The organism is gamma proteobacterium symbiont of Scutellera amethystina (assembly GCF_059730845.1).
This window is the reverse complement of the sequence record NZ_AP035936.1, coordinates 111,790-169,460: the sequence shown is the minus strand read 5'-3', so window position 1 is coordinate 169,460 and position 57,671 is coordinate 111,790. Positions and strand designations below refer to the sequence as shown.

Annotated in this window: 52 protein-coding genes and 2 pseudogenes (2 of these 54 only partly in view); 31 read left to right on the top strand and 23 right to left on the bottom strand. The window is 56.9% G+C overall.

Annotated features, from left to right (window positions below; all coding sequences use genetic code 11):
• Positions 1–182, bottom strand: the 5' portion of a protein-coding gene (locus AC6I79_RS20890; protein ID WP_104093558.1) for a LysR family transcriptional regulator. 724 nt of this gene lie to the left of the window's left edge; only the first 182 of its 906 coding nucleotides appear in the window; its start codon is at positions 180–182; its stop codon lies off the left edge, out of view.
• Positions 183–326: 144 nt separating this feature from the next.
• Here AC6I79_RS20890 and AC6I79_RS20885 point away from each other — a divergent pair, with 144 nt between their 5' ends.
• The gene (locus AC6I79_RS20885; protein WP_058775092.1) at positions 327–1,076 is read left to right on the top strand and encodes an SDR family oxidoreductase; all 750 of its coding nucleotides are present in this window, start codon (positions 327–329) and stop codon (positions 1,074–1,076) included.
• 61 nt (positions 1,077–1,137) lie between these two features.
• Here AC6I79_RS20885 and AC6I79_RS20880 read toward each other — a convergent pair whose 3' ends face one another.
• Positions 1,138–2,574, bottom strand: a complete 1,437-nt coding sequence (locus AC6I79_RS20880; protein WP_498027848.1) for a sugar porter family MFS transporter — start codon at positions 2,572–2,574, stop codon at positions 1,138–1,140.
• 102 nt (positions 2,575–2,676) lie between these two features.
• Positions 2,677–3,849 carry an ROK family protein gene (locus AC6I79_RS20875; RefSeq protein WP_498027847.1) on the bottom strand — a complete coding sequence of 391 codons (1,173 nt, stop codon included), beginning with the start codon at positions 3,847–3,849 and terminating at the stop codon, positions 2,677–2,679.
• Between the two features lie 207 nt (positions 3,850–4,056).
• Here AC6I79_RS20875 and AC6I79_RS20870 point away from each other — a divergent pair, with 207 nt between their 5' ends.
• From AC6I79_RS20870 to AC6I79_RS20855, 4 genes are read left to right on the top strand one after another with little or no spacing between them, the layout of a single operon-like run.
• Positions 4,057–5,376, top strand: a complete 1,320-nt coding sequence (locus AC6I79_RS20870; protein ID WP_498027846.1) for an MFS transporter — start codon at positions 4,057–4,059, stop codon at positions 5,374–5,376.
• A 10-nt stretch (positions 5,377–5,386) separates the two neighbouring features.
• Entirely contained in the window at positions 5,387–7,030 is a 1,644-nt protein-coding gene (locus AC6I79_RS20865; protein ID WP_498027845.1) for a GMC family oxidoreductase, read from the top strand.
• Complete coding sequence (locus AC6I79_RS20860) at positions 7,023–8,102, top strand: M24 family metallopeptidase (RefSeq protein WP_498027844.1); 1,080 nt, start codon at positions 7,023–7,025, stop codon at positions 8,100–8,102. The genes AC6I79_RS20865 and AC6I79_RS20860 overlap by 8 nt, the downstream gene beginning before the upstream one ends.
• Before the next feature lie 10 nt (positions 8,103–8,112).
• Positions 8,113–8,892: an SDR family oxidoreductase gene (locus tag AC6I79_RS20855; protein ID WP_283342257.1), complete on the top strand. Its 780-nt coding sequence runs from the start codon at positions 8,113–8,115 to the stop codon at positions 8,890–8,892.
• A gap of 14 nt (positions 8,893–8,906) precedes the next feature.
• On the opposite strand, the gene AC6I79_RS20850 is transcribed toward AC6I79_RS20855, so the two are convergent.
• Positions 8,907–9,608 carry an OBAP family protein gene (locus AC6I79_RS20850; protein WP_262258529.1) on the bottom strand — a complete coding sequence of 234 codons (702 nt, stop codon included), beginning with the start codon at positions 9,606–9,608 and terminating at the stop codon, positions 8,907–8,909.
• A 272-nt stretch (positions 9,609–9,880) separates the two neighbouring features.
• Here AC6I79_RS20850 and gcvA point away from each other — a divergent pair, with 272 nt between their 5' ends.
• The 4 genes from gcvA to AC6I79_RS20830 all read left to right on the top strand — a co-directional run bounded on the left by gcvA (position 9,881) and on the right by AC6I79_RS20830 (position 13,018).
• Complete coding sequence (gene gcvA / locus AC6I79_RS20845; RefSeq protein WP_498027843.1) at positions 9,881–10,786, top strand: transcriptional regulator GcvA; 906 nt, start codon at positions 9,881–9,883, stop codon at positions 10,784–10,786.
• 75 nt (positions 10,787–10,861) lie between these two features.
• Entirely contained in the window at positions 10,862–11,689 is an 828-nt protein-coding gene (locus AC6I79_RS20840; RefSeq protein ID WP_498027842.1) for an EamA family transporter, read from the top strand.
• 19 nt (positions 11,690–11,708) lie between these two features.
• On the top strand, positions 11,709–12,599 hold the full coding sequence (locus AC6I79_RS20835; protein ID WP_159377510.1) for an oxidoreductase: 891 nt from the start codon (positions 11,709–11,711) through the stop codon (positions 12,597–12,599).
• 173 nt (positions 12,600–12,772) lie between these two features.
• Entirely contained in the window at positions 12,773–13,018 is a 246-nt protein-coding gene (locus AC6I79_RS20830) for a hypothetical protein (RefSeq protein ID WP_159377511.1), read from the top strand.
• Positions 13,019–13,020: 2 nt separating this feature from the next.
• Here the strand turns inward: AC6I79_RS20830 and bdcA are convergent, their stop codons facing one another.
• Positions 13,021–13,734, bottom strand: coding sequence for an SDR family oxidoreductase (gene bdcA, locus AC6I79_RS20825; protein ID WP_021509562.1), 714 nt, complete (start codon positions 13,732–13,734; stop codon positions 13,021–13,023).
• An 88-nt stretch (positions 13,735–13,822) separates the two neighbouring features.
• On the opposite strand from bdcA, the gene AC6I79_RS20820 reads away from it, so the two are divergent.
• The 3 genes from AC6I79_RS20820 (at position 13,823) to AC6I79_RS20810 (ending at position 15,671) form a co-directional block, all read left to right on the top strand.
• Positions 13,823–14,398, top strand: coding sequence for a TetR/AcrR family transcriptional regulator (locus AC6I79_RS20820; protein WP_058770509.1), 576 nt, complete (start codon positions 13,823–13,825; stop codon positions 14,396–14,398).
• 193 nt (positions 14,399–14,591) lie between these two features.
• A complete protein-coding gene (locus tag AC6I79_RS20815) occupies positions 14,592–15,056 on the top strand; it encodes a pyridoxamine 5'-phosphate oxidase family protein (protein ID WP_498027841.1) in 465 nt (154 codons plus the stop codon).
• A 6-nt stretch (positions 15,057–15,062) separates the two neighbouring features.
• Entirely contained in the window at positions 15,063–15,671 is a 609-nt protein-coding gene (locus tag AC6I79_RS20810; RefSeq protein WP_498027840.1) for a TetR/AcrR family transcriptional regulator, read from the top strand.
• Here the strand turns inward: AC6I79_RS20810 and AC6I79_RS20805 are convergent.
• The 4 genes from AC6I79_RS20805 to AC6I79_RS20790 all read right to left on the bottom strand — a co-directional run bounded on the left by AC6I79_RS20805 (position 15,668) and on the right by AC6I79_RS20790 (position 20,137).
• On the bottom strand, positions 15,668–16,372 hold the full coding sequence (locus AC6I79_RS20805; protein ID WP_262258524.1) for a GntR family transcriptional regulator: 705 nt from the start codon (positions 16,370–16,372) through the stop codon (positions 15,668–15,670). The genes AC6I79_RS20810 and AC6I79_RS20805 overlap by 4 nt on opposite strands.
• 126 nt (positions 16,373–16,498) lie before the next feature.
• Positions 16,499–17,692, bottom strand: coding sequence for an enolase C-terminal domain-like protein (locus AC6I79_RS20800; protein ID WP_498027839.1), 1,194 nt, complete (start codon positions 17,690–17,692; stop codon positions 16,499–16,501).
• A 1-nt stretch (position 17,693) separates the two neighbouring features.
• Positions 17,694–19,013: an MFS transporter gene (locus AC6I79_RS20795; protein ID WP_159377513.1), complete on the bottom strand. Its 1,320-nt coding sequence runs from the start codon at positions 19,011–19,013 to the stop codon at positions 17,694–17,696.
• A 230-nt stretch (positions 19,014–19,243) separates the two neighbouring features.
• Positions 19,244–20,137: a LysR family transcriptional regulator gene (locus AC6I79_RS20790; RefSeq protein WP_159377514.1), complete on the bottom strand. Its 894-nt coding sequence runs from the start codon at positions 20,135–20,137 to the stop codon at positions 19,244–19,246.
• A 120-nt stretch (positions 20,138–20,257) separates the two neighbouring features.
• Between AC6I79_RS20790 and AC6I79_RS20785 the strand changes: the two genes are divergently transcribed.
• Positions 20,258–20,797: a nuclear transport factor 2 family protein gene (locus AC6I79_RS20785; protein WP_159377515.1), complete on the top strand. Its 540-nt coding sequence runs from the start codon at positions 20,258–20,260 to the stop codon at positions 20,795–20,797.
• On the opposite strand, the gene AC6I79_RS20780 is transcribed toward AC6I79_RS20785, so the two are convergent.
• A complete protein-coding gene (locus AC6I79_RS20780) occupies positions 20,778–20,996 on the bottom strand; it encodes a hypothetical protein (protein WP_159377516.1) in 219 nt (72 codons plus the stop codon). The two genes, AC6I79_RS20785 and AC6I79_RS20780, sit on opposite strands and share 20 nt — an antisense overlap.
• A gap of 285 nt (positions 20,997–21,281) precedes the next feature.
• On the opposite strand from AC6I79_RS20780, the gene proP reads away from it, so the two are divergent.
• Complete coding sequence (gene proP, locus AC6I79_RS20775) at positions 21,282–22,715, top strand: glycine betaine/L-proline transporter ProP (protein WP_031280122.1); 1,434 nt, start codon at positions 21,282–21,284, stop codon at positions 22,713–22,715.
• 136 nt (positions 22,716–22,851) lie between these two features.
• A complete protein-coding gene (locus AC6I79_RS20770) occupies positions 22,852–24,135 on the top strand; it encodes an MFS transporter (RefSeq protein ID WP_159377517.1) in 1,284 nt (427 codons plus the stop codon).
• A gap of 226 nt (positions 24,136–24,361) precedes the next feature.
• On the opposite strand, the gene AC6I79_RS20765 is transcribed toward AC6I79_RS20770, so the two are convergent.
• Positions 24,362–24,571, bottom strand: coding sequence for a CsbD family protein (locus AC6I79_RS20765; protein WP_021509571.1), 210 nt, complete (start codon positions 24,569–24,571; stop codon positions 24,362–24,364).
• Positions 24,572–24,899: 328 nt separating this feature from the next.
• Here AC6I79_RS20765 and treZ point away from each other — a divergent pair, with 328 nt between their 5' ends.
• The 5 genes from treZ to AC6I79_RS20740 all read left to right on the top strand — a co-directional run bounded on the left by treZ (position 24,900) and on the right by AC6I79_RS20740 (position 34,932).
• Positions 24,900–26,684, top strand: coding sequence for a malto-oligosyltrehalose trehalohydrolase (gene treZ, locus AC6I79_RS20760; RefSeq protein ID WP_159377518.1), 1,785 nt, complete (start codon positions 24,900–24,902; stop codon positions 26,682–26,684).
• A complete protein-coding gene (treY, locus tag AC6I79_RS20755; RefSeq protein ID WP_159377519.1) occupies positions 26,681–29,176 on the top strand; it encodes a malto-oligosyltrehalose synthase in 2,496 nt (831 codons plus the stop codon). The genes treZ and treY overlap by 4 nt, the downstream gene beginning before the upstream one ends.
• Before the next feature lie 59 nt (positions 29,177–29,235).
• The gene (glgX, locus tag AC6I79_RS20750; RefSeq protein WP_159377520.1) at positions 29,236–31,311 is read left to right on the top strand and encodes a glycogen debranching protein GlgX; all 2,076 of its coding nucleotides are present in this window, start codon (positions 29,236–29,238) and stop codon (positions 31,309–31,311) included.
• 593 nt (positions 31,312–31,904) lie between these two features.
• On the top strand, positions 31,905–33,548 hold the full coding sequence (locus AC6I79_RS20745) for a methyl-accepting chemotaxis protein (protein ID WP_159377521.1): 1,644 nt from the start codon (positions 31,905–31,907) through the stop codon (positions 33,546–33,548).
• Between the two features lie 187 nt (positions 33,549–33,735).
• A complete protein-coding gene (locus tag AC6I79_RS20740) occupies positions 33,736–34,932 on the top strand; it encodes an MFS transporter (protein ID WP_159377522.1) in 1,197 nt (398 codons plus the stop codon).
• A 3-nt stretch (positions 34,933–34,935) separates the two neighbouring features.
• On the opposite strand, the gene AC6I79_RS20735 is transcribed toward AC6I79_RS20740, so the two are convergent.
• Together AC6I79_RS20735 and AC6I79_RS20730 are read right to left on the bottom strand one after the other, a co-directional pair.
• Positions 34,936–35,508, bottom strand: coding sequence for a pyridoxamine 5'-phosphate oxidase family protein (locus AC6I79_RS20735; RefSeq protein ID WP_159377523.1), 573 nt, complete (start codon positions 35,506–35,508; stop codon positions 34,936–34,938).
• 11 nt (positions 35,509–35,519) lie between these two features.
• Entirely contained in the window at positions 35,520–36,248 is a 729-nt protein-coding gene (locus AC6I79_RS20730) for a YoaK family protein (RefSeq protein WP_010615793.1), read from the bottom strand.
• 188 nt (positions 36,249–36,436) lie between these two features.
• Between AC6I79_RS20730 and AC6I79_RS20725 the strand changes: the two genes are divergently transcribed.
• The 5 genes from AC6I79_RS20725 to AC6I79_RS20705 all read left to right on the top strand — a co-directional run bounded on the left by AC6I79_RS20725 (position 36,437) and on the right by AC6I79_RS20705 (position 38,339).
• A complete protein-coding gene (locus AC6I79_RS20725) occupies positions 36,437–37,054 on the top strand; it encodes a TetR/AcrR family transcriptional regulator (RefSeq protein WP_058770495.1) in 618 nt (205 codons plus the stop codon).
• A gap of 143 nt (positions 37,055–37,197) precedes the next feature.
• Positions 37,198–37,401: a hypothetical protein gene (locus AC6I79_RS20720; protein ID WP_021508701.1), complete on the top strand. Its 204-nt coding sequence runs from the start codon at positions 37,198–37,200 to the stop codon at positions 37,399–37,401.
• Between the two features lie 18 nt (positions 37,402–37,419).
• Positions 37,420–37,674 (top strand): biofilm development regulator YmgB/AriR family protein, encoded by a 255-nt coding sequence (locus tag AC6I79_RS20715; RefSeq protein ID WP_125310694.1) that lies wholly within the window; start codon positions 37,420–37,422, stop codon positions 37,672–37,674.
• A gap of 187 nt (positions 37,675–37,861) precedes the next feature.
• Positions 37,862–38,089: a YgdI/YgdR family lipoprotein gene (locus AC6I79_RS20710; protein ID WP_021508703.1), complete on the top strand. Its 228-nt coding sequence runs from the start codon at positions 37,862–37,864 to the stop codon at positions 38,087–38,089.
• Between the two features lie 22 nt (positions 38,090–38,111).
• Complete coding sequence (locus tag AC6I79_RS20705; RefSeq protein ID WP_021508704.1) at positions 38,112–38,339, top strand: YgdI/YgdR family lipoprotein; 228 nt, start codon at positions 38,112–38,114, stop codon at positions 38,337–38,339.
• A 111-nt stretch (positions 38,340–38,450) separates the two neighbouring features.
• On the opposite strand, the gene AC6I79_RS20700 is transcribed toward AC6I79_RS20705, so the two are convergent.
• Entirely contained in the window at positions 38,451–39,530 is a 1,080-nt protein-coding gene (locus tag AC6I79_RS20700; RefSeq protein ID WP_498027838.1) for a zinc-binding dehydrogenase, read from the bottom strand.
• A gap of 111 nt (positions 39,531–39,641) precedes the next feature.
• On the opposite strand from AC6I79_RS20700, the gene AC6I79_RS20695 reads away from it, so the two are divergent.
• Together AC6I79_RS20695 and AC6I79_RS20690 are read left to right on the top strand one after the other, a co-directional pair.
• Positions 39,642–40,436, top strand: coding sequence for a helix-turn-helix transcriptional regulator (locus AC6I79_RS20695; protein ID WP_498027837.1), 795 nt, complete (start codon positions 39,642–39,644; stop codon positions 40,434–40,436).
• 49 nt (positions 40,437–40,485) lie between these two features.
• A pseudogene (locus AC6I79_RS20690) lies at positions 40,486–40,713 on the top strand (hypothetical protein); the annotation flags it as partial.
• Here the strand turns inward: AC6I79_RS20690 and AC6I79_RS20685 are convergent.
• Entirely contained in the window at positions 40,687–41,589 is a 903-nt protein-coding gene (locus tag AC6I79_RS20685) for a LysR family transcriptional regulator (protein ID WP_058775118.1), read from the bottom strand. The pseudogene AC6I79_RS20690 and the gene AC6I79_RS20685 overlap by 27 nt on opposite strands.
• Positions 41,590–41,683: 94 nt before the next feature.
• On the opposite strand from AC6I79_RS20685, the gene AC6I79_RS20680 reads away from it, so the two are divergent.
• Both AC6I79_RS20680 and AC6I79_RS20675 read left to right on the top strand, forming a co-directional pair.
• Positions 41,684–42,691 carry a zinc-dependent alcohol dehydrogenase family protein gene (locus AC6I79_RS20680; protein WP_058775133.1) on the top strand — a complete coding sequence of 336 codons (1,008 nt, stop codon included), beginning with the start codon at positions 41,684–41,686 and terminating at the stop codon, positions 42,689–42,691.
• A gap of 230 nt (positions 42,692–42,921) precedes the next feature.
• Entirely contained in the window at positions 42,922–43,389 is a 468-nt protein-coding gene (locus AC6I79_RS20675) for a GNAT family N-acetyltransferase (protein WP_058775119.1), read from the top strand.
• Positions 43,390–43,524: 135 nt separating this feature from the next.
• Here AC6I79_RS20675 and AC6I79_RS20670 read toward each other — a convergent pair whose 3' ends face one another.
• The gene (locus AC6I79_RS20670) at positions 43,525–45,486 is read right to left on the bottom strand and encodes an SIR2 family protein (protein WP_498027836.1); all 1,962 of its coding nucleotides are present in this window, start codon (positions 45,484–45,486) and stop codon (positions 43,525–43,527) included.
• A 660-nt stretch (positions 45,487–46,146) separates the two neighbouring features.
• Entirely contained in the window at positions 46,147–46,650 is a 504-nt protein-coding gene (locus tag AC6I79_RS20665) for a MarR family winged helix-turn-helix transcriptional regulator (RefSeq protein ID WP_159377527.1), read from the bottom strand.
• A 70-nt stretch (positions 46,651–46,720) separates the two neighbouring features.
• On the opposite strand from AC6I79_RS20665, the gene AC6I79_RS20660 reads away from it, so the two are divergent.
• Positions 46,721–47,011, top strand: coding sequence for a DUF1330 domain-containing protein (locus AC6I79_RS20660; protein ID WP_088517520.1), 291 nt, complete (start codon positions 46,721–46,723; stop codon positions 47,009–47,011).
• Positions 47,012–47,165: 154 nt separating this feature from the next.
• Here the strand turns inward: AC6I79_RS20660 and AC6I79_RS20655 are convergent.
• A pseudogene (locus AC6I79_RS20655) lies at positions 47,166–47,736 on the bottom strand (transposase); the annotation flags it as partial.
• A gap of 56 nt (positions 47,737–47,792) precedes the next feature.
• Here AC6I79_RS20655 and AC6I79_RS20650 point away from each other — a divergent pair.
• The gene (locus AC6I79_RS20650) at positions 47,793–48,056 is read left to right on the top strand and encodes a tyrosine-type recombinase/integrase (protein ID WP_159377773.1); all 264 of its coding nucleotides are present in this window, start codon (positions 47,793–47,795) and stop codon (positions 48,054–48,056) included.
• A 580-nt stretch (positions 48,057–48,636) separates the two neighbouring features.
• On the opposite strand, the gene cobA is transcribed toward AC6I79_RS20650, so the two are convergent.
• The 5 genes in view from cobA to ntrB are tightly spaced (at most 10 nt apart) and all read right to left on the bottom strand, a layout consistent with a single transcriptional unit that may run on beyond the window.
• Positions 48,637–49,467 (bottom strand): uroporphyrinogen-III C-methyltransferase, encoded by an 831-nt coding sequence (cobA, locus tag AC6I79_RS20645; RefSeq protein WP_104093534.1) that lies wholly within the window; start codon positions 49,465–49,467, stop codon positions 48,637–48,639.
• Positions 49,464–52,085 (bottom strand): nitrate reductase, encoded by a 2,622-nt coding sequence (locus AC6I79_RS20640; protein ID WP_159377528.1) that lies wholly within the window; start codon positions 52,083–52,085, stop codon positions 49,464–49,466. The genes cobA and AC6I79_RS20640 overlap by 4 nt, the downstream gene beginning before the upstream one ends.
• Complete coding sequence (gene nirB, locus AC6I79_RS20635; RefSeq protein WP_159377529.1) at positions 52,082–56,155, bottom strand: nitrite reductase large subunit NirB; 4,074 nt, start codon at positions 56,153–56,155, stop codon at positions 52,082–52,084. The genes AC6I79_RS20640 and nirB overlap by 4 nt, the downstream gene beginning before the upstream one ends.
• A 10-nt stretch (positions 56,156–56,165) precedes the next feature.
• On the bottom strand, positions 56,166–56,954 hold the full coding sequence (locus AC6I79_RS20630) for an ABC transporter ATP-binding protein (RefSeq protein ID WP_498027835.1): 789 nt from the start codon (positions 56,952–56,954) through the stop codon (positions 56,166–56,168).
• Positions 56,955–56,964: 10 nt separating this feature from the next.
• Positions 56,965–57,671: the 3' portion of a nitrate ABC transporter permease gene (gene ntrB / locus AC6I79_RS20625; protein WP_021508712.1), read on the bottom strand. 166 nt of this gene lie beyond the right edge of the window; 707 of the gene's 873 nt are visible here — the last part of the coding sequence; the start codon falls outside the window, past its right edge; it ends in the stop codon at positions 56,965–56,967.

Genomic DNA, 57,671 nt, shown 5'->3' with positions numbered 1-57,671 from the left:
TCTGCCGTCACCGTGACCCGGCGCGTGGTGCGCTGCAACAGGCGCACGCCGAGATGCGCTTCCAGCTCCTGCACCAGCTTACTCAGGGTGGCGTTAGGCATATCCAGTGAATTGGCGGCCCGGGTAAAGTTACCTGCCTCAACCACGCGGGCAAACGCCCGGATTGCCAGCAATTGATCCATTGTTACCCCTAACCTGATTATCCACCCAGAGAAATAGTCCTTTCGATTTTACACCATTTATCCGTAAAAGCGGCAGCGCTACAGTGCACTTCAGCGACGGCAAGGCCGTCACCACTTAACCTGATCAACTGTGGAGTACATACTATGAACCTGATTCTGCAAGACAAAATTGCTTTAGTGACCGGCGGCACCTCCGGTATTGGCCTCGCCACCGCTCAGGAACTGGCGGCACAGGGCGCACGCGTGTTTATCACCGGTCGTCGTCAGGCTGAGCTGGATGCGGCCGTCGCCAGCATCGGTGCCGCCGCCACCGGCATTCGCGCCGATGCGGCACAGTTAAGCGACCTCGACGCTGTCTATGCGCAGATTGCGCGCCAGGCCGGCCGGCTGGATATCCTGTTTGCCAACGCCGGTGGCGGCGACATGCTGCCGCTGGGGGCCATCACAGAAGAACATTTTGATCGTATCTTCAGCACCAACGTCCGCGGCGTGCTGTTCACCGTGCAGAAAGCGCTGCCGCTGCTGAGCGATAAGGCGTCGGTGATTCTCACCGGCTCCACCGCCGCGATTCAGGGCACACCGGGCTTCAGCGTTTACAGCGCCAGTAAAGCGGCGGTGCGTAACTTTGCCCGCTCGTGGGCGCTGGATGTGAAAGACCGCGGCATCCGCATTAACGTGGTGAGCCCTGGCCCGGTGCAGACGCCAGGCTTAGGCGGACTGGTGCCGGAAGATCAGCGCCAGGGGCTGTTCGATGCGCTGGCCGCGCAGGTACCGCTCGGTCGTCTGGGTGAGCCGGGAGAGATTGGCAAGGTGGTGGCGTTTCTCGCCTCCGATGCCGCCAGCTTTATTAATGCAGCCGAGCTGTTTGTCGATGGCGGTATGGCGCAGGTGTAAGCGGGTGTTGTACCGGTGCGCCGCCTGGCGCACCGGCTTTCTGCCTTAAGCATGGCTGCGGTTAACGCAGCGAATGCTCACCTGCCACCGCAGCCGGCTCGCCTGCGGTGAGCTGCTGCTCCAGCTGCTCCAGCGATATGCCTTTGGTCTCCGGCACGCGACGCAGCACAAAGACAAAGCCCGCCGCACAAATCACGCCATACAGCATAAAGCTGCCCGCTGCACCAAGTCCGGCATTGAGGATGGGAAAGGTGTAGGTCAGCACAAAACAGGCAATCCACAGCGCCAGCGTGGCGACCGACATCGCCAGACCGCGAATCCGGTTGGGGAAAATTTCCGCCAGCAGCACCCAGGTGACCGGCGCCAGCGTCAGCGCATAAACCGCAATCGCCGCCAGTACCAGAATCAGCACCGGCCAGCCGGTGATGCCCAGCGTGTAGGCACCGGCGATCAGCGCGTAGCACAACGTCAGCCCGCCGGCGCCGAACAGCATCAGTTTGCGACGGCCGAGCCGGTCCACCAGCGGCAGCGCCAGCACCGTTGCCAGCAAATTGATCAGGCCGGTGGCCACGATCGACTTCAGCGTACCGTTGATATCGAAACCAGCCGAAGCAAAAATCTCCTGCGCATAATTGAAAATCACGTTGATACCGCACCACTGCTGGAAAATCGCCAGCACGATGCCGGTGATGACAATCGGCAGCGTGCGCGGAGCCAGCAGCGAGCCGGCGCGGGCGCGCGTTTGCTGGCGATCCTGTTCCAGCGCGCGGGCAATCTCGCGCTGCGTCTGCTGCGCATAAGCAGGCGAACCAATTTTATTCAGCATCGCCAGCGCGCGCTGCGGCTGGCCCACCAGCATCAGCCAGCGCGGTGATTCCGGCACCCACATCATCAGCAGCAGAAATGCCAGCGACGGCACGGCGGCCGAGGCGAACATCCAGCGCCAGCCAACCTGACCGTTCCAGGTTTCACGCAGCGCCGCATGGGTTGATGCGCCGACGACCGGATCGGCAATCATCAGGTTGATCAGCTGCGCCGCCAGCACGCCAATAACGATTGTCAGCTGGTTAACCGCGACAAACTTGCCGCGCTTGTCTGCCGGGCTGATCTCCGCGATGTACATCGGGCTGAGCGCCGAGGCGATACCAATGCCGACACCGCCGAGAATGCGCCACCAGACAAACAGCGTAAAGCTGCTGGCCAGCGCGGTGCCGATCGCCGACACCACAAACAGCAGTGCGGCGACAATCAGCGGCAGCCGCCGCCCCAGCTTGTCCGCTGACCAGCCGGACACCAGCGCGCCAAATACGCAGCCCACCAGCGCCGAGCTCATCGCCCAGCCGGATGCCGCCGGATCGGTGACGTTGAACCAGGCCTCATAGAAGGGTTTGGCCCCACCAATCACCACCCAGTCATAGCCAAACAGCAAACCGCCGCAGGCTGCCACCAGACAGATGCTCCACACGTAACGCATATTCAGATGTTGATGATTGTTCACGGCCACTCTCCGCACCAGGGTCAAAGTGCGGCTATCTCACCACCGATACCGCAGGGTGAAAGTTCAGGCCCTCACAGATTTTAGTAACAGGAGTTTAGTAAACTACGCCGTACCGGGATCGGCCTCGACATAGAGATAACCGATGCCGAGGACCTGACGCGCGCGGTCAAGCTGACCAAAATGCACGTTGGTGGCTTTGCTTTTCAGCGCATCGCGCGGATCGAAGGGGTTGAAATCAATCTGGTGCACGATGGTCTGCAGCCAGCTCTCACCAAAAGTACAGCTGCGACCGTACAGCCAGATTTGATTGATATTCAGCGTATTAAGAAAATTGTACAGACTCATGCCGATGGCTTCCGCGCTGCGCTGCGCCCACTCGACGATCCACGGCTCGCCGGCCTGCCAGGCGGTCAGCAGCTGACGGCTGGTAGGCTGCACCGCCTGCGGCGCGCGCTGATGCGCCAGCCGCTTAAGCGTGCTGAGCGAGGCGACCGTCTCCAGGCAGCCCTGCCTTCCGCAGTTACAGCGCTCCCCGTGCGGATCAATAATGGTGTGGCCAATCTGCCCGCTGCCGTACAGGTTGCCGCGAAAGATCTCGCCGTTGATGACAAATGATGAGCCGATGCCGTAATCGACATTGATGACGCAGAATTCGGCCAGCGCATTGCGGTTCAGCCACTTTTCCGCCAGCGCCAGCATCACGCAGTCATTATCGACGCGGACGTCAACCGCCAGCTTCTCCTCCAGCAGAAACTTCAGCTGCAGCGGGCTGCGCCACGCCGCCTGCGGCATATGCTGTGAGACACCGGTTACCGGATCGACCTGCCCGTGCACCGCCAGCGCCAGATTAATCTGCCGCTTCGGCCAGCGTTTACAGGTCGCGCGCCACACCGTTTCAATCTCTGCCAGCAGCTGCTCTGGCGTCTGCGCGTTGATGCTGATTTGCTGATAGTCGCCCTGCGCCACCAGCTGCGCATCCGCCAGCTGCAGTTCAATGCTGGTCGGCTTGACGCACAGGCACAGCGTCCACGCGCCCTCGGCCGGCAGCCGAAAACTGCCGTTGCTGTTGCCGCGCGTGCTCAGCGTGGCGCTGGAGTGCTGCACGTGGCCCTGCTCCAGCAGCTCCTGCAAAATCTTGCTGGCCGCCGGAATAGTCAGGCCGCTGAGCTGCGCCAGCTGCGATTTGCTCAGACGTTTATGACGCCACATCAGCTGCATAAACAGCGCTTTGTTGTGCTTACGCACCTGAAAATTATTCAGTCCGACGGTTTTCACGCGGCCTCCTTTCGCTTCATCCGCGCTCATCTTACTAAACAGTGTTTACTGACTTCTGTGATGGTTGCGCCATCTTGCGCGCCTGCCGTGTTTTAGAGTCCCTGCTCATAACAACCCGTTCGCGCTATCCCGGTAAAAAACGTTCTGATAATGCCGGGCGAACGCTTTATCTGGCTGTGCTGACACCAACCCTACAGAGAAAACATAATGACAACATCACCTGCAACCCATCCGTGGCTGATCCGCCTCGGCATTCCGCCCGCGCTGGCCTGGGGCTATCTGGCGGTCCTGCTGTTTATGATTGGCGACGGCGTCGAGTCCAACTATCTCGCGCCCTATCTGCACGAAAACGGCTTCTCCCTGAATATCGCTGCCTGGGTAATCGCCTTTTACGGCGTCACCGTCACGCTGGGCTCATGGCTGGCCGGTTCGCTGTCAACGCTAATCGGACCGCGTAAAGTGATGCTGGCGGGCGGCCTGATCTGGATTGTGTTTGAAGTGCTGTTCCTGGCCGTGGCGCTGCCGTCGCACAGCGTGCTGCTGCTGGCGCTAACTTATGGCCTGCGCGGCGTGGCTTATCCGATGTTTGCCTATGCCTTTCTGGTGTGGATTCAGTCGGCGGCCCCGGCAGAGATGCGCGGCTCCGCCACCGGCTGGTTCTGGCTGGCGTTTACCGGCGGGCTGCCGACGCTCGGTTCGCTGGTAGCGATCTTCTCTATCCGACTGGTTGGCGAATACGCCACCTTCTGGCTGTCGCTGGGTCTGGTGGCGATCGGTTTGCTGGTGATGCTGCTGGCGCTGAAAGAGCGCAGCGGTTATCAGTCGCTGCTGGATGTCGAACATCGTCAGCAGGGCACGCTGCGCACGCTAATGGGCGGCATCGATATTCTGTGGCGTGAGCCGCGCATCGCTGCCGCGGCAGTGGTGCGCATCATCAACACCACGCCCTACTTCGGCTTCTTTATTTTTCTGCCGGGCTTTTTCACCGAACAGATTGGCTTTTCCCAGACCGAATACCTCAGCCTGATCACCATCATGGGACTGGTGGGCATGAGCTTTAATCCGATCGTCGGCAAGCTGAGCGACCGCATCGGCTGGCGCAAAGTGCTGACGGTGTTCGGCGGCCTGGGTTCCGGCGTCTCGATGCTGCTGATGTACTTTGTGCCACAGTGGAGTCACGGCAGCTTTGTGCTCAGCGTGATCTGCGCCTGCCTGTACGGCATCACGCTGTGCGGCTACGTGCCCGCCGCCGCGCTGTTCTCCTCGCTGTGCCAGCCGAAGGACAAAGGTAACGCCATGGCGATTTACTGCTTCGCCGCCGGTTTGTCCACCTTCTTCGGTCCGGCGCTGTACGGCGCAATCAACGCGCTGCTCGGCACGCTTGGGGTGATTTGGGGCTACGCCTTCCTGTATCTGGTGAGTGCGTTTATCTCGTGGCGTTATCTGCTCAGTCCGCTCGATCCGGGCGAGCAGCACAACCCGGCGGCGCAGCGCCTGCGCCGGTTAGATTCCATCGCGTCGGAGTAAACAGAGCGTTATGAAAGAGTACGATTACATTGTGGTGGGCGGCGGGAGCGCGGGCTGTATCGTTGCCGCGCGCCTGGTCAGCGAAGGAAATGCGCGCGTGCTGCTGCTGGAGGCCGGGCGCGACGAATACCATCCGGTGCTGAAAATGCCCGCCGGCTATATGAAGTTTCTCGCCAGCGACCGGTTTCTGACGATGCATCAAACCGAAGCGCAGCCGCAGCTCAACGGACGCGGCGTGATCGTGCCGCAGGCCAAAGTGCTGGGCGGCGGTTCGACTGTCAACGCCATGGTCTACATGCGCGGCCATAAACAGGATTACGCCGACTGGAACCAGGCGCTGGGCGATCAGGGCATCGACTGGTCGTGGGAGGCGCTGCTGCCGCACTTTACTGCCATTGAAGATAACGATCACCTCGGCGCACCCAATCACGGCGTTGGCGGCCCGATGAAAGTGTCGCATCTCGGCCACTTCAGTCCGCTGAGCCGCGCCTATGTCAAAACCCTGCAGGGGCTGGGTATTCCCTACACGGCGGATTTTAACAGCGGCAATCCGTCTGGCGTCGGCTTCATGCAGCACACCATTGACGGTCAGACACGACAGCGCTGCAGCGTGGTCGATGCGTTTATCAACCCGCTGCGCCATGACGCACGGCTGACGCTGGTCACCGGTGCGCAGGTGGAAGAGGTGCTGTTTGACGGCACCTGCGCCAGCGGCGTGCGCTATCGTCAGGATGGCCAGCCGCAACAGGCGCGCGCCAGCCGCGAAGTGATTCTGGCCGCCGGTGCCTACCAGACGCCAAAACTGCTGATGCTCTCCGGCATCGGTCCGCAGGAGCAGCTGAAACAGCATGGCATAGCCGTGCGCCATGCCTTGCCGGGCGTGGGTAAAAACCTGCAGGACCATTACGAAGTGCCGGTGGTTGCCAGCACGCGCGGTGCGTTTGGCTACTACGGCCAGGATCGCGGCTGGCCAATGGTCAAAGCCGGACTGCAATATCTGCTGTTCAAAAGCGGCCCGGTGACCACCACCGGCGTGGAAACCTGCGCCTTTTTCGATCCGCTCGATTTCACGGCGACGCCCACCATTCAGATGTTCTGCGTGCCAACGGTCTATCTCGATCGCGATGTAATGGGTGCCGATCCCGGTGACGGTGTCACGGTGAATTCCCTGCTGCTGCGCCCCAAAGCCACCGGTGAAGTGACGCTGCGCGATAACAACTCCAGTAGCCTGCCGGTGATCGATACGCAGATTTTCGGCCATCCGGACGATTTAGCCCGCACCCTCGCCGGCTTTCGCTTTGCGCGTCAGGTGCTGGCCGCCGCGCCCATCCGTGAGATGGTCGATCAGGAGATCTTCCCTGGTGCGGAAGTTACCAGTGATGACGCGATTGGCGCCCACTGTCGGCGTATGGTGAAAACCGGCTATCACCCGGTCGGCACCTGTCGCATGGGCCACGATGACGATCCGCTGGCGGTGCTGCACGATGACCTGCGCGTGCGCGGCGTACAGCGGTTGCGCGTGGTGGATGCCTCGATGATGCCGAATATTATCAGTGGCAACACCAATGCGGTGGTGATGGCCGTGGCGCATCGCGCTGCGGAACTGGTTCTGCAGTCACAACTTGTCGAGCACAAGGAGGCCGTGTATGAGTGACAAACTGGCGCGCCTGCAACAGGCGCTGGCGCACTGGCAGCTGGATGCGGTATTGCTGACGCGCCGCGATAACATCGCCTGGCTGACCGACGGGGCCAGCTATTATGTGGTAGAGCGTGCCGAGACCGGCGTTGCCAGCCTGCTGATCGGCCGCGACAGCGTGCTGCTGCTGGCACCGGACAATGAGCTACCGCGCATTCTGGCCGAAGAGCCGCTGCCGTTCAGCTGTGCGACCCGGCACTATCCGTGGTACCAGTCGCTGAGCAGCGTGCTGCCGGCGGGCAATATCGGCAGCGATACGCCCATGGCAGGATTGAGCGATATCCAGCCGCAGATGATTACGCTGCGCCAGGGGCTGAGCGCACCGGAACAGCAGCGCTTTCGCACGCTGGGACAGGAGACGGCGCAGATTGTCGAAACAGTGGCGCGCCAGCTGCGCGTGGGCGTCAGCGAATGGCAGGTCGAAGCCGAGATTGCCGCCGGCTGTCTGGCGCGCGGCATTCGCCCGATGTGCACGCTGGTGGCCGCTGATGAGCGCATCGCCGCATTTAAACATCCGGTGCCGACACGCAAAACGCTGCAGCGCATGATGTTGATCACCCTCGGTGCCGAACGGCACGGTTTGCATGTCAGCCTGACGCGCCTGGTGCATCTCGGTGAACCCGACGCGGCGCTGCGCCAGCGCATTGTGACGCTGGCGGAGATCCACGCCGATATGCTGTATGCCACCCAGGCGCAGCACAGCTGGTCAGCGGTTTTTGCCGACATCACTCAGGCTTATCAACGCCACGGCCACGCTGAGGCGTGGCGCGATCATCATCAGGGCGGACCGGCTGGCTACGGCTGCCGCGACTGGATTATCACCCCGGAAAGTCGCGGCGAGGTGCAGCCCGACACCGCCGTGGCGTGGAACCCGACGCTGAGCGGCGTGAAAAGCGAAGACACTTTTTTGCTCAGCCGCAGCGGGCTGGTGCCGCTCACGCGCAGCGACAGCTGGCCGCTGATTCGCCTGCAGCGCGGTGATAATACCTTAGAGCTGGCCGACTGGCTGATTCTCCCGACATCCTCATAAGGAGGCGACTATGTCCCCACGTTTAGCCAACAAAACCGCCATCATTACCGGTGCCGGCAGCGGCATCGGCAGCGCCATCGCCACCCTGTTTGCGCGCGAAGGCGCCCGCCTGGCGCTGTTTGATCGCGACGCACACAGCAGCGAAGTGCTGGCGGCGCAGCTACAGCAGCAGTCCGGCCAGCGCTGTCTGGCCTGCGCAGCCGATGTCACGCAGCCGCAGCAGGTTAGCCGCGCGGTACAGCAGGCGCAGCAGGCGCTGGGGGATATTGATATCCTGATCAACTGCGCTGGCGTAAACGTTTTTCGCGATCCGCTGACGCTGGACGAGGATGACTGGCAGCGCTGCATGGACACCAATCTGAAAGGACCTTACAACCTGATACGCAGCGTCCTGCCGGCGATGCTGGCCCGTCAGTACGGCAACATCGTTAACGTTGCCTCGGTGCACGGGCACAAAATCATTCCCGGCGCGTTCCCTTATCCGGTGGCTAAACACGGGCTGATCGGCCTGACGCGTTCGCTGGGCGTGGAATACGCCGCGCAGGGCATCCGCGTAAACAGTATTTCGCCCGGTTTGATCATGACGCCAGCCGCTGAAGCCTGGCTGGCGAGCTGTCCGGATCCGCAGGCTGAGCGCGCGCGTCAGGCGGCGCTGCTGCCGTGTAAACGCATCGGCGAGCCGGATGAAGTGGCCTACACTGCGCTGTTTCTCGCCAGCGACGAGGCGCGCTTTATCAATGCCACCGATATCCTGATCGACGGCGGCCGCAGCCAGATGTATCACGAGTAGAGCGGAATCACCGGTTACGGATGCACGCGCCGGCAATGATCGGCACCTGCCGCTACCGGATGGGCGGCGATATCAGTGCGGTCGGCGCGGATTGTCGCGGTATCGACGTCAAAGCGCTTGTCGCGGTCAGCCAGCAGCGCCGGATTGAGCTGGCCGTCGGCGGTAAAGCCCATCATCAGCGTCGGCGCGCCCAGCGGCAGCGTTTTATCGCGGTCGGTATGCCAGGTGTGCCAGGTTTTTCCGTAGGTGTTGACGATTTTGCTCATCAGCGCGTGCTCCGCGGCCGGCGGCAGGCCGGGCGCAATCAGCGTACCGGATTTCACTTCATAGCGATGGCTGTGCCAGTACTGCTTTTCCTGCGCCGGCAGCTGCTTAAATAAACGTTCGCTGATGATATATTCCACGCCCATTAATTTGGCGTCTTTTTTGTTACCGTCAAAAATAACCGCCTGCATCACATCATCATTAAGAATGGTGACGTAGTGATGGGCCTCCATCTGCCCCTGCTGATTCCCGCAGTAATAATGAAAACCATCCAGATACGTATTGATCGCCTCAATCGGCGGCCGCGACTGCAACGCCGCCGCCCCGCTCTCCAGCAGCGCGGTTTTCCCCGCTTCCGGCGCACCAGGTGCCGTAACCGGTGAGGCGCTGTTATTCGCGCCACAGCCGGATAATAACAATAACGCCAGCGCGCTAAATACACGGTTTCGCATTTCATCACCCCATTCTTATATTGAGTGATAAACATAGTTAATCAGCGTCAGGACGCGAGCGCAGCGGGAGCCATATCCGGCGGCGGATTAAAACCGCCACGCGGTAAATAACCAACCATTCAGCTGGCCGCCGATACAGTGATGAATGTGTCGGCCACTGTTAGCAGACTGACAGGCTGAGAGGCTAAGCTGGAGGGTGGATGAATAAGTTTCGTGAGTGAACAGACGATTCCGCTATCATGAGTGAACGCTCATAAAACAAGGCTGCACCGATGAGAGAGTTACCGCCTACCGCTATGCTGCGCGCGTTTGAAGTGGCGACGCGCCATCCGACCTTTACCGCCGCCGCGGAAGAGCTGTTTATCACCCAAAGCGCCGTCAGCCATCAGCTTAAAAACCTGGAAGAGATCTGGGGCGTGCAGCTCTTTCAGCGCGGCAAAACGCTGAGTCTGACGCCGGCCGGCGCGGCGCTGGCACCGATTGTGCGCGAGTTTTTCAGTAATCTGGAAACCACCTTAGCCGACTTGCGCGAGCAGAAAGGCCGCGTGCGGCTGCGCGTCAATACCACTTACTCATTTGCGCTGAAGTGGCTGTTGCCGCGCCTGCCGGGCCTGACGCGCCAGCACCCGGAAATTCTGGTGACGCTGGAAAGCACCGATGATGCGATTACCTTCTCGCGCCAGGATTCTGACGTGGCGATCCGCTTTGGCCATGGCAATTATCCGGCGCTGCACAGCGAATTTATGTTTCGTGAACAGCTGTTTCCGGTTGCCAGTCCGGCGCTGCTGCAGCGCTTTGGCACGCCACAGGAACCGGCAGAACTGCTGCGCTACCCGCTGCTGATGCGTGATGGCGCCGATCTGGTGCCAAAGTGGGAGATCTGGTTTAAACAGGTCGGCCTGACGCTGGATGCCTTACAGGAGAGCGTACGTTTTGCCGACACCAATATGACGCTGGAAGCCGCGCTGCTGGGGCAAGGCGTGGCGCTGGCGCGCAGCGGTCACGTTGAAAAAGAGCTGCGCGACGGCAGCCTGGTGCGGCTGTTCAACGTCGCGTTTTCCTCGCCCGCCGCCTACTATTTCGTCTGTCCGCAGGGCATTGAAAGCCAGCCGCACATCGTTGATTTTCGTCGCTGGCTGCTCGCTGAATCACGTCAGGCGCAGCAGAATTATCAGTGAAGCATGAGCTTTTACTCATAGCGCAATGATAAATCTTCGCTTTCCAATCCATTTGCGGCTGCATAGCATCAGCCTATGCCTGATTACATTGTTGTCTTAACGCTGTGCGCCGCACTGCTGCACGCCAGCTGGAACACCTTACTGCGCGGCGGATCCGATCGCCTGTGGTCAATGACCATTATGTGCGTGGCGATCGCGCTGGTGTGTGCGCTCAGTACGCTGTTTCTGCCGCTGCCGGCGCGCGCCAGCTGGAAATATGCGCTGCTGTCGGCGCTGCTGCACGTCGGCTATAACCTGTGCCTGGTGCGCAGCTACCAGAGCGGCGATCTCGGCCAGACCTATCCGATTGCGCGCGGATCGTCGCCGCTGCTGGTGACCTGCGCCGCCGCGCTGTTTGCCGGCGAGCACATCGCCTTCGCTACGCTGTGCGGCATCGTGCTGGTGTCCGCTGGCATTGTGTCGCTGGCGCTGCGCGGCGGCAAACTGGCGCTGCCGGGCCTGCGCTACACGCTGGCGACCGGTGCCTTTATCGCCGCGTACAGCGTGGTGGACGGCATGGGCGTGCGCGTTGCCGGCAATGCGTTTGCGTATACCGCGTGGATGTGCAGCTTGTGGGGCATATTAATGCCGGCGGTCTACATCGCGCTGCGCGACAGCAAAAGCCTGCTGCAGTGGCGTCCAGGCGTGCTGAGCGCCGCGGCGGGCGGCCTGGTTTCGCTGCTGGCCTACGGCATCATCATTTACGCCATGACGGCAGCGCCGATGGGCGCGGTGTCGGCCCTGCGTGAAACCAGCGTGCTGTTTGCCGCCGTGCTGGGCGCGCTGTTTCTCGGTGAAGCATTAACGGTAAGGAAAATGCTGGCGTGTGCGGTGATTGCACTCGGCACGCTGATGATCGGTTAAGCAATGAGGAGATGGCAGCATGTCTGAACGTTGTAAAATCGCCCTGCTGGGCCCCGGTGCAATTGGCACCACCGTCGCGGCGGTGCTGCATGAAGCCGGCCGCACCCCGCTGCTGTGCGGCCGCACGGCCCATGCCCAGTTAACGCTGCGCCACGATGCGGGCGAAATCAACGTGCCTGGTCCGGTATTGCATGATGCCTCGCACGTGACACAACGCTGCGATTTGCTGTTCGTGGCGGTTAAAACCACCCAGGTCGCGGACAGCGCCGCGTGGCTGGCCACCCTGTGTGATGAAAAAACCGTGGTGTGCGCGCTGCAAAATGGCGTCGAGCAGCAAAGCCAGCTGGCGCCTTACGTCAACGGTGCCCCGGTATTACCTTCGGTGGTGTGGTTTCCGGCGCAGCGCGAGTCGGATGCGTCAGTCTGGCTGCGCGCCCAGCCTCGCCTGACCTTGCCGGATGTGCCGCAGGCCGCGCGCGTAGTGGATGCGCTGCGCGACACGCGCTGCGAGGTGGCACTGGCCGCCGACTTTCTCTCCATCGCCTGGCGCAAACTGTTACAAAATGCCGCCGCCGGTTTGATGGTGCTGGCCAACCGTCGCGCCGGCATGTTTAGCCGCGGCGATATCACGCAGCTGGGATTAGCCTATTTACAGGAGTGCCTGACGGTGGCGCGCGCGGCCGGTGCGGTGCTGGACGACAGCGTGCCGCTGGAAATTATCGATGGCTTTCACCGCGCCCCGCCCGATCTGAGCACCTCGATCCTAGCCGATCGTCAGGCCAATCGCCCGCTGGAGTGGGATACCCGCAATGGTGTGGTACAGCGCTATGGCCGTCAGCATGCTATTGCTACGCCGATTAGCGATGTCGTGGTGCCGCTGCTGGCAGCGGGCAGCGAAGGACCGGGCTGATAAAATAGGTTGCCGGACGCGCGGAGAGAAATAGCTATGCTGCGAATTGTTTATATAACGGCTACGTTTTGATCGCGGCGCAATGTGTTGCGCGATAAATAGGATGCGATGTTCAGCTGATTTAAACCATCGCCTCCGCGGCATAATCACGATAACGGCAACAGGACGCACTTATGACAGATTACGTTTTTTATCGCAAACAACAGGTTATCGCCACGCTGGAACGATCGGATGTGGAACGTGCCCGGCTGCTGATGGCGGACGGTTACAGCAAGATGGATGAAGAAATTAATGCAGCCAGCGCGCAGGCGGCGCTGCGGCGGCTGGCTGATATTCGCCATGAAGAGCACATGACCGAACACGCTTTTGCCACCGGTTCGGTATTCAGCGCGGTGGTCAGCGCCCTGTTCAGACACTGACGTTATGCGCCAAACGCCCCATCAATGGTGTGCATGGCGCCGGTGACGAAACCGGCTTCGGGTCCTGCCAGCCAGGCCACCATGCCAGCCACCTCTTCAGAACGGCCATGGCGTTTAATGGCCATAAAACTGTGCATCAGATCTTTCATCGGACCATTTTCCGGATTGGCATCGGTATCAATCGGGCCAGGTTGCACCACGTTAATGGTGATGCCGCGCGGTCCGAAATCCCGCGCCAGGCCGCGCGCCAGCCCCTGTAAAGCGGATTTACTTAGCGCATAAGACGCCATACCGGGAATCGGCATACGGTCGCCATTGACCGAACCGATAATGATGATGCGGCCGCCGGCTGGCATCTGTCGGGCGGCTTCAACCGCAGCATGATACGGCGCGTGAATGTTAATGCGGAACAGGCGATCGACCGCGTCCGGATCCTGTTCCAGCGCATCGCCAAACAGGGCGATGCCAGCATTAACCACCAGCACATCCAACGGTCCACTGTCGCGCACGGTGGCAATCACCGCATCGCGCTCTGAGCTGTCGGTATGAACGGCAGCCGAACCGGTTTCGTGCGCCAGTTTTTCGGCGGCCTCCGGCGAACCTGAGAAGGTAAAGGTCACGCTGGCACCCTCATCAGCAAAGCGACGCACGATAGCCGCACCAATACCGCGACTGCCGCCCAGAACCAGAACCTGCTTATCTTTAAATACGCTCATTTGCATCTCCACGTGTGATTTCTTAGTATGCATTACAAAATGAGCCCGAATTAATGTCAATGCGATTTTGTAGCGAGCACTATAAAATATGAAATCACCTGGTCGTCCCCGTAACTTTGACCCCGAACACGCCGTAGCGGTCGCGCAGGGGTTATTCCATGCCAAAGGTTATGACGCCGTCAGCGTCGCCGATGTCACTGACGCGCTGGGCATCAATCCGCCGAGCTTTTACAGCGCCTTCGGTAATAAGGCCGGATTGTATGCCCGCGTTCTCGATCGCTACGCCGCCACCGGCTCGATTCCTCTGGCTGAGATACTGCGCGACGACCGCCCGGTGGCCGAAGCCCTCGATGCATTACTGAAAGCGGCGGCGCTGCATTATGCCCGGGATGAGGTGTGTGCGGGTTGTCTGGTGCTGGAAGGAATTCGCTGTCAGGATCAGCAGGCGCGCGAGGCGGCCAGAGTGTTTCATCGCGCCGCTGAGGACACCATCCGGTGCTATATCGCGGCCCGCTACCCACAGGACGCGCAGCGCCTGACCGACTTTGTCAGTACCGTGATGTCCGGACTTTCTGCCAGAGCGCGTCAGGGTCACAGCGTTGAGCAACTGCTGGCCAGCGCGCAGCTGGCAGGTTTGGCGGTGGCTGCAGCGCTGCAGCAATGAGTTGCTCCCAACAGAAGCAGAATGAACCCTCTTTCTCCCGTCAAACGCGCCATTGACAGGCGCCAATAAGATTCACTTGTGTATCTTAACTGGCTGCGCTAGTCTGAAAGAATAAGATTCAATCGTGTATCTTATTTCTTTTTTCCAATATTAATGGCGTGACATCAGGGCGAATGAAAAGTGGAGCGCAGAGATGACACTAATACAGGCCGCATCCGGTAATGAGAAGTTAAATACGCTGCGCCATTTCTTTAACAATCATCATGATAAATTACTTTGTACGGCAAGTGCTGACGGTCAACCTAATGTCGCTTTCATGGGAACACCCCGTCAGTTGCCCGATGGAACCATTGAGTTTGAGATAAGTGACGAGGCGTCGGTCACACTCCGGAACATCCACCAGAATAGATCCGTTGTGTTCATCGCCTGGGAGACGGGTGAAAGGGCACGAGACTACTGCGGAGCCAGGATTCATGCGCAGGTGACAGAAATACACGATAAGGGCGAGAAGCTGGAGAGGATTCGTCAGAATATCCTGCTGAAACATGGTGCGCACAAGGCAGCCGAATTGCGGGCCACAGTAAGTTGTGTGATAACCAGGGTACGACCCATCGTTGATCGAGGTCAGCCCTGGGATCAGCCACCTGTCATTGATTGAACCATTATGACTCTCATGAATCAGGGAAAAAAAACCATCGCCACACGACGGCGTGGAGCTCAGCTGGAAGACGCCATCCTGAATGCGGCCTGGGACCTTTTACTGGAACAAGGCTATAACGGCTTTACTTACGAAGCCGTGGCGGCACGCGCTAAAACCAGCAGGGCGGTGCTCCACAGGCGCTGGCCACAGCGCAACGATTTGCTGCTTGCCGCGACACAAAAAGCCTGGCAAGCACAACTCATCGAGGTCCCTGACACGGGCAGCCTGCGTGGTGATGCTCTGGCCCTGCTGCGGCATGCGGATGTCGGTCGCGTGCGCATGTTGACCCTGATGAACCTGCAGATAACGGACTTTTTTCGCGAGACAGGCATCAACTTTAGCCAGTTACGGAAACGGCTAGGGGATGTCAATGAGCCAGGCCCGTGTGAAGTGATTGTCGCGCGCGCTGTGGCACGCAGTGAGTTAACGGATAAGCAATGGTCAACCCGGGTTATTAACCTGCCGCTTGATCTCTATCGCCATGAGGTGTTTATGACCATGCAGCCCGTTTCAGAAGACGTTGTGCTGGAAATCATTGACGATATCTGGCTTCCACTGCTCCGCATGCCTTAATCGCGCGGGTTTACATCAGCATCCGCCACCGACCGCTGGAACATGCGCATAATGCCGCCAAGATGCCAGTGCAGAAGTTCCAGCGCCTGTTCATCCTCGTAATTAGTTAACCGCGCCACGATCGCCTCATGATCGTTTTGCGAACCCTGAAACTCATCCGGCGTGCGCGTCAGGTGATTGAGAAAGGCACGAATGCGGTTGATGCTGGTTTTGTAAAAACCGACCAGCTCGCTATTCTGGCTGGCTTCAATCAGTGCCATATGAAACGCCGCATCGGTTTCGCGGTAGGTCTCCGGCGCGTTTTGTAATGCATCGCGTCCACGCGCCAGCTGTTCGTTCAGGCGCGCGATCAGCGCCTGACGATCATGTTGCAGCGCCAGCTTTAATGCGCCTGACTCCAGAATCTGCCGCATCTCACAGGTTTCGCGCATCTCCCGCTCATTAAACGAAAACACAAAAGTGCCGCGCTGCGGGATAATTTGCACCAGACGCTCCATCTCCAGCTTTTGCAGCGCCGCTCTAACCGGCGTCCGGCTCACATTAAGCTGGGTGGCAATGTCGTTCTCGGAAATCAATGCACCGGGTGCAATCTGGCAATTCACGATCAGGTCCCGAATATGATCGGCCAGAATGCTGCTCAGTGACTGCGGGCGGAGGATGTTTTTCGATGACCAGTCAATGATGAGTTTATCGGCGGGCATAGCGTGACGAGCGTCCTTTAAACAGCGAGCATTTAGGGGGTCAGAATGACGATGGGCACTGTGTTTTGTAGTATACAAGAGACAGATCCCTCAAACAATAACGGGCCTGTTTGAGGGAACGTTGGGTTATGAGGTGAACAAGTATGTCTGCTGCTGGATATGCGCTGGATTAAGTGCCATGCCCATGCCGGGTCCCTGCGGTACCGGGATTAACCCGTTCTGCGGCACCAGCGGATCGCGCAGGAAGTACTGATGAATATCGTTCCATTTCACCAGATACTCCTGATAAGGCGTGTGGATCGGCGATTGCGTGGTGCTGAAATGGGCCGTTGCGATGCTGGAATGACCGTGCGGGATTACCTGCAAATCGTACAGGGTGGCGATAGCGGCAATTTTTAGCGTTTCTGAAAGCCCACCGCACCAGTAGATATCGGGCTGAATCACATCCAGCGCCCCGGATTCAAAGAAGCGTTTAAAACCCCAGCGCGTGTACTCATGTTCGCCTCCCGCCATCGGGATGGACAGTTTGTCTTTGAGTCGTTGCATACTGCCGATTCTGTCGGCCATTACGCACTCTTCCAGCCAGCGCGGGCGATACGGCTCGATGCCCTTTGCCAGTTCAAGCAGATACGTCACATCCATCGACTGCCAGCAATCAAACATCAGATCGTAATCATCCCCCACGGCTTCGCGCAGCGTTTTTGCCAGTTCAATGTTTTTCTTCAGCCCTTCCCTGCCGCTCATCGGGCCGTGGCGGAAAAACCATTTTTGTCCGCGATATCCCAGCGCCTTATACTCCAGCGCCCGCTCGTGCACCCGCGCCATATCCTGCACCGCAAAACCCAGCATCGATGCGTACGCCGGTATTTCTTCCTGTAGCGAACCGCCCAGCAGGCGAAAGACCGGTTGCTGCATCCATTTGGCACGCAAATCCCACAAGGCACAATCCACCGCGCTGATCGCCAGCATGCCATCGCCCTGACGCCCATGAATCTGCGCCCGGTACATCTGATCCCACAAACGCTCGGTGTCGCGCGGATCCTGACCCAGCAACAACGGTCGCAGCTGGCCATGAATGATTGATGCAACGGCATGCGGCACCGGCCCTGCCAGCCCGTCCACGCCCTCATCAGAAACGATCTCAAGAAACACGGTGGTAATGGCAAAACCGTCTTCCAGCTGAACGCCACCGTCATGATTATTCACGGTACGAAACTGCGCATAGATATCGGTGGGACGCGCGAGACGCTCCTCCCAGAAATCGCCCTCTCCCGGCATCACGCCTTTCACCTGAAGTAACCGGACATCAATAATCTTCATACTACTGCCCCTCACGTTGTTCATTGCTGGCCTGGTAAGCCGGTAAACGCTGGCGACGAAAGATGATGCTCAGGGTAATGATCGAGAGCATCGCCATCGCCGCCAGCCAGTAAAATCCGCCGTTATAACTGCCGCTCCGGTCGCGTATCACGCCGATGACCCACGGATTCACCACACTGGCAATACTGCCCAGCGCATTGATCAGGGCGAGGCCGCCCGCCACCACCGACGCCGGGATAAACTGCGCGGGCAATCCCCAGAACACCGGCATCGCACCGAAAAAGCCAAATGCCGAGCAGCACAAAAACATCATTTTCACCAGCGAGTTATCGAACCACGCAACGCATAACAGCCCGACAAAGGAGAAGATCAGCGCCAGATAATTGGCCAGCAGACGCGACCCGGGACGATCGGCTATGCGTCCCAGCACCAGCATGCCGGCCAGACCAAATACGTAAGGGATGATGGTGATGAATCCGGTCTGAACATGACTTAAGCCGGTTTCGCTGATGATCAGCGGCAGGAAGGTGCTCACCGCGCCGTTGAGGTTCGCCAGTCCGTAATAGGTGAGGCTGAACAATAACACCAGCGGGCTGAACAGCGCTTTCAGCAGACCGCCATGGCCGCGCGACGGCAGTTTTTGCCGCTCAGCAGCCATTGTTGTCACCAGCCAGTGCTGCTCATCTGCACTGAGGAAGCGGGCATCTTCCGGCCGATCGGGCAACGCAAAGGGGACGATCAATCCCAGCACAATCGCCGGAATGGCCTCAAGCAGAAACATCAGCTGCCAGCCGCGCAGCCCCAGCCATCCGTGCAGCTCTAACAACAGGCTGGAAACCGGTGTGCCGATAATCAGCGCAATCGGAATGCCGGTCATAAACGAGGCGATAATGCGTCCGCGCCACGCCACCGGAAACCACAGGGTGAGATAAAACACGATGCCGGGGAAGAAACCGGCTTCAGCGGCACCCAGCAGCGCGCGCATGACATAAAGGCTGTTTTCACTCCATACAAACATATGCGCACCGGAGATGATGCCCCAGGTCACCATAATGCGGGCGATCCACCAGCGCGCGCCCACCCTTTCCATCAGCAGATTGGAGGGCAGTTCGAGGATGGCGTAAGGCAGGAAAAACAGACCGGCGGCAAGGCCAAAACTGGCGGCGCTGATGCCCAGATCGGCATTCATGGTGAGGGCGGCCACGCCGATATTGGCGCGATCGATCACAGCAATCACGTAGCAGCCAATCAGGAGCGGAATCAGTCGCCACGACAGTTTACGGATCACCCGCTTTTCAATTTCAGTATCTGTACTTTGCATGGTCTTTCCCGGTGTTGGTGACATGGATAAAAAATGCACTTGTATACAAGTTCTGTTGTATACATCAACTGAGCACTCTTCAATGGGCTTAGTAAGGAAATGAGATATGAAACGTTTCAGCGTGAAGCCGCTGGTAAACGTTTATAAGAGGGTTAAGCCGGGCGAAGATGAACTAAAAAAGTGGTGATTATTCGAAGTGAACAGAGTGCGCGGGCACACTCCGGGCAGGGTTATTTTATGCGCAGCCATTGTACAAACGCGCGCATGGCAGGTGACATGGCTTTACCTGCTATCCAGCAAAGTGAATAACCCGGGAATTCCATCTCCCAGGGTTGCAGAAGGCGACAAAGCTTGCCGGAGGCCAGCAATGCACTGACCCGTTCCGCCGTTAACTGGGCAATACCTGCGCCAGCAATAGCGGCCTGCCGCTGCCTTTCGCGATCGTCTACCACCAGATTTCCGTGCACGGGAATATCAAAAATTTTCCCCTCATTTAAGAACTGCCAGGGCTCTACCCTGCTACTTCCCGGCCAGCGCCAGCCGATGCAATTGTGATTGATCAGATCTTCCGGGACTTCAACCGCACCATGCTTTGCCAGATATGCTGGCGCAGCGACCACAATCTGATGGAGCGGCTTGCCTAATGGAATAGCAACAAATCCCGGTTCCAGCACCTCGCCTAAGCGCAGTGATAAATCATAGCCGCCGCGGCTCAGATCGACCGGCGCATCGCTGGTTGTGATATCCAGCTGCACGTTGGGATAATCAGTAAGAAACCCGGCAATATTGTGATCAAGAAACATTTCAGCCCCCGATCGAAAAGCATGAACGCGAATCAGCCCCTTAATATCCTGGCTTCTGGCGTGTGCCTGCTGCAGGGTCTCATGCTGATTAGTCATAATGGGTGCAGTCTGAAGAAACAGGGACTTGCCATCATCGGTAAGATATACCGCCCGGGTGGTCCGGTTCAGCAAACGTTGCCCGAGTTGTGCTTCCAGCGCGGTGATTTGCTGACTGACGGCTGACGCAGATACCCCTAATATTTCCGCAGCGGCTCTGAAATTCAGTTGCTGAGCAACCACGACAAAAGCCCGTAAAGCCAGATACTCCGCGCTGTTAATCATTATTGATGTCCTTTATTAATTGCCACTTAACACACCATTAAGATACAGGAACTTCACGCCTGTAAGTATCTCGTTATAATCACTCAAATCATAATTAATAAATAATATCAGGAGCACTTTATGCTGCAGGAAAACCTTGAATTAGCGCAGAGATTACAAATTATCGAAGACAAACTGGCTATTTATGAATTGATTGCGTCACATCCCCCCAGCGCAGATACTGCAATGGCGGAATATACATTATCGATTTATCTGGAAAAGAGTGAATTCAATCGCGGCCCTCATCTTGATGGCGCGGAGGGTGCAGAGGCGATAGCCGCCTTTATTTTGCGGCCTGAGCATGAGGAAGCACTGGCTAGCGGATTAGCGCATTTTACCGGATTACCCTTGATTGATCTGCGCGGAGACAGCGCGGTAGTCACCTCTTATTTACAGTTAATTTATCTGGATGATAAAGGCGAATCACGCATGCTGGCCAATCACGGCAGCTCTCCTGGGTATCGCATACACCGCGTTGTAGTGAATCGCTGGGAGTTAAAACGCATTGCGGGCCAATGGAAAATTCATCGCAGGACGTTGATTCCGGTGGACGGTAGCGGTTTATCACGCGCATTGCTTTCCCAGGGGCTGAAAGATGTATTCAGCCGACAATCACGATAATTAACGCGACAAGACAGTCATTGAGCCAGACCACGATATGCAGCGACGTCATCAATGATAATCCGCTACGAGACTGGCGGCGCAGGTTGGTGTCCAGCATGGCAACGGTCTGGCTATTCCTTTCAGCCAAATCCTTTGGTGATGTACTTGCCAGTAACGTATGAAATTTATTAAAGCCGACATTCTTATCCTGTAGCAATGCAGCATATTCCCCTATAAATCATCGCCTCACCAAAGAATATCATGTGCAGAATGCTATCAGCTTTAAGCATCAGCATAATGGGTTATTTCAGCCGCTGCGCCTTTTGACAGTCTCATACTCTAACGCTACGCTTAATTGCAAGGATATATGTCGCAAACTTGCGTAAAGATAAAATATTTCCTAAGGTGACCGCCTTTCAGCCTCTTATAGCTTTCATTTCCCTTTGTGAAGTGCCGGCTGCGAAAGCTATAAGATCGCTCCAATTTTACTCATGGGGAGTTTATGAGCACCGGAACGATGACCAATAAACCTGATTTGACCGTTGACGATATTACCGTCATTGACAACAAATTATTGAAACGCGCCGTCAGCGCCGCAGCGCTGGGTAATACCATGGAGTGGTTTGATTTCGGCGTTTATAGTTACCTTGCCGTGATTATCGGCCAGGTATTTTTCCCGGACGCCAGTAATACCGCGCAGCTTATTGCGTCGTTTGGTACTTTTGCGGCCGCGTTTTTAGTGCGCCCGATTGGCGGCATGGTATTTGGTCCACTCGGCGATCGCTTTGGCCGGCAGAAAGTGCTGGCCTTTACCATGATTATGATGTCGATTGGTACCTTCTGTATTGGCCTGATTCCCAGCTATGCCAGTATCGGTATTGCCGCGCCGATCCTGCTGTTGCTGGCGCGTCTGGTGCAGGGCTTTTCCACCGGCGGTGAATATGGCGGTGCCGCCACCTTTATTGCGGAATACTCCACCGACAAACGCCGCGGCTTTATGGGCAGCTTCCTGGAGTTTGGTACGCTGGCCGGTTATCTGCTGGGCGCCAGCCTGGTGACCGGTATGATTGCGCTGCTGCCGCATCAGGCGATGATGGACTGGGGCTGGCGCATACCGTTCTTCCTGGCCGCGCCGCTGGGGCTGTTTGGCCTGTATATCCGCCTGAAGCTGGAAGAGACACCCGCGTTTAAAGAGCATATGGATAAGCGTGAAGAGGCCGAACATAACAAGCCGCAGCTCACGCTGTGGCAAATGCTGCGCACGCAGAGTAAGCCGCTATTGAAGTGTATTGGTCTGGTGCTGCTGTTTAACGTGTCTAATTATATGCTAACCGCCTATATGCCGAGTTATTTAACCGGCATTCTGGGGCTGAGCGAAATATCCGGTCTGCTGCTGGTGATGGTGGTGATGTTTATCATGATGCCGCTGACCTTAATGTGGGGCCATTTCACCGACCGCATCGGCCGTAAACCGGTGATTGGTTTCGGCGCGCTGGGATTATTAGTGCTGGCGATCCCGGCGTTCATGCTGATTGGTTCTGGCAACATGCTATGGGTATTTGCCGGTCTGGCCGTGCTGGGCTTACTACATACCTGCTTTAGCGGCACCATGCCAGCGACATTACCGGCACTGTTTGTCACCGATATTCGTTACAGCGCGCTGGCTATCGGCTTTAATTTGTCAGTCTCGCTGTTCGGTGGCACCACACCGTTAATTACCGCATGGCTGGTCGACACCACGCACAATACCATGATGCCGGCGTATTACATGATGGGTGCCGGCGTGATTGGTTTGTTAACAGTATTAACGCTGAGTGAGACAGCACGTAAGCCACTGAAAGGTTCATCCCCTGCGGTAGCGACTAAAGCCGAGGCGCATAAACTGATTGATAAACTGCGTAAACAGCGCAGCCGTAAAAAACAGCAGCCAGCATAATCCTCGCTGATATTCACATCAGGTGCGCTCAATGCGCACCTTTTTTTGTGCCCTGCGTCAGACTTATAGCTCAGATAATCGCCCCGGGCTGCGGTAGACTGACCCTCTCTGACTGTTTTTTACTCATTAAGGGATAATGATGTCATCTGCAGTGGCTCCCGCCGTTAATCAAAAGCGCGTACTGATTGCCGGATCCGTCGGCAATTTTATCGAGTGGTATGAATTCGCCGTGTACGGTTTCATGGCCACGCTGATCGCTAAACATTTCTTCCAGCTGGAAGGAGAAAGCGCCCTCACCAGCCTGATCCTCACCTATGCGGCCTTTGCGGTGGCGTTCTTTTTTCGCCCGTTAGGGGCGGTGCTGTTTGGCCGCCTGGGCGATCGCTATGGCCGTAAACCGGTGCTGATCGCGGTGCTGGTATTGATGACGCTGGCCACCGTCGCCATCGGTCTGGTCCCGGTTTATGCCAGCATTGGCGTGGCTGCGCCGCTGCTGATTACACTGCTACGCATTTTGCAGGGACTGTTTGCCGGCGGAGAATACGGCGGCGCGGTCTCGCTGATGACCGAATCGGCGCCGCCCGGCAAGCGCGGATTTTATGGCGCATGGCAGTCGCTGACGGTGGCGCTCGGACTGCTGGCGGGCGCGGGCGTGGTGGCAGTACTGCCGCTGCTGCTGGGAGACGCCGCCATGAACGCCTGGGGCTGGCGTATTCCCTTCCTGCTGGCGCTGCCGCTCGGCGCAGTGGCGTTGTGGCTGCGCACCGGCCTCGACGAATCACCGCAGTTCCGCCAGACACCGGCGGCACCACAACAGCAGGCGTCGCTGGGTGTCACGCTGCGCGCTATCGGGCTGGGCATTGGGCGGTTAATGGTATGGTCAGCCGCCGGTTATACCTACCTTGTAATCATGCCTACCTATCTGCAGGCCGCGCTGCATACCGGCTTTAACCAGGCGCTGCTGATTGCGGTGATCTCTAACCTCGGCTTTGCCGCCACCATTCTGCCGGCCGGCATACTCAGCGATCGCTATGGCCGCCGCACATTAATGCTGCTGGCGACGTTTTTGCTGCTGGTGCTGGCTTTCCCGCTGCTGAAAGTGCTGCAACATCCGGAGAGCGGTATGGCGATCAAAGCGCTGGTGGTGTTTATCGCCGGTGCGCTGGTGGGCATGCTGGCCGGACCGGGACCGGCGATGCTGGCCGAGATGTTCCCGACCCGCGTGCGTTACACCGGGCTGGGGCTGGCCTATTCGCTCTCCAACGCGCTGTTTTCCGGCTGCGCGGGTCTGATCATTACCGGCCTGATGAAGCAAACCGGCAACGCCGACATTCCCGCCTGGTATGTGATGGCCACCGCCGTAGTGAGTTTTATCGCGCTGCTGACGCTGAATAAGGACGATCACCGCAGACCCCTTTGAGAAAAAAGCGTTTGTGCAGGTAAGCACCTATCATTGGTCGCCATCAATGGCGACCCTACAGGGGCCGAAAGATTTTTTTACAGGAGTGATGAATACATAGGCATATATATGTCTAAAATAACATAGAAAATAAATCAAGACATGCCTGATATTTTATCCAGCTCAAAAACAGTGCCATTATAAATAACAAAACCCCGGCACATCAGTGTGCCGGGGATAACCAACACTACCAGTTAAATTTATTACTATCTTCCCACTCTTTGACTTCCTTCTCTGCTTGATCTTTACCGTAGCCGTAGCGCTCCTGAATGCGGCCGACTAATTGATCGCGTTTCCCTTCGGCTACGTCTAAATCGTCATCTGTAAGCTGGCCCCATTTCTCTTTCACTTTTCCTTTGAACTGCTTCCAGTTTCCGCTGATACGATCTTCGTTCATCAGTGTTCTCCTCATTTAGGTGACAGTGCCGCCTGGCATTATTTCGCGCAGCGGTTAACTGCGCAGAGATAAGCGTAGCCTATGACTGAGATTAAAAGGTGCTTAAGCGAACAAATCGGAAAATTTACGTAACGGTACTGTTTAAAGCGCAGCGGGAATTAAATCTGAAAATATAGGCTATGATTTTTCAGGGTACTCAGTGATTTATCTGCGTACCCGTTTGCTACCAGGGCATTTAGTCTTTTGTATTCAGAGAGTAAATGGTTTTAAGGAACGCGAATCGCTTGATGTCGTCCATTCCCCGTGCGGGGCTTAACGAGGCAATAGAATGGAATCCACAACGTTGGAAAAATCCTGGGGTGCTGAAATCCTTGCTGACGGCAGCGTGCGGTTTCGCCTTTGGGCACCCGGTCAGCAGCAAATTACCCTTCACGCCGATGGTCAGCAGCATGCCATGCAGCGGCAGCAGGATGGCTGGTTCAGCCTGACGCTGCGCGGGCCTGGTCACGGCAGCGCATATCACTACGAGCTGGCCGATGGCAGCACGGTGCCCGATCCGGCCGCGCGGGCACAACGCGCCGATGTCAACGGCCCTTCTCTGGTTATCGACCCACACCATTACGACTGGCAGCAGCGCGACTGGCAGGGACGGTCCTGGCATGAAACGGTGGTCTACGAGCTGCACATCGGCACCTTTACCGCCGAAGGCACCTTCCGCGCGGCTATCGCAAAACTCCCTGCGCTGGCAGAGCTTGGTATCACCATGATCGAAGTACTGCCGGTATCGCAGTTTGGCGGCGCGCGCGGCTGGGGCTATGACGGCGTTCTGCTGTATGCGCCGCACTCGGCGTATGGCTCACCGGATGATTTCAAGGCCTTTGTCGATGCTGCACACGCATTGGGACTGTCGGTGGTGCTGGATATTGTGCTCAACCACTTTGGTCCGGAAGGCAATTACCTGCCGCTGCTGGCACCGGCCTTTTTCCACGAAGAGCGCATGACGCCGTGGGGTGCCGGGATTGCGTACGATGTCGACGCCGCGCGGCGTTATATCGTCGAAGCGCCGCTCTACTGGCTGAAGGAGTTCAACCTCGACGGCCTGCGCTTCGATGCCATCGATCAGATTGAGGACACGTCCAGCAAGCATGTGCTGATTGAGATTGCCGAACGCATTCGCAGCGAAATCCACTCTCGCCCGATCCATCTCACCACCGAAGACAGCCGCAACGTGATCTTCCTGCATCCACGCGATGCGGACGGTAACGCGCCACTGTTCAGCGGTGAATGGAACGACGATTTCCATAATGCCATTCACGTCTTTGCCACCGGCGAGACGCACGCGTATTACCAGGATTTCGCCGACGTACCGGAGAAATTAATCGCGCGCATTCTCACCGAGGGCTTTGCTTATCAGGGCGAGCTGTCGCCACAGAGTGGCCAGCGGCGCGGCGTACCCAGCGCAGGCCAGCCGCCGGTCGCGTTTGTCGACTTCATCCAGAACCACGATCAGGTGGGCAATCGCGCCCAGGGCGAACGCCTGATTAGTTTGGCCGGTACCGATCGCACCAAAGTGCTGCTCGCCACCCTGCTGTTGTCACCACATATTCCGCTGCTGTTTATGGGCGAAGAGTACGGTGAAACCAACCCGTTCCTGTTCTTTACCGATTTCCACGGCGATCTGGCGAAAGCGGTGCGTGAAGGACGGGCGCGCGAATTTACCGGTCACGCCGGTCATGACGATACGGTACCGGATCCCAATGCTGAAGAGACCTTCACGCGTTCGAAACTGGACTGGAGCAAAGTGGAGAATCCCGCAGGCCAGGCGTGGCTGACGCTTACGCGCCAGTTGCTGGCGTTGCGCCAGCAGCACATCGTGCCGCTGCTGCCGGATGCCCGCAGGCATAACGGCCAGGTGCTGCGCACTGCACCAGGCTTTGTCGCCGTCAGCTGGCAGTTCCCGCAGGGCCAGCTGTCGCTGGCGCTAAATATTGGACAGCAGAGCCAGCCGCTGCCCGCTATGCCCGGCGAGACGCTCTTTGCGTGGCCACAGGAAAGCGGCGAGCTGCCGCAGCACTCTCTCATCGTGCGTCTGGCAAAAGGAGCAGCGCAATGAGCATTCCAACCGCAACCTACCGTATTCAGTTCCGTAACGGCATGACCTTTGACCGCGCAGCGCAGCTGGTGCCCTATCTGCAGCAGCTTGGCATCAGCCATCTTTATGCCTCGCCGATCTTTACCGCCACGCGCGACTCGACGCACGGCTATGACGTTACCGATGCCAATGAGATTGACCCGGCGATTGGCGGACGCGCCGGTTTTGACCGCCTCAGCGCGGCGCTGCAGCAGGCCGGGATTGGCCTGATCCTCGATATTGTGCCTAACCACATGGCGGCGTCGCTGGAAAATGCCTGGTGGCGCGATGTGATTGAATACGGGGAAGCCAGCCGCTTCGCACGCTACTTTGATATCGACTGGTCGCGCAGGCTGACGCTGCCGTTCCTCGGCGATGATTTTGACCGCGTGCTGGCCAATGATGAACTCAGCATCAAGGCCGATCCGCACAGCGGCAATCCGGCGCTGGTCTATTACGACAGTTACTATCCGCTGACGCCCGCCAGCTGGCAGCAGCGTAAAGACGAGGTGCTGGCGCTGCGCGATCGCGCGGCCATCGCGGAACTGCATGCGCAACAGCCGTGGCAGCTGATGAACTGGCGTGAGGCGCGCAGCGCGCTCTCCTACCGCCGCTTCTTTGAAATTACCGGGCTGGTCGGCGTGCGCGTCGAAGATGAAGAGGTGTTCGCGGCTTCGCATCGCCTGATTCTCGAACTGGTACACAGCGGTGTGGTGAGCGGGCTGCGCGTCGATCACGTTGACGGGCTGGCCGATCCGCTCGGCTATCTGCAACAGCTGCGTCAGGCCGCGGGCGACGCGTGTTATATCACGGTGGAGAAGATTCTCGCTGACGGTGAGCAACTGCCCGCCGACTGGCCGGTGTCCGGCACCACCGGTTACGAGTTTATCGCCGCGCTGTCACATGCGCTGATTGATGATAATCAGATCGATATGCTGCATCTGGCCTATGAAGCGGTATCCGCTGAACGTAACGACGTGGCGGCTGGCCTGCGTGCAGCGCGTGAACTGATGGTCGATCGCAACTTTGCCGGGGAATTCAGCCGCCTGCTGGCGCTGGCTACCGAGGCAGCCGATCTGGTGCATCGCAACTTCAGTGAGGCTGAGCTGCACGTGGCGCTGCGCGAACTGCTGATCGCCTTCCCGGTGTATCGCACCTACGGCCGGAAAGCCGGTATGCCGCTGGAAGGCGAAGCGTTGCTATTACAGGTGCTGGAGCAGGTTAAACACAGCGCCTCGCCTGCGGCGCTGAGCTTTTTGCAGGCATTACTGCTGGGGGCGATCACTGAACAGGGCGAGCAGGATGCGGCAGAGTTCCGCGCCCGCTTCCAGCAGCTGACCGGTCCGCTAATGGCGAAATCGGTCGAAGACACGCTGTTTTTCCGCAATCACGTAGCGCTGGCGATCAACGAAGTGGGTGCCGAACCACTGCCACACGCGTTTTCGCTCGAACGCTTCCACAGCGAAATGCAAACCCGACTGCAGCATCAGCCGGATGGGCTGTCCGGCACCTCCACGCACGACACCAAGCGCGGCGAAGATGCGCGCGCGCGGCTGTATACCCTGAGCGAAGCGCCGGCGCTGTGGGCGGAAAACGTCACGCGCTGGCGGCAGATGAATCAACCACACGTAGTCGCGCTGGCGGACGGCCCGGCTCCCGAACCGCCGGTCGAGTGGATGCTGTATCAGGCGCTGGCCGGCGTCTGGCCCACCACGCTGCAGCCGGAGGACACAGCGGCACTCGACGCGCTGCGCGATCGCTTTTTACCGTTTGTGGAAAAAGCCCTGCGCGAGGCGAAGTTACGCACCGACTGGGCGGACGGCAATGAGGCTTACGAAAACGCTGTACTGGAGTATGCCCGTCAGCTGCTGTCGCCCACCAATCCGGCGTTCCTGCAGGACTTTAGCCACGCGCTACAGCCGTTCATCCGTGCCGGACTGGTTAACAGCCTGAGCCAGACGGTGATCAAACTGACCGCGCCGGGCGTGCCGGATATCTATCAGGGCTGCGAAGCGCTGGATTTCAGCCTGGTCGATCCGGACAACCGGCGCGAGCCGGATTTCGCTCAGCTGACGGCGCAGCTGGATGTCCACGCCGCACCGGACTTTGCCAGCCAGCAGGACTGGCTGAGCGGCCGGCTGAAGCAGCAGATGGTTGCGCGCCTGTTGCATCTGCGCCGCGACCATCCGTCGCTGTTCCGCTTTGGTGATTATCAGCCGCTCAGCGCATCGGGCGAACATGCGGAAAAAGTGATCGCCTTTGCCCGGCAGGACAGCGATCACGCGCTGCTGGTGATTACGCCACGGCTGATTTTCAATGGTGCACAGTGGAGTCTTACCCGACTGGCACTGCCGGAATCGCTGGCGCATCGCCACTATCGCAATGTGCTGACCGGCGAGACCGTAGTGATTAATGACGATGTTACGCTGGACAATGTGAGCTATAGCGCGCCGCTGGTGCTGATTAGCCAGTAGCGTCCCCGATAAACCTGTTGTTTTACATGACTATCTATTCACTGGATGGAGAGGATTGAATGTCTAACGGTAAACCTATGGAAATCACCGCCGGTTCGGGGCACCAGCTCGGCGCCAATTATGATGGCGCAGGCGTCAACTTTGCGCTGTTCTCAGCACACGCGGAACGGGTCGAACTCTGTCTGTACGATGAGAGCGGCCAGCATGAAATTGCCCGCTTCGATCTGCCGGAATATACCCACGAAATCTGGCACGGCTACGTGCCCGGGCTGAAACCCGGCGCGCTGTATGGCTATCGCGTTCACGGACCCTTCGATCCGGAAAACGGTCACCGTTTTAACCCGAGCAAATTACTGATTGATCCCTACGCCCGCGAGCTGCAGGGCAACATCGACTGGAATGAAGCGCACTTCGCTTACGATTTATTGCACGAAGATAAAGATCTGACGCTGGATAGCCGTGACAGCGCGCCGTTTACCCCCAAGTGTCGGGTGATTGACACCAATGAGTTTGACTGGCAGGACCACAACCGGCCCAGCATTCCGTGGTCCAGCACGGTGATTTATGAAACCCACGTCAAAGGTTTCACCCAGCTTAATCCGGCGATTCCGGCAGAGATGCGCGGCACCTATGACGGCATGAGCCACAAATCCACCGTCGACTACATCAAAAGCCTCGGCGTGACGTCAGTGGAATTGCTGCCGGTACACTGGTTCCCGGACGATCAGCATCTGCTGGATCGCGGACTGAAAAACTTCTGGGGCTATAACTCGCTGGCCTTTTTCGCGCCTGCCAGCCGCTATTTTGGCCCGCGCGGTATTCAGGGCTTTCGCGACATGGTGCGCGCTTTCCACGATGCCGGCATCGAAGTGATTCTCGACGTGGTGTATAACCACACCGCGGAAGGCAACGAACTGGGGCCGACGCTGTCGTTTAAAGGGATTGATAACTTCTCCTACTACCGCACGCTGCCGGATCAGCACCGTTATTACATCAACGATACCGGCACTGGCAACACGGTGAATACCTCCCATCCGCGCGTGCTGCAGCTGGTGACGGATTCGCTGCGCTACTGGGCAGAATCGATGCATATCGACGGTTTTCGCTTCGATCTCGGCACCATTCTCGGTCGCGAGCCGGAAGGGTTCGATCAGCGCGGCGGCTTCTTTGATGCCATGACGCAGGATCCGGTGTTGTCAAAGCTGAAGCTGATCGGCGAACCCTGGGACATCGGGCCTGGCGGCTATCAGGTCGGTGGCTTCCCGCCCGGCTGGGCCGAATGGAACGACAAATATCGCGACACGGTGCGTGAGTACTGGAAAGGCGACAACGTCTCAACCGACTTTGCCGCGCGCCTGCTTGGTTCCGGGGATCTGTACGATCAACGCGGCCGCCGCCCGTGGGCCAGCGTCAATTTTATCACCGCGCACGATGGCTTTACGCTGAACGATCTGGTCTCGTACAACGACAAGCACAACGATGCCAACGGGGAAGATAACAACGACGGCCATAACGACAACCGTTCATACAACTACGGTGCCGAAGGCCCCACCGACGACGAAGGCATCAACGCGGTGCGCGAGCGGCAGAAGCGTAACTTCCTCGCCACGCTGTTTTTCTCTCACGGCACACCGATGCTGCTGGCGGGCGATGAGTTTGGCCGCAGCCAGATGGGCAACAACAACGGCTATTGTCAGGACAGCGAGATTTCCTGGCTGCACTGGGAAGATCTGCCGGCTTCCGCTGATGCGTTACGCGATTTCACCCGTCAGGTGATTGCGCTGCGCGCACAGCAGCCGCTGCTGCGGCGTGAAAGCTGGCGCGACGGCATGGAGATTAAATGGTTTAACGCTGGCGGCGGTTTCCAGCAGGCGGAACAGTGGGATGAAGGCTCGACGCTCGGCGTGTACATCGGGCGTCCGGACCTGCAAACCGAAGAGGGTATCTGGCACGATGTGCTGATGCTGTTCAATCCGTTTGAAGGCAATGTGCCGTTCCGCATCCCGCAGTTTGGTGAAGGCGGCTGGGTGCTGGAGCTGACCACCTCCGACAGCGCCAGTAAGGGATTGGTAATTACCAAAGAGAAGGATTTCGAGCTGGAGGGCCGCAGCCTGGCGCTATTCCGCCGGCCGTGAGTTGTGCGCGGGGTGCCGGTTTCCAGGTGCGCATGAATGCGCACCCTACAGAAACAACGGGACATGCACTCCCCGTTTCCAGGTGCGCATGAATACGCATCCGACGGAAATAACGGGACATGCCCTCCCGGTTTCCAGGTGCGCATGAATGCGCACCCTACGGAAATAACGGGACATGCACTCCCGGTATCCAGGTGCGCATGAATGCGCACCCTGCGGAAACAACGGGACATGCACTCCCGGTTTCCAGGTGCGCATGAATGCGCACCCTACGGAAACAACGGAACATGCCCTCCCGGTTTCCAGGTGCGCATGAATACGCACCCTACGGAAATAACGGGACATGCACCGTAAGGTCGTCGTTCACGGCGACCTTATCGCATTCTGCACCCATCGTTAAACCCGCACCATCACAGGGTCGCCGTTCACGGCGACCTGTTCCACGACCGGCTCCATTGTTAACCCGCCAGCCTCTTCTGCTACCCGGCGCTAAAATTTCATTAACTAAAAACCACAATCTGCCGATGTTCTTTAATCTGCCCTTGTACCCGCCGCGTCAGGCGTCGGGGTGCGTTTAGATTAAGGATAATAAGATGAACATCTCCCAACGATTGTTACTGACCTTTTCCATGCTGTTTGGCGCCATCATTCTGCAAGCCGTGCTCGCCATCTCACTGCTTTCCGGCTTTCAGGAGCGCTTTGAATATGTGCAAACCAACGCCATCCCTTCAATCAAAGACCTCAACACGTTGATTGATCGCAGCAACCAGCTGGCGCTGACGCTGTACAAACACCAGACCCAGTTGCAGGACAGCAACATGCCCGCCGTCGAAGCGGACATTGATAAACAGATCGGCGGGCTGAAATCGCTCACCGATTACTACCTGACTCACAACATTTCCAGCGAGGAAGATAAGCGCCTGACTGAGGTGGCCTTTAGCAATATTCAGCGCGTGACTGAGCGGCTGCCCGCCTTTCTCAGTGCGTCGCGTGCACACCAGAATGCCATCAGCCTCGACCTGATTGAGGGCCAGAGCGGCATCGGTGCCGCCATTCGTCAGCTGATTGCCGATTATCAGAAACAGCTGATGCTGAACATCGCCATTGGCGACGAGTTACGCGCCACCAACCGCAGCACCTTCCATAATGTGTTGTGGACGACCATCAGCGGCGTGGTTGCAACGGTGCTGGTATTCGGTCTGTTCGCCCTGTTCACCGTACTGCGCATCCGCCGCAGCCTGGCGGATGTCGGCAAAGTGATGATGCGCGCCAGTGAAAATCTCGACCTGACGCTAAGCGCAGACGAAAGCCGTCGCGATGAGGTGGGCAATATGGCGCGCTCCTTTAATCAGCTGATGCGCAGCGTGGCCGGTTCGCTGAGTGCCGTGCGCAGCGCGTCGCATTCGGTGAGCAGCGCATCGGTGCAAATCGCCGCCGGCAATGAAGATCTCTCTGCGCGTACCGAACAGCAGGCCGCCTCGCTGGAGCAGACCGCGGCTAGCATGACTGAACTGAGTGAAACCGTACGTCAGACCGCCGATAACACGCGTCAGGCCAGCCAGCTGGCGGCTAACGCCAGTTCGCTGTCGGAAAAAAGTGGTACCTCGCTCAGCACCATGCTCTCGACCATGGATGACATTCGTGGCAGCTCGCGCAAGGTCACGGACATCGTCTCAATGATCGAAGGCATCGCTTTCCAGACCAATATCCTGGCGCTCAACGCGGCAGTCGAAGCCGCACGCGCCGGTGAGCACGGCAAGGGCTTTGCGGTGGTGGCGGGTGAAGTACGCAGCCTGTCGCAGCGATCAACCTCGGCCGCGCGCGAAATCAAAGGACTGATTGAAGAGTCGCATCGACTGACCGAAGCCGGGGCCGCCCAGGCCAGCGACGTCAGCAGCAACATGCAGGTGATGAATGACGCTATCCATCAGGTCAGCGAACTGATGAGCGAAATCGCCGCAGCCGCGGTTGAGCAGAGTCAGGGCATTAGCCAGGTACAGCAGGCGGTGAATCAGATGGATGATGTGACGCAGCAGAACGCCGCGCTGGTGGAGCAGGCCTCAGCCGCGTCGCAATCGCTGCAGGAGCAGGCCCAAACGCTCAACCAGCTGGTGACCCGCTTCGTGCTGACGGAATCTGGCGCAACGCCGGTCATCAAGCCTGCGCCGGCGAGCCATAACGCGCCACAGCCGGGACGCCTGGCACTGGCCAGCGATGCCGACTGGCAGAGTTTCTGATCCCGTTGCCCTCCGCGTCGTCGCGCGGAGGGGCTTTCTCCCACTGACGAATTCCCCCGGCGCGCGGGCGCGAGCGACATTGCCTCAACGAGCGCCAGCAAAACTGCTATTCTGTGAACCATGCTAACGGTCATCAGCAACGAAAGCGTTTCACCTCCGCATGCCCGCCGCTCCCTAAAGGAATCTTATGCACCCTCAGCAACAGACACGCGGTAAATGGGCCATCTTTGGCCTGATGTTTATTCCTGGCTTTACCTGGGCTTCCTGGGTTAGCCGCACCCCCTTTATGCGCGATGTGCTGCACGCCTCGACGGAAATGATGGGCCTGATTCTGTTTGGCTTCTCCTGTGGCTCCATGCTGGGCGTGCTGCTGGCCGGTAAGCTGGTCGCGCACTTTGGCACCAGCCGGGTGATGCGCACGGGTTACCTGATCCTGCTCGGTGGCCTGGTGCTGATGACCGTCGCGTTAACGCTCGCCAGTAGCGGGCTGGTGTTTACCAGTCTGGTGTTGCTGGGCGGCGGAACCGCGCTGATGGATGTGGTGGTTAATGTCGAAGGAGCAGCGTTTGAGCGGCGCATCGGCAAGTCAATCATGACAATCATTCACGGCTTCTTCAGTTTCGGCACGCTGATCGGCGCACTGGCGGGGCTGGCCATGACCGCAGCCGATATCAGCACCCACTGGCACTTTAGCGTGGTGCTGCTGGTTAACCTGCTGATTGCCGCCCTGGCGCTGCGCCATCTGCCCGCCACCAGCGACAGCGAACGCAGCGAACAGCCGCATCACGGCGGCTTTCTGGCCCAGGTTGGACGTGAACTGCGTGACCGCCAGCTGCTGGTGCTCGGCGTGGTGATTCTGGCGATGGCGCTGGCGGAAGGCTCGGCTAACGACTGGCTGCCGTTACTGATGATCGACGGCCATAACCTCAATCATACCCAAAGCACGCTGGTCTACGCGGGCTTCACCGCTGGCATGACGCTGGGGCGCTTTCTCGGTGGGCTGGTGGTTGATCGTCTGGGCCGCGTCTGGGTACTGCGCGCCAGCGCTTTCTCCGCCGCGCTGGGGCTGACGCTGGTGATTTTCTCCGATAACCCATGGCTGGCGGCGGCGGCCGTGCTGTTCTGGGGCGTCGGCGCGTCGCTCGGCTTCCCGCTAACGGTCTCGGCGGCGGGCGATGGCCATAACAGCGCGGTGCGCGTCACGATTGCCGCCACGCTGGGCTATCTGGCGTTTCTGGTCGGCCCGCCCGGACTGGGCTTTATCGGCGAACATGCCGGATTGCGCATGGCGATGCTGCCGGTACTGATCATGGTGCTGCTGGCGCTGGTGTGCGCCGGTGCGGCTGGCCGCCCGCGTCAGGCAAAAACACCGGCGGAACAATAAATCTCAGGGCACGCGCCAGCTGCCCTGCCAGCCATCCGCAGTGGCCTCAAATCGCGCGCGTTGATGGGGCTCGCGGCTGACATCCAGCCACTCCACGCTATGCAAGGTGATCTGCACCAGCGCGAAGTGCTCGTCGGGCCCGGTGCCCGCCTTTTGCGCGCTGGCAGGCAGTGCGTCATCAGGATGAGCAATCACGCTGCCCGGCCTGACCGGTGACTGAAACAACGCGTGCGAATGCGGGCGCAATGCATGCCAGGCTGCGGCACGCTGTTGTGCATCGTCAACGCGCTGAGCCGTGCCTGCCAGCCTGAGCTGAACGCGCCTGGCGGCATCATAAGCCAGTAACGCCACCTGCGGCTGGGCTGCAATATCCTGCATTTTGGCGCTGCGCCGATCGGCGGTAAAACGCAGGGCCGGCAGCGCGGGCAAAAACTGCCGTATCACCACGGTGCGCAGGCTGGGCTGGCCGTCAGCGGTCACCGTTGCCAGCTGCATCAGGGTGAAAGCCGAACGCGATGTGGTGGCTGTGCTAAGCAGCTGCCAGATGGCTTGCAGGCGGTCGTCGAGCGAGATCATGATTCCCTTCCTTAGCGGGCGTGAAGCGGGTTGCTGCCCGCACGTTTCAGCGCCGACAGCGCCAGCGCGCTGAGCAGTAACCCAATGACGATCAGCAGCGCGTAGCTTAGCCACTGCAGCAGCAGAATGCCCAGCACGCCGCCTGCGAGAAACGCCAGCACGGTGTAGCAATGCAGTTTTAGCCGCTCAATGTACAGCGGCGCGTCTTTTGGTGACTCTTTGCGACGCAGCACGTCGAACAGCATCGCCAGCTCAATGCCGATATCGGTTGACGTGCCGGAAACGTGCGTCGTGCGCACGCGGGCATTGGAGATGCGCGTTACCACCGCATTTTGCAGGCCCATCAGAAAGCTCAGGCTGAGAATCAGTAACACGCCGCCCTCGCTGAAATGAAAGCCGCTTTCGACAATCCCCAGTACCAGCAACGCTATGCCCTCCAGCAGAATATTGATGGCGTAGATGCCGCGTATCTGCCGCCTGCGGCCGGAATTGATGATCAGCGTCGAGACCGACGAACCGGCGATGAATAACAGCACAATCAGCAGGAAGAACAGCCCGATATGCAGATTGGCTTTCGCCAGATGATCGGACAGGGATGAGACGTTACCGGTCATGTTGGCGGAGAAGAAACCAACCGTTTCGAACGCCGCAGTGTTCAGTGCGCCCGCCACGGCGGCCAGCGTCGCCGCCAGGCGGATGTCGGTGTTGAAAGTGCGCGTATCCTCAGTGGAGATCAGCATGAAAAGGTCCTGGCCCGGCAAAAGGTTTATCATCCTCCGGCAGTCAAAAATTCTCAACTGGCAGAGCTGAACATTAACGCGGCTCGCTGTCGATCAGTGCACGCCGGGCCAGGCGTTTGTGCAGGATTTGACCCTGTCACCGATAAGCCGGATAATTTGGAAACGATTCATTCTAAATAGCCCGCATTATGACCAGTAAACCCAATCCGGCGCCGGCTGCCAGAGAGCGCGGCAGACCGCGCAACTTTGATATCGACGAAGCGCTCGACAGCGCCATGATCGTGTTTCGCCAGAAGGGTTTTCATGCGGCCTCGATTGCCGATTTAGGTGAAGCGATGAACCTGACGGCGGGCAGTATCTATAAAGCGTTTCAGGATAAACGTTCCCTGTTTCTGCGGGTGTTTGAGCGCTACATCCTGCTGCGCAACGTGGACCTGCGCGCCCGTTTGCAACAGTACCCGACCGGCCGGGCGCGCATTGCTGAGCTGTTGCAGTTTTATCTCGACTCAGCCAGCGAGATCGAGGGCAGACGCGGCTGCCTGGTGGTTGGCAGTACCGTGGAACTGCAAACGCTGGACGAAGAGTTATCCCAGCTGGTGCGTGAAGCGGTATTACGCAACCGCAACTTCCTGACTTCGCTGGTTGAACAGGGACAAGAGGACGGATCGATTTCGCCACGACTGGATGCCGACACCGCTGCCGGATTGCTGCTTTGCGTAGCATTTGGTATGCGCGTGGTAGGCAAAATTCAGGATGTGACTAATGGCAAAGAAACCATTAATATGGTGCTCAGCATTCTGGACTGATTCGTCTGGCCTATTAGGAAATAGGCGTTTCCTAATTAATATTCGCCGCGATAACGTTTTAAACCCTGGAATCGCGCGCTTAATAATATTTATCAGTCAGTAACATATTACTTAGATTTATGTTTATTTGTTCCGGGGGTTGAGTGAAGCACGATGAATTAGAAGATGCCGATGAGATCTATCTTTTATTGGGCAAAGTCGTCACACAGATTGTACAACCGGGTGAAACCTTATCTGTTCAGCAAATAATTGGCGCGCTGTATCGCACGGGCTTGCGCTCGGAGAATCCGGCCATCCAGCAGGCCTGCGATAATGCGATCAGGCTGCTGGCCAAAAAGCTGAATTAACGCACTGCTATCAGGGTAATGATGATGCGATACGATCCTTTTCATAATAATTCTGAAGATGCATTACCATGGACTGGTGGATCGCTGCAGGCAAAGCAGCATGAGTTACTTGGCACGCTGGTGCAGGAAATTTTGTGTAGCGGCAAGTTGCTGAACCGAAAAACCCTGTTTGTCGCGCTAATAGCACGTCTCGACCAGTGCGACGATGTGATATTGAAAACGCATTACGAGGCTATTTTTTCTCTGCTGCTTGGTCGCCTGGCCGCTGAGTAATATCGCAACGCTATCCTGCCTTCCCAATATACGCGGCGAAACACATTAGCCGCGCCTGGTAATTTCCTCCTCATCAATTGCACGCTAAACCGCATTAATTGTGCAAAGAAAGCGAGTCAGGTCAGACCAGAATCCGGATTTTGTTCTACGCTTATAGCTGGACTTCAGACCAATCAGGGAAATTACTATGAAGAAACTGACTGTAGCGGCTGTGTTATTGACATCGATTTTTGCCATCGCCGGCTGTTCATCGAATCAGGCGATTAAAACCACCGACGGACGCACTATCGTCACCGATGGTAAGCCACAGGTGGATAGTGATACTGGCCTGGTCTCATATAAAGATGCGCAAACCGGTAAAACAGAACAGATTAACCGTGACCAGATCACCAATATGAGTGAACTGAATAACTGATCTACTCGATAGGGAGAGCGACATGAAAAAAGTGATTTTGTTACCACTGGCAGCCATTGTGGCACTGAGCGCCCTGACCGGCTGTACCCGTACCAGCTACGCCATTCATACCAATGATGGCCGTACCATTGTCAGCGATGGTAAACCGCAGGAAGCGGAAAGCGGACTGCTGGGCTACGTTGATGCCAATGGTGTCAAACAGCAGATCAACAAAGCGGATGTCAAAGAGGTCTCTGAGATTCCGCATTAATCGGTTCTTATCAAGCCCGCGCAGCGGGCTTTTTTGTGCCAGAATTTTGTGATTGAACCCATACGCAGGGCCGTCGTAGGAGAGCAATCCGGCCCAACGCGGCGCCTTTGGTCAGGGACGCACGACGGTGAGTTTAAACGGCCCGCTGTTTTTCGCAGCATGCGCGACTGAATCATTCACTCTCTCAAGCGGAAACTCGGTTACGTCATAGTGGCTCAGATCAAGCAGTCCCGCGCGTATAAGGCCGCAGAGCGTAGGGACTGCCGAAGGTTCATACATCCACTGCCCTTTTACGGTAATGAGGTTACGCATTATCCAGGGATAAGGTAGCGAAAGATCGTCCCCACCCAGCATGCCAACACCGCCCATAAGGACTGCACGACCATAAGGTCTGACTGACATAATCGCATTCCGGACGACAGAGGCCTGCGCAGACGGCGGAAGGAAATCAAGGACCGCATCAATGGGTCCCCCGGCCATGTGCTTCATGGCAGCAATATCGATCTCTGCTGTACCTGTGAGCTTTACTGTTTCCACACGCGATCCAAAACGTTTTTTCAAATCGTTCAGCACCCGTTCACTACGGCCCGGTGCGATGACTTTATGGGCTCCCATGGCCAGGGCAGCAAGCACAGCGGAGCTGCCGAAATTACCGGTTGCACCACTGACCAGCAGGCGCTCTCCCGCTTTCAAATCCATAGATAACAATCCGCCATAGGCTATAAGCAGCGTATTGATGGCACACCACCGCCCCGCTTCTGCAGGCGAAATGTCGCCAATGGGCACTGCGTTTTCAGTCGGAATGCGTATTTGTTCAGCAAGACTGCCATTCAGGTGATATTGCTGGATTTTTTGTCCTCCTTCACCACGGGCACTCCAGCCCTGAAGGACAATTTCTGGCGACAGCGCGTTGTCACGGGAACGCACCGTCGGATCGCAAAATACCCAGTCTCCTGGTTTCAGCCAGGTTGAGTCAGGGCCGGTCTGGCGAACCTTTCCGATGGCACCACAGCCCGGGATGACCGGCACAGGTAAAAGATATTTTCTTTCCCCACTCAGTACTTCATTCGTGTAGGAAAGAACGGGCGCCGCAACCACATCGACAATGACTTCCCCGGTTCCCATCACCGGTGCAGGCACATTCTTAACGTCTAGCGGACGGCCAAAGGCAGTAAGCACAGCAGCTTTCATGGTCATATTCTCCTGAGGGCATAGAACAATATGAAACCATCATAGGGCGACCAAAAACGGCGTAAAATACACTAGTTTTATACAGGTATAATTTACTACCAGGTTCAAAAAATGGTTAAGAATACTGAGCTAAGGCAGTTTTTACGTTCACGACGTGCAAGGGTGAAGCCTCAGCGCCCCCCCTCTGCCGGGCCAGAAAGACGGCGAACGCCCGGACTAAGGCGTGAGGAAGTTGCAGCGATGCTGGGAATAAGTAAGGAATGGTATACCAAAATCGAACAGGGACGGGTCAGCACGCTTTCCGAACGGATAGTTAACGCCCTGGGTAAAGCTCTGCAGCTGAACGAGGCAGAATTTCTGCACCTGAAAACACTGACAGGCCGGAAAAAAAGTGCAGATATCGATCATGAAGTCCCGGCTAGCTTATCGCATCTGGTCAGGGCGCTGAGTGAGCCTGCCTACGTCACCAATGACAGATGGGATGTATTGGTGTGGAATTCAGCAGCAGAACAGGTCATCACGGACTTCAGCCTGTTGGCTGCAGATGAGCGAAATATCATGGTTTTCATGTTCACTACAGAGGAAGCCAGATACCTTTTTGGCGACACCTGGGCTGCAGAGGCACAGAGAATGCTTGGCCTGTTTCATTCCAGTTATTCACGAAATGCAGACGATGAGACCTTCACTGCGCTGGTAGAACGCTTAAGCCGTGAATGCCCGGAGTTTGATACATGGTGGAGCGAGCATGTGATAACGGCGCCGGTGTCCGGAGAGAAAAAACTCACTGGGAAAGACGGGATAACGCGGACATTCAGCTATTCAACGTTTACGTCAAATGACTCCCCTGCACTCAAGCTGGCAATTTATGTCCCGCTGTTATCTGCATCGGGCAGCAAGGTTATATGACATCATGATTCCGCCGGAGCAGTATTAAGGGGGTTAAGCTGAGTCTGCCGTAGCATATAAAGAGCGATCTAACCTGCCGGTGATCCATGACGAAGTGGAGCGGCATCAGCGTGAAGAAATACGTTATTATCTCCAGGAGCGCCGACATTATTCCGGGGTATGTCGACTGCTGGACTGCACAAGCTGTACATACATAACCCATCTGCCATTCAGAAAAGGTGACAGGCTGTTTCATATTGCGTCCCGCAGGTTACCAGCGTGGTGTGGAAAACCATGAAGTCAGCCAGTCTGTTAATGCACTGATTTTTGCCGACTGCAACTGGCTTGAAGGTTTCATTAACCAGACACCATCCTCGCCTGTTGCCTGCCAGTCCGACAGCACTGGCACCAGTGAACCCTCAGCCAGTTCTTTCTGTACCAGCCAGTTGGCCGCGAGTAATATCCCCATACCCGATTGAGCGGCCAGTATAAGCCCATCCATTTCGTCACTCTCGTAACGCGTCTTAACAGGTACCGCTATCTGTTGACCGTCTTTCTCGAGTCGCCATTCGGGCCAGCTGTGCATGGGTGTGAAACCCAGGCAATCATGCTTACGAAGGTCCTGAGGGTGTGTTACAGGAGAATGGCGCTCCAGGTAATCCGGCGCGACACATAAAATGCGACTTGTATTTGCCAGCTTTCGGGCAATTAATCTGCTGTCCTTCAGAACACCAATACGGATTGCCATATCAAAATTATCACCCAGTAAATCTACGTAGCGATCGCTGCAGTGCAGCACAATACGGATGTCAGGATAGGCTTTTAAAAAGAATGGTAAGGCCTGTACGACCCACTTTCGTCCGAATGAGGCGGGAACGGTAAGGCGAATCGTCCCGGCCGGACGCGCTGCCAAATCACGGGCTTCCTCTTCCGCTTCCCGCAGCAATTCATCTGCCAATTCAATTTTTTGCCGATAGCGTAAGCCCTCTTCTGTGGGACGTATGCGGCGGGTGGTGCGTTCCAGCAGGCGAATTCCCAGACGTTTTTCTAATGCAGCTACACGCCGGGAAACGACAGAGACATCTCTTCCCAAATCGCGCGCACCAGCACTAAAGCTGCCAGCGCGAACTACTGCAAGAAAAGCCTCCCGCTGACGATAATCGTCGTCATGCATTATTGCACCTCATGCAACAGTTATTTGTTTTTCAGGCTCATTATAGCGTCAGTTCTGCCTCAAAATGATCGTATTAATTGAACAGGGGGACACCATGAAAGCTATCCACTTATCCGCTGCAGGAATAGACAGCTTAAAAATATGTGATATTTCACCACCACAACCAGGGTATGGCGAAGTGCTGATTCGTCAGCATGCTGTAAGTCTGAATTACCTTGATTTGGCGCTGGCCACTGGTAAATTCGGCGCTGTTTCGCAGCCGGTTATTCCTGGTGCAGACAGCGCGGGAGAAATTGTTGAGTCTGGAGAGGGAGTTGAAGGCTGGCAAATTGGCGAACGTGTGGTGCCGGGGATGATGTCTCACTGGCATGCTGGAGCAATACGATCTCAACATCATCAAATATTACGCGGAGTTACGACCAACGGCGGGCTGGCAGAATACGCTGTAGTGCCTGCTGAGTCACTGGTGCGTATACCCGATTTTCTCAACTGGCAACAGGCAGCGACGTTACCCATTGCCGCAACGACCGCATGGAACGCTATAGTGCGCGGTAAAATACAGCCTGGCAGCACTGTTTTACTGCTTGGCACGGGAGGGGTGAGTCTGTTTGCAATGCAATATGCGAAGGCAGCAGGTGCGCGGGTGATCATCATCTCCTCTTCTGAGGAAAAACTGGACAGAGTGAAAGCCCTGGGAGCGGATGAAGGAATTAACTATCACGAGGTGCCCGAATGGGATCAACGGGTGCTTAAGCTGACTGATGGGCATGGCGCTGATCTTGTACTGGAATCAGTGGGTGGCTCAACATTTACGAAATCGATTAACGCAGCAGCTCATAACGGAACCATTTTCGTTATTGGCTTTGTTGGTGGCGCTGAAGTCAGCATGCCTGTTCTGCCCGTAATGCAAAAGATGTTGAATATTGTGGGTAACAATACGGGTTCTACTTCAGATTTGCGCGCGGCGGTCAGGGCGATTGAAACCTCCACGATTTATCCCGTAATTGATCGTATTTTCACTTTTGCCGATACACGAAAAGCTTATCGCTACCTTGAGGCTGCCGGACATATCGGGAAAGTGGTTATTAGTCTGGATGCATAACGCTGAATCAGCCGGGGAGTTCATCATGGGGCCTGATACCGGCTGATTACTCCTGTCCAGTAATGATGGACACTATTTTCCAGGAAACGGAGCCCGCTGCGCAAAAGCGCTGAATGAAACGCTGGCATAAGAGTGCAGGATTCATTTTTTTTCCAAAGAAGTATTAATAGTCCGATTTTCCATCAGGTGATAAGGTCAGGTTTCCCGGGAATTCTTAAACAGGATTGAGCGTGAGTATTTCAGAGAAATATGAGTGGTATAAAGATAACTACCTGATAAGTACAGACAGAAAAAAACTGGATGTGCAGGCTATCCATCTCTATCTCACGAGGTCAACCTGGGCAAAAGGGATTGATCTGGCTCTTGTCCGTGCATCCGTTGAAAACAGCCTTAATTTCGGTGTTTATCACGATGAAGCCCAGATTGGTTTCGCGCGCTTAATAACAGATTACGCTACGTTCGCTTACCTTTGTGATGTTTATATCCTGGAGGAATATCAGGGAGAAGGGTTGGGCAGATGGGTGATGCAATGCATACATGATCATCCTGTTTTTGAGCGGCTTCGCAGGATCATGTTGTTTACAACCACAGCGCCCTGGCTCTATGAAAAATTTGGCTACGAGCCTGTTAATCGGGAAAACTATGCATGGAGTATCACACGTCCTGATATTTACACTCATGCAAAAAAGACTGGCTGACCCGCGTTCCTGTCTGTCTCCAGTCTGGCGTATACACTCCAGATCTGCAATGTCCGCTTCTGGCACTGAGCGGACTGGCGACAGACGGATGTCCGCTATGAGCGAAGAGCGGAAGTTCGAAGTGCATACTTATACCTAAGCGCTCTTTAGCGAGGGTGGAGTACCAAGATAAAGCCGTTGCTGTTTCCAATATTCGATACCGCCTAAAATGCTATCCGCCCTAATCCATGCTCTGGCTACATGGATCTGCAAATGCGGTGCATTTAGTGCACTGATGATTTGGGAGCTTTCATTTAATAATCGCACGATATACGTAACAACATACTCTCCCGAATCAAAATACCCATCCTTCTGCTGTCTTTCTTTAAACACACTTTTGCTGCCCTTAGGCCAGCGACGCCGCAGAGCGGAAAGCAGGATATTGACGTAATTAATATTGGCCAGTGCCAAGTCTGCTATGCGATCTTCTTCACGGGCAGTGCTGCGTTCAGTAAGATAAAAACCAGGGATTGCCGGGCCGAACGGAGTGTAAAAACTCGGCGGATTGCTCTCGCGATACAGCAAATTCCAGACCTCTCCAAAGGGAAAAACCTCTTCGTCATAAAACAAAGTGCCCAAGCGAATGGACTGCATTTGTAATCTTCCATGCAGATACAGAGGCAGCTTAGTATTCTCAAGCCTCATGAAATACCTACGGAAAAGGATGCATATCTTTTCGCTGAGACATCGCAAAGGTTTACTCTGCCAGAGTCGCCATTTTTGTCTCCGTTCAGCGATATCGAGCATACAGCCAAACGCATCGATTTGCTCATCAAATGAGACTTTGAGTGGGCCCCTTAACCACCGAGCAAGATAAAATAAAAGCGCTGTTGCAGGTTTATTTTTAGCCCGAATCAGGCCTGTACGATTCACGTTTCTAACTTTTTCGTGCGGGGATTTTAGATAGTTCTGTATCAGTAGCGCCCCTGCAATAAATCCACGGGAGTAGTAAATCTCAGCTTCAAAAGGCACTAACAAATTGTCGTTCTCCAGCCGGCGTTTCAAATAGCGGAGCTGCTCTTCGGCTAGTTGGCCAAGACCCATAGAGCTGGCCAGGCGTGTACCGGTAAGGTACTTTTCTTTCTCAGTCGGGATGTAATATTCAGTTAGCGCAATTCGCCACCAATCATTACCCTCTCCTGTATCGGCCAAAGTCCTACTAGAAACTCCAAGTAAAGAGGTCAATAGTTCTGCCGTTGGCCCGTATTGAATCTTCATACCGCCAAAGGCCCCTTGCCAATAGACCATCGGTTCACGATTTTTCTGATCGTCGGGTCGCCAGAACTCTTGCTTTACTTCCGAGCTGTGGCCAATCCATACCAACCGGGTCGAACGATCTCCATTCCAGCGCTCACGGATCCAGTGATTAACGTCAAAATGGTCGGTACCGCTGTAGCCTGCTACCACCATTAAATCTGCCTGAACGGTTACCTGCTCAAGCAAAGTTTTAATTACCTCCGGTAGTCCGTGTTCCAGGTCTGCAAGCGTTGCACCAAGTCCAGAGCAGCCATGCTCTATGGTGCCATGTATCTTGATAATACCCCAGTCTTCGCCGTATTCTCGATGCAGGATGTCAAAAGCTTTGGTATCAGGATCGATCACATGCACAGGGATTTGATGACAACCCGCCTGTTCAATACAATCATCAAAATTGGTGGTAATACACCAGCTACGGTGCTTAATCAGGTAATCGGCAATCAGGTGATGATTTGCATTCGGAGGACGGTGGGAAAAAATACGCAGCAGTTCCCGCGCGGAACCACTACGTTCAGCGCCTTCAATGGTTGAAGGTTCAAACGCTTTATCGAGCACATGTTCTAAGCGTGGCAGGCTTCGCCCCATCCATTGATTGCATTGGCTAAATACCGTTTTTATTTCGGAAGCCGCTTTGTTGTCTAATAAATGGTCGAGCAGAGCTTCAGTTAGATCATATCCTCCAGGTAACTGCGTAGGGGACTCAATCGAAATTCCCGCGCCAACCATTAATACAACCTTGCCCGGGCAGGGCCACTCGGGCGTGAACCCCTTCCAACCAAACCACCAGTCATCCATTTCCATAGTTTTACCTTTAGGCTGCTTAAATGTGCTATTAATGCCTTAATTTTTCTGGTAATTCAAACCGTCAAAAAAGCACAAATGCGTAACCTGCGGTCGAGTTTAAAATCGATAACTAATTTTCAAGACGTACAGCCGCTGACGTTCAGCTCAGTTCAGCTTTGCAGTTTATTGTCACCATAGGAGAAATAAGCTCACCACCCAGATACCGATGTCAGTATCTCTCATAGGAACTATATGCTAATGAATTTCAGGCCTAGTGCGTTTTTAATGTCCATAATGTCCGCTTCTGGCACAAAACGGACATTCAGCATGCATTTTTACAAAGTACCAACATCCCCATGGTCAGTATGTGAAAGCATGTAACCCTTCACTCGTCCCGTGTTTATAAGCCCCCATACCCCACACCTATTTTTTGGGAATAACTGCTTAGCTCAGTGCTGACATTGATATGAGCATGCCCGCACTTTCTGGGCATAAACAGGGAAGGTAGGGTATGGCGCGATTTATACGGCTGTAACCGGCTACGACGGGCGTACGGCACCGTTCACCTTCACACCGGAACGCTCTGCATGCCCAAAAAAATGAGGTAAAAAATCGTTCATATTGAGGAAACCTATTTTTTCAAGATGCTCAATCAGGAGTGCTGATACGGGGGAATTGTCATTCAGCTACCGTATTTTTATTGTGGGAGTTGCGATCTGCTTCAGGGCTCTGGTCGATATTTATTGCCCTGGCTAACTCCTCCATTGCCCGTGTTGCTGACTGAAGTCGGTCATCACCCATCTTCATGGACAACTTATCTTTAGCTGATTTCCATACAGGCAAGGCTTCTGCCATGAGCTGGTATCCGGAATCCGTCAGATTTAGCCGCTTTCCTGCGCGGCCGCGTCCACCTTCGGAACGGACTAAACCTCTCAATTCCATGTTCTGAACATTTCGGCTCAGGGTTGTGGCATCAACACCCGCGCTGACCGCAAGATCAACTATTGCGGCGCCCTCGAAAGCTCCAATTCCGACCAACAGGCTAAATTGCTCGGCGGTCAAACCGAGCGATTTGAAACAGACATTGTAGTAGCGCGTGACTGCGCGCGCCGTGGCACGAGCCTGAAATCCCGGACATTCTGCTGCTACATCCCTGAAATACTTTGGATCAAAACCGCTCATGAGGTACCTCTTGAAATCCCGATTAATGAATAATACTGTATATGCATTATTTAACAACTGGAGAAGCATCATGCCTGCATACGTGCATATCAATCTGCGTGTTATCGACCCTGACAGGCAGTCTAAACTGGCTCCCCGGTTTCAGGCAGCTCTGAAAGAAGCTGGCGGGCGAATCCTGCATTTTGGCACCGTCTCGGAGGTTCTTGAAGGCGATGAGGTGCCACTGCCATTAGCTGGCGTATTTGAGTTTCCAACCCTTAACCAGGCGTTAGCCTTCTACAACTCTGAAAAATACGCCCCCATCAAGGCCGAACGCCGGGAAGCTCAGGAAGCACGGATGTTCATTGTCGAAACCGACTGAGATCCTTTCCCGGAATACAGACAGATTCTTTTGAGTACATGCTGTGCCTCCTAAGGCTTTGCCAGGAAACCAAAAATATCCTGCGCAGAGCCTGTTTATGATGAAGACAAAACCTGCATCCCTGGATAGGGTATAAAAATAAGATTCATATAAATCAGTCGTTAAGTGCAACTCTTGATTCCAGATCACAAAAAATTGTTGCCGTTTTCAGTACGCCATAACACCGGTGAACCCGTTTTCGCATCAGTGCACCGATGGCTACCATTTCAGGTTTGCCCCTGAGACACATTTCCTTGTAGATATTACGCATCCGTTTATTGTTAATTTTTCCGCATAGGGCAGACATGTAGAGCTTTGCTCTGAGCTGAGGCGGCCGATTTAAGATATGCGTGGCCGTCCCCGAACGTTTTTCAAGAGGCACTATGCCTGGAAAAGCCGCAGCCTGATCTGCTGATTCAACGTTATGGCTGCGCAGCACAACCAGCATGTGCATCCCAGTGGGGCCCGACAGATTTAATCGACGTCAGCAGCGCACAATCCCGTTTCAGGTCTGGGCTGGCCTGAATGTCCGCTTTAACCTGCCATTCAATCTTTCTCACTTCTTCATGGAGCAGCTGCGCCATCCTGATGCATGAACCGATGACGTCTGCAGGCGTGTCAGTAGACTGATATTTTTCGAGCCGGTTTTCCCCCCGCATAGCGTCAGCCAGCAGCACATCCCAGCGATACCGACTGGAAACATGATTTCACTCCTCTCACATAGAGTGTCACGCCAGTTCGCCTGGTATATACGGAGTCGTGCTCACGGAGACCCGGTCCGGTACGCCCGGAAAATCTGACGCAGGCATTGACGCAGGCGCGAACCCGCTGCGGTCTGGATGAGGCGGACAACCCGCCAGCTTTCCATGAGATCCGCAGTTTATCGGGAAGGTTATTAGAAGCGCATTATGGTGAGGTGTTTACACAGCGGTTGCTGGGTCATAAGAATCTCTCGATGACGCAGAAGTATCCCGACTTCCGTGGCGATGAGTACGTACTGGTATGAGGCATATGTAATTACGGACAAATTTCGGACATTTTCGTACAGGCGAAAATCTGAACTTGCAAATCATGCATTTCTGAATATGCGGTATATGTATCATATTTGTTAAAAACCGCCCGCTTAATCCAGAAAATTCAACGATATATGGGCACGATGCCTGCATATAAATGGTAGTAATACTTACTAATTCATAACTTTATAATCAGACAGTGAGATTTTTCTTTGGCCTTTTTCGGACGGATTTCGGCCCGCCCTTACCAGCCAGAATAAAGTTTACCTGGACTGAGAAGAAAAAGCATGGCGCGACTGGCAGTGGTAAACATCAGGTTATGGTGAAGCGTTCTGGATACCATGCAAACGGGCCTCAGTGTCCGACAGATTGCCGGTTTTGTAATGCAGCGATAGCGTTTATTTAGGGTAAAATCTTAAGAAAAATGTCTGAGTGAGGTAACTGACAGGAATAAGTTTTATGCGAAAGGCACTTATGATAGGGGCTGTCACTACAGATTCGCAGATAATGCTTTTTACGACCGTCTCACCCCCAGCCGTAGAAACCGTGTCCCTTCCTTCGGCACGGTGAGCATCAGTGCGCTGCAATATCACTTAACTCCAATTCACACCCATGCGTTGCAACTCGATCGGCACGGTAATAGCGCACCACATCGCCCACAATCAGTAACGACGGCGACACCGGTTTTTGCTGTTCAACAGTTTCAGGCAACCCGGCCAGCGTGGTGATCAGCACCCGCTGGTTCTGACGCGTACCGTTTTCAATGATCGCCACCGGCGTCGCCTCGCTGCGGCCATATTCCCGTAACCGGGCGCTAATCACGCTGCTCCAGCTTAATCCCATGTAAAACACCAGCGTCTGATTGGTCGCGGTCAGCGCCGCCGCATCCAGCTGCGGTTCGCCGCTGCGCCCGTGTCCGGTGATAAAGCGCAATGACTGGGCACAGTCACGGTGCGTCAGCGGAATGCCGCTGGCAGCCGCACAGCCCACTGCGGCGGTAATACCGGGCACCACTTCGCAGACAATATTCGCCTGCTGCAGGCTGACCATCTCTTCACCGCCACGGCCAAAGATAAAGGGATCGCCGCCTTTTAAACGCACGACATTGCGCCCGCTGGCAGCCAGGTCCACCAGCAGTTGATTAATCTGAGCCTGCTTCAGGCCGTGATGACCCGGCTGTTTACCCACGTCGATACAGAGTGCACTGCTGGCGACTTCCGCCATCACCGCTTCGCTGACCAGGCGATCATAGACCACGACATCCGCACGTTGCAGCAGGCGCAGCGCCTTGACTGTCAGTAGATCCACATCCCCCGGTCCGGCCCCTACCAGCCAGACTTTGCCAGGGCTGGACGCGTTGTCCGGCGCCAGCAGTTTATCTAAAGGGTTGATCGCAATCATCATTCTTCCTCCGGTACAGCAACGGAAAGCAAAAGGTGTTTTAGCTCCGGCAGGCAGGAGCCGCAGTTGGTACCACAGTTGAGTGCGTTACCCAGTGCCTGAGTGCTGTGACAGCCCTGTTTAATCGCCTGTAAGATGGTGTTTTCCCCAACGCCAAAGCAGCTACAGATCGTCCGGCCAGCCACGGCACGTTGTGCCGATTGTCCCGCCAGCAGAGCATGCCGGTCCGCCGCATTCACAGGTGCCTGGCGAAAAGCCTGAGCAACCCAGTCATGGTTGATCTCGGGTAAAGACGCGCCTGCATAAAAGACCAGGTGCAGCTCACCGTTACGCCAGGCCAGCAGGCGGTAATGCGGTTCCGCCGCATGAGCGGTTTGCAGTTGCAGCCCGGCCAGCGGGATCGTTGCCATGAGCCACTGTTCTGGCGAACCGTCTCCAGCCACGCTAAAGCGTTGCACGCCCTCATAGGGTGTTCGCGCCCAGTAGCGCAGCGCATCAGGCGGGCTTGCGTCGCGCTGCCAGAGCCAGCCCTGCCAGCTGACGTTGAGCGGGTGGATACGCACAGCGGTTTGTTTAAATGCAGGCTGTGCCGAGACTGGACAGCGGGTTGAAGCCACCAGTCCGCCAACCGTGCCCTGCAGGCTGAACTGTCGGTTCCAGTGCATAGGGACAAAGATCTCACCGCGCCGCAGACCGCTGTCCAGCGTCACACGCACCGTCACCCAGCCCGCGTCGGACTGCACCCGTGCCAGTGCGCCCGCGCACAGGCCATAGCGTTGTGCGTCCTGCGGATGCAGGGCTGCAAATGGCTCATCACAATGCTGCATGAGCCGGGGAACCAGGCCGGTACGCGTCATGGTGTGCCACTGATCGCGGATCCGTCCGCTGTTCATTAATAACGGGTAAGCCGTTTCGCACACCACTGGCTGCGGCGTGGCCGGTGGCAACAGGCGGGCTTTACCATCAGGATGGTAAAAGTGCCGGTCGCTAAACAGCCGGGCGCAGCCCTCGGGATAACGAGCGTTGATTGGCCACTGTACCGGCTTCATCGCATCCCACTGTGCGTCGCTCATACCGGCCAGACCGCTGATATCAAAGGCGCGCTGGCCGTTGTTCTCAAACCCCGACAACGCCGCATGTTCGCGGAAGATGGCTGCCGGATGCGTCCAGGTAAAGCCTTCATGAAAGCCCAGACGCTGGGCGACCTGCGCGAGTAACCACCAGTCCGGTTTAGCTTCTCCGGCCGGAGGCATAAACGCGCGCTGACGGGAAATCCGGCGTTCAGAATTGGTCACGGTGCCGTTCTTTTCCCCCCAGCCCTGCGCGGGTAGCAAAATATGCGCAAAGGCGGTGGTATCCGTTTGCGCCAGCACGTCTGACACAATTACCAGCGGACAGGCAGCCAGCGCCCGGGCAATGCGATTGCCTTCTGGCATCGAAACCGCCGGATTGGTGCCCATAATCCACACAGCTTTGATTGCTCCACGGTCAATGGCGTCAAACAGATCAACCGCCGTCAGGCCGGGCTCACGCGCCATACGCGGACTGCGCCAGAAACGCTGTAAACGGTCGCAATCTTCTGCGGTGAAACTCATATGCGCCGCCAGTTGGTTGGCCAGCCCCCCTACTTCCCGCCCGCCCATCGCATTCGGCTGTCCGGTCAGCGAAAACGGGCCGCAGCCGGGTCGGCCAATCTTGCCGCTCAGCAGGTGCGCATTGAGAATAGCATTGTTGTTGTCACTGCCGCTTTGTGACTGATTAATGCCCATGCACCATAAGGTCAGTACGCGCTCATGCCGGGCGAACAACTGGTAGAACGCAGCGATCACTTCCTGGCTGATATCACAATGGGCTGCCACCGCCGCACCATCCCACTGCCGCGCGGCCCGTAAGGTTGTGTCTACACCGTCCAGATGCGGCAGCATCGTGGCGTCAATGCCGTCATGCTGTTCCAGCCAGTGCAGCAGGCCCGAGAACAGGGCCGGATCGCTGCCCGGCCGGAGCGGTAAATGCAGATCGGCGAATTCACAACTGGCCGTGCGGCGCGGATCGATAACCACAACCTGCATCTCAGGGCGCTGCGCTTTTGCCTGTTTCAGGCGCTGAAACAGCACCGGATGGGCCCAGGCGGCGTTCGAGCCGACAAGAATGACTACCTCGGCCTCATCCAGATCCTCGTAACAGCACGGTACGGCATCCGCCCCAAATGCCCGTTTATAGCCTGTCACCGCGGAGGCCATACACAGGCGTGAATTGGTATCGATGTTGGCGACGCCGAGAAAGCCTTTCATCAGCTTGTTAGCCACATAGTAATCTTCCGTGAGCAACTGGCCGGAACCGTAGAAAGCCACTGCCTCCGGGCCATGCGCATCGATAATCCTGCGCAAACCATCAGCCGCGGCATCCAGTGCCGTCTCCATGCTGACCCGCTGGTGATGAAGCTGAGGATGCAGCAACCGTCCGGCCTGTGTCAGGGTTTCGCCCAGTGCCGCGCCCTTTACGCATAGCCGCCCGGCATTCGCCGGATGACGGGTATCGCCACTGACCTGAGGCGACGCGCTCTGCGGCTGCGTGACCTCGACGCCGCAGCCCACCCCGCAATAAGCGCAGGTAGTTTTCATGATGCCTGCGCCATCAGGTTAAGCGGACGGTTTGCGACCCAGACCTGGCCGTCCTCCAGTTTAACCGGCCAGCAACGCAGCTGATGCTGGGGATTATCAAGGCTCTGTCCGTCACGCAGGCGTACACGCTGTTTGTAAAGCGGCGAGATCACCACCGGCTCCCCCGCAACATCACCAAGGATACCGCGTGACAGTACGCTGGCTTCGCTGCCCGGCTCACGATCCTCCAGCGCATAACAGTCATCACCCATGCGGAATAAGGCAATACGGACGCTGCCAAGACGGGCTCCGATGCCGGCCTCTGGCGGAATGGCCTCCAGTGGGCAGATTTCGCTCCAGGGTTCGGCGGGCAGATGCATCAGGGGAATACCACTGGCCTTGTGTGGCTGGCGCTGTCCGCGCACGCGTGCATAGTGCAGCGTTTCATCCGGCTGATCGCTGTTCACTGTGGCGGTAAACAGCGCACGTCGCGAGGGATCGGCCAGCGTGGTCTGCCATTCGCATTGCCAGGTGTCCACCACCTGTTGCATTTCCTGTTCCAGCGTGGCGGCGATCCCCAGGCTGTCATGAATCACCACCTCACGCAGGTAGTCCAGCCCGCCCTCCATGTTATCCATCCAGACGCTGGTACGCTGCAGGCGATCCGCCGTGCGCACGTAGAACATCAGAATCCGGTCGACGTACTGGATTAGCGTGTCATCGTCCAGATCGCTGGCAAACAGTTCCGCATGGCGCGGCTTCATGCCGCCATTGCCGCAGACGTACAGGTTCCAGCCGTTTTCCGTGGCGATGACCCCGATATCTTTACTTTGTGCTTCCGCACATTCGCGGGTGCAGCCGGACACCGCCATCTTGATCTTATGCGGTGCGCGCAGGCCCTTATACCGGTTCTCCAGCGCGATGGCGAAGGCGGTAGAATCCTGCACGCCATAACGGCACCAGGTCGAGCCGACGCAGGATTTCACCGTACGCAGGGATTTTCCGTAGGCATGACCGGTTTCAAAACCGGCTTCCAGCAGGGTTTCCCAGATAGCAGGCAGCTGGTCCAGCCGCGCACCAAACAGATCGATACGCTGGCCGCCGGTAATTTTGGTATAGAGATCGTAACGCACGGCCACTTCGCCGATGGCAATCAGGCCCTGTGGCGTGATCTCGCCCCCCGGCACGCGCGGTACGACCGAATAGGTGCCATCTTTCTGGATATTGGCAAAGTAACGGTCATTCGTGTCCTGTAACGGTAAATGTGCCGGTTTCAGCAGGTAATCGTTCCAGCACGAGGCCAGTAGCGACCCCACCAGCGGTTTGCATACCTCGCAACCACAACCCCGTCCGTGGCTGGCCAGCAGATCGTCAAAGGTTTTGATGCCATTAATACGGATCAGGTGATACAGCTCCTGACGGGAATAGGCGAAGTGCTCACAGATGTCTTTTTTAACAGCGACGCCCAGGTTTTCCAGCTGAAGCTCCATCACCTGTTTTACCAGCGCGGCGCAGCCGCCACAGCCTGTTGCGGCTTTAGTGCAGCTTTTTATACTGGCCATATCGCCACAGCCACTCTGCACCGCATGGCAGATATCGCCTTTACTGACGTTATGGCAGGAACACACCTGGGCACTGTCCGGCAGCGCAGCGACGCCCAACCCTTTGGCCGGCGCGCCATTCAACGCAGGCAAAATCAGCGCTTCCGCTGCCGTCGGCAGCGGCATGGCGTTTAACATCATTTGCAGGAGCGTGGCATAGTCGCTGCTGTCTCCCACCAGCACGCCGCCCAGCAGTCGTGCATTGTCGGCGCTAACCACGATCTTCTTGTAAATGCCTTTTGGCCCGTTGGCCCAGTGGTAGCTCAGGCTGCCCGGCGTTTTGCCGTGCGCATCGCCAAAGGAGGCGACTTCTACGCCCAGCAGCTTCAGTTTAGTGCTCATGTCGGCACCGGTGAACTGCGCCGGTTCGGCCGCCAGATGCCCGGCCAGCACACGCGCCATCTGGTAGCCAGGCGCTACCAGGCCAAAAATCTGCCCGTTCCACAACGCGCATTCGCCGATAGCATAAATGTCGCTGTCACTCGTCTGGCATTGATCATTGATGGTAATGCCGCCGCGCGGCCCCACGCTGATGTCGGCGCTCCGGGCCAGCTCATCACGCGGGCGGATACCGGCAGAGAACAGCACCAGATCGGTGGTCAGCTCGCCGCCATCGGCAAAGTGCAGCACCAGACTGCCGTCAGGCTGGGTGGCAATCTGTTCGGTCTGCTTCGAGGTATGCACCGTCACGCCCAGCGAGTCGATCTTTTGCCGCAGCATCAGCGCCCCGCCGTCATCCAGTTGCACGGCCATCAGGCGCGGCGCAAACTCAACCACGTGCGTCTCCAGCCCCAGCTGCTTCAGCGCATTGGCGGCTTCCAGCCCCAGCAGCCCGCCGCCGATCACCACGCCGCGCTGACTCTGGCGGGCACAAGCTGCGATGGCATCCAGATCGTCCAGCGTGCGGTAGACAAAGCAGCGCCCGGCGTCATGGCCGGGTACCGGTGGTACAAAGGCGCGGGAGCCGGTGGCCAACACCAGCTTATCCCAGGCCAGCTCACGTCCCGCGCTGTCACGCAGGCTGCGCTGCTGGCGATCGATCGCCTCTACCCGGCAACCGCTGCGCAGTTCAATTGCGTTCCGGGCAAAAAAATCCTCGCTCACCAGCGACAACTCTGTTGCCGTTTTACCGATGAAATACTCAGAAAGGTGAACCCGATCGTAAGCCTGATAGCGCTCTTCGCCGTAGACCACAATGTGATAATGCTGATGCAGGTTACGGGCGACCAGCTGCTCCAGAAAATGGTGGCTGACCATGCCGTGACCCACCACGGCTAATACAGGTTTCGTTTGGCTCATCACAGGGTTTCCTGCAGCCAGCGGCTGCGTTTCAGGTTCATCAAGGCCGAACAGCGTATTCACAGAAACCGGTCCGGCATTATGGAGTTGGTTCAGCAGCGCGCCACTTTGCTGGCAGTCGCCATACAGCAGCACGCCGTTCAGTCGGCCGTCTTTGAGGAACAGGCGGCGATAGTGCCCGGCGATCGGGTCAAAACTGGTGACAGACGGGGCTTCGCGAACGTCACCAGCGCTAAACAGGGAAATGCCGCTGACTTTGAGACGGGTGCCCGTGGCCGCACTGTAGAAATCTCCCTGAGGCCGATCGGCCAGTTGCGCCGCCAGAATCTTTGCCTGGGCCAGACAGGGCGCGACCAGACCGAAGGTCTCGCCGCTGATTTCACAACATTCGCCTACGGCATAAATTCCGGCGTGCGCAGTGCGCAACTGGCGATCCACCAGAATGCCGCGCTGACAGGGAATACCGGCGGCCTGCGCCAGGGCGATCGCCGGCTGGACACCAATGGCCATCACCACCTGCTGCGCCGCCAGCACACGGCCATCGTGGAGGATCACGCTATCCGTGCGGATCGCCGCAAGGCTGGCATTCAGTTCACAGCGAATGCCGCGCGCCCGGAGCTGAGCCAGCAGTAATTCCCCTGCCCTGATATCCAGCTGTCTGTCCAGCAAACGTGACTGACGATGAATCAGCGTGACCTGACGTCCCTGCGCCTGAAGTCCGGCGGCGGCTTCAATACCCAGATAGCCCCCACCGACCACCACTACCGGACCGTGCCCGGCCAGCAAAGTGTTCACATCCTGCAGCGTGCGAAACGTGCTGACATGCGGCAGGTCGCTGCCTGGAACAGACGGCCTGCAGGGCTGCGATCCGGTCGCCAGTACCAGGCGGTCCCAGTGCAGCAGGCGCTGGTCGGTGCGTAAGGTCCGCTCAGCAATATTCACCTGTTCCACCGTCTCTCCCACCCGCAATGTTATGCCGTGACGGTGATACCAGTCAGGGTCGTGGATCAGCGTTTGCTCAACGGTGGTTTCTCCGGCCAGCAGCGGCGACAACAGCACACGGTTATAGTTGCCGTGCGGCTCACGGCCAATCACAGTGATGTCGTAACGCATCGGCGCCAGCTGCAACAGAGTTTCTACCATGTGCATGCCCGCCATCCCGTTACCCGCAACCAGCAGCCGTTGTCTCATGGTGTCGTCCTTATGCCGCCGAAGTCTGTTTTTCGTAGAGAAAATGCAGCACTTTCTGGCGCAGCTGGTGATAACGCACGTCATCCGCCAGCGCCACGCGTGAACGCGGCCGGACCAGGTCGATCGTCAGGATATCGCCCACCTGCGCCGCCGGACCGTTGGTCATCATCAGTACCCGATCGGACAGCAACACGGCTTCATCCACATCATGGGTAATCAGGACGATGGTGGTGTTCAGCGCCTGCTGGATGCGCATGACGCTGTCCTGCAGATGCGCGCGCGTTAAGGCATCCAGCGCACCGAAGGGTTCGTCGAGCAGCAGCACGCGAGGTTTCATTGCCAGCGCGCGGGCGATACCGACACGCTGCTTCATGCCGCCGGAGATCTCGCCGGGGCGTTTATGCATGGCATGACTCATTTGCACCTGGTTCAGGTTGTGCTCGATCCAGTCACGCATTTCCGCCTTGTTCATCTTGCCTTTAAACACCTGCTCTACCGCCAGCTCAACGTTCTGAAACGCCGTCAGCCAGGGCAACAGCGAGTGGTTTTGAAACACAACGGCGCGCTCAGGGCCGGGGCCGGTGACTTCGCGGTTATCGCATAACAGGACGCCGCTGGTAGGTTGGGTTAAACCGGCGATCAGGTTGAGCAGCGTGGATTTACCACAGCCGGAGTGGCCGATCAGGCTCAGGGTTTCCCCCTGATGAATATCAAAGCTGACATTATCGAGCGCCAGAAAATCGCCGCCGGAAGTGGTAAAACGTTGGCTGACCTGCTGTACACGAATGATAGGTTGCATAGTGTTCCCCTTATTTATCCCAGCTAAAGCGACGCGCCAGCAGCATCAGTCCCTGCTCCAGTAGCAGGCCGACGACGCCAATCAGCAAAATGGCAATCAGGATGTTTTCAACATTGAGGTTGTTCCACTCGTTCCAGATCCAGAAGCCGATCCCCAGGCCTCCCGTCAGCATTTCGGCAGCCACGATCACCAGCCAGGCGATACCAATCGACAGGCGGACCCCGGTCAGCACCGCAGGCAGAACGGCGGGAAACAGGATGCGGCGCAGGATGGTCCATTCCGACAGTTGCAGCACGCGCGCCACATTGAGGTAATCCTGTGGAATGCGCTGTACACCTTCGGCGGTATTAATAATCATCGGCCAGATAGAACAGATAAAAATGGTCCAGCTGGAGGCCGGTTCGGCGCGCTGGAACAGCAGCAGGCCGATAGGCAGCCAGGCCAGCGGGCTGACCGGACGCAGTAGCGCGATAACCGGATTGAACATGCGTGCCACAAAGGCAAAACGCCCCAGCAGAAAGCCTGCGGGAATCCCCACCAGCGCGGCCAGGCCAAAGCCGATAGCGACGCGCTGCAGCGAGGCCAGCACATTCCAGCCGATGCCCTGATCGTTAGGGCCGTTGTTATAGAACGGATCTGCGAACAGGATTTTCGCCGCTTCCCAGGTGGCGTACGGGCCGGGAAAGCCTTTGCTGGAAAGGGCCGCGATCTGCCAGA

Coding starts and splice junctions, on each gene's coding strand:
- AC6I79_RS20795 (WP_159377513.1), bottom strand. CDS start 19,013: ATGCAAAGTACAGATACTGAAATTGAAAAGCGGGTGATCCGTAAACTG.
- AC6I79_RS20865 (WP_498027845.1), top strand. CDS start 5,387: ATGAAAGAGTACGATTACATTGTGGTGGGCGGCGGGAGCGCGGGCTGT.
- AC6I79_RS20715 (WP_125310694.1), top strand. CDS start 37,420: ATGATGATGCGATACGATCCTTTTCATAATAATTCTGAAGATGCATTA.
- AC6I79_RS20685 (WP_058775118.1), bottom strand. CDS start 41,589: ATGCATGACGACGATTATCGTCAGCGGGAGGCTTTTCTTGCAGTAGTT.
- AC6I79_RS20870 (WP_498027846.1), top strand. CDS start 4,057: ATGACAACATCACCTGCAACCCATCCGTGGCTGATCCGCCTCGGCATT.
- AC6I79_RS20710 (WP_021508703.1), top strand. CDS start 37,862: ATGAAGAAACTGACTGTAGCGGCTGTGTTATTGACATCGATTTTTGCC.
- AC6I79_RS20640 (WP_159377528.1), bottom strand. CDS start 52,085: ATGAAAACTACCTGCGCTTATTGCGGGGTGGGCTGCGGCGTCGAGGTC.
- AC6I79_RS20770 (WP_159377517.1), top strand. CDS start 22,852: ATGATGTCATCTGCAGTGGCTCCCGCCGTTAATCAAAAGCGCGTACTG.
- AC6I79_RS20730 (WP_010615793.1), bottom strand. CDS start 36,248: ATGCTGATCTCCACTGAGGATACGCGCACTTTCAACACCGACATCCGC.
- AC6I79_RS20660 (WP_088517520.1), top strand. CDS start 46,721: ATGCCTGCATACGTGCATATCAATCTGCGTGTTATCGACCCTGACAGG.
- AC6I79_RS20705 (WP_021508704.1), top strand. CDS start 38,112: ATGAAAAAAGTGATTTTGTTACCACTGGCAGCCATTGTGGCACTGAGC.
- glgX (WP_159377520.1), top strand. CDS start 29,236: ATGTCTAACGGTAAACCTATGGAAATCACCGCCGGTTCGGGGCACCAG.
- AC6I79_RS20835 (WP_159377510.1), top strand. CDS start 11,709: ATGTCTGAACGTTGTAAAATCGCCCTGCTGGGCCCCGGTGCAATTGGC.
- AC6I79_RS20735 (WP_159377523.1), bottom strand. CDS start 35,508: ATGATCTCGCTCGACGACCGCCTGCAAGCCATCTGGCAGCTGCTTAGC.
- AC6I79_RS20815 (WP_498027841.1), top strand. CDS start 14,592: ATGACACTAATACAGGCCGCATCCGGTAATGAGAAGTTAAATACGCTG.
- AC6I79_RS20805 (WP_262258524.1), bottom strand. CDS start 16,372: ATGCCCGCCGATAAACTCATCATTGACTGGTCATCGAAAAACATCCTC.
- AC6I79_RS20700 (WP_498027838.1), bottom strand. CDS start 39,530: ATGAAAGCTGCTGTGCTTACTGCCTTTGGCCGTCCGCTAGACGTTAAG.
- AC6I79_RS20670 (WP_498027836.1), bottom strand. CDS start 45,486: ATGGAAATGGATGACTGGTGGTTTGGTTGGAAGGGGTTCACGCCCGAG.
- AC6I79_RS20885 (WP_058775092.1), top strand. CDS start 327: ATGAACCTGATTCTGCAAGACAAAATTGCTTTAGTGACCGGCGGCACC.
- AC6I79_RS20850 (WP_262258529.1), bottom strand. CDS start 9,608: ATGCGAAACCGTGTATTTAGCGCGCTGGCGTTATTGTTATTATCCGGC.
- AC6I79_RS20830 (WP_159377511.1), top strand. CDS start 12,773: ATGACAGATTACGTTTTTTATCGCAAACAACAGGTTATCGCCACGCTG.
- bdcA (WP_021509562.1), bottom strand. CDS start 13,734: ATGAGCGTATTTAAAGATAAGCAGGTTCTGGTTCTGGGCGGCAGTCGC.
- AC6I79_RS20725 (WP_058770495.1), top strand. CDS start 36,437: ATGACCAGTAAACCCAATCCGGCGCCGGCTGCCAGAGAGCGCGGCAGA.
- AC6I79_RS20740 (WP_159377522.1), top strand. CDS start 33,736: ATGCACCCTCAGCAACAGACACGCGGTAAATGGGCCATCTTTGGCCTG.
- AC6I79_RS20695 (WP_498027837.1), top strand. CDS start 39,642: ATGGTTAAGAATACTGAGCTAAGGCAGTTTTTACGTTCACGACGTGCA.
- AC6I79_RS20630 (WP_498027835.1), bottom strand. CDS start 56,954: ATGCAACCTATCATTCGTGTACAGCAGGTCAGCCAACGTTTTACCACT.
- treZ (WP_159377518.1), top strand. CDS start 24,900: ATGGAATCCACAACGTTGGAAAAATCCTGGGGTGCTGAAATCCTTGCT.
- AC6I79_RS20785 (WP_159377515.1), top strand. CDS start 20,258: ATGCTGCAGGAAAACCTTGAATTAGCGCAGAGATTACAAATTATCGAA.
- AC6I79_RS20810 (WP_498027840.1), top strand. CDS start 15,063: ATGACTCTCATGAATCAGGGAAAAAAAACCATCGCCACACGACGGCGT.
- proP (WP_031280122.1), top strand. CDS start 21,282: ATGAGCACCGGAACGATGACCAATAAACCTGATTTGACCGTTGACGAT.
- treY (WP_159377519.1), top strand. CDS start 26,681: ATGAGCATTCCAACCGCAACCTACCGTATTCAGTTCCGTAACGGCATG.
- nirB (WP_159377529.1), bottom strand. CDS start 56,155: ATGAGACAACGGCTGCTGGTTGCGGGTAACGGGATGGCGGGCATGCAC.
- AC6I79_RS20860 (WP_498027844.1), top strand. CDS start 7,023: ATGAGTGACAAACTGGCGCGCCTGCAACAGGCGCTGGCGCACTGGCAG.
- AC6I79_RS20820 (WP_058770509.1), top strand. CDS start 13,823: ATGAAATCACCTGGTCGTCCCCGTAACTTTGACCCCGAACACGCCGTA.
- gcvA (WP_498027843.1), top strand. CDS start 9,881: ATGAGAGAGTTACCGCCTACCGCTATGCTGCGCGCGTTTGAAGTGGCG.
- AC6I79_RS20790 (WP_159377514.1), bottom strand. CDS start 20,137: ATGATTAACAGCGCGGAGTATCTGGCTTTACGGGCTTTTGTCGTGGTT.
- cobA (WP_104093534.1), bottom strand. CDS start 49,467: ATGATGATTGCGATCAACCCTTTAGATAAACTGCTGGCGCCGGACAAC.
- AC6I79_RS20680 (WP_058775133.1), top strand. CDS start 41,684: ATGAAAGCTATCCACTTATCCGCTGCAGGAATAGACAGCTTAAAAATA.
- AC6I79_RS20800 (WP_498027839.1), bottom strand. CDS start 17,692: ATGAAGATTATTGATGTCCGGTTACTTCAGGTGAAAGGCGTGATGCCG.
- AC6I79_RS20665 (WP_159377527.1), bottom strand. CDS start 46,650: ATGAGCGGTTTTGATCCAAAGTATTTCAGGGATGTAGCAGCAGAATGT.
- AC6I79_RS20855 (WP_283342257.1), top strand. CDS start 8,113: ATGTCCCCACGTTTAGCCAACAAAACCGCCATCATTACCGGTGCCGGC.
- AC6I79_RS20840 (WP_498027842.1), top strand. CDS start 10,862: ATGCCTGATTACATTGTTGTCTTAACGCTGTGCGCCGCACTGCTGCAC.
- AC6I79_RS20745 (WP_159377521.1), top strand. CDS start 31,905: ATGAACATCTCCCAACGATTGTTACTGACCTTTTCCATGCTGTTTGGC.
- AC6I79_RS20765 (WP_021509571.1), bottom strand. CDS start 24,571: ATGAACGAAGATCGTATCAGCGGAAACTGGAAGCAGTTCAAAGGAAAA.